This is a genomic window from Campylobacter gracilis, from assembly GCF_018374135.1.
In the GTDB taxonomy this organism is placed as follows: Bacteria; Campylobacterota; Campylobacteria; order Campylobacterales; family Campylobacteraceae; genus Campylobacter_B; species Campylobacter_B gracilis_A.
The window spans coordinates 1-57,671 of the sequence record NZ_JAHAFS010000007.1; the positions used below are offsets into that span (position 1 = coordinate 1).

A 57,671-nucleotide genomic window follows, 5' to 3' on the forward strand; every position below is an offset into this window, starting at 1 on the left:
AAAAGGCATAACCGATGTAAAGATTTTGACCGAGTAACTCGTCTGAAACCTCCGTAAACTTAGCAAACTGCTCTTTTTCTTGGACAAAGGACTTGACCACACGAACGCCACGCAAATTTTCCTTGGCAATGGCATTGATGCGTTCAAGAAGGGTTTGAAACTTGGCAAAACGAGGCCCCATCATACCCATCATGACAGCAGTCAAACCAAAAATCAAGACTACCATGAGAACAATCACCCACCACAGAGAAGGTAAAGTTTGAACAGCCAGAATAAACGAACCGATGAACAAGAGGGGGAGTCTGAAAAGAATTTGGAAGGTCATCATGACGACGTTCTGAATCTGGTTGATATCATTTGTCATTCGAACAACTAGATTTCCCGCATTAAATTGTTCAATATTGGCATAAGAAAAGGTTTGGATTTTACGGAAGGCATCCTCCCGAAGGTCAGATGAAACTCCTTGGGCAATATAGGCTGCAAGGATAACATTAAGACCACCAGCAACTAGACCGACCAAGGCCACACCAATTAACCAAGCCCCTATACTATAAATGGCTTCATATTTCCCAGCAAGGAGGGCGTCTAACACTTTCTGCAGGTAACGCGGTTGCAAAAGTGAACTAGCAACCATCAAGCCTGTCATCAGAAGCGAAGCCAAGGCCTGCCACTTGTAGGTTTTTATTTTCTGAATTAGCATACTTTCTCCTTAAAAAAGTCGGGAATTATATATTACTTTCATAAATAGATAGAATTCTGCGAATTTTTAATTATATATTTACCAAATTTTCGCTAAACTCCCCGCTCATAAATCAAAAGAAGGAGAAAAATATGAGTCTATATGACAGACGAAATTACGCGGATGGCTACGAGCTATCGGACGCATCATTGGAACAAGGACGAATCTCTCAGACCATTAAACAAACCTACGCGCTTTTAACCGCTTCGATGATAGCTGCGGCGGCAGGGGCTTTTGTGGCGATGAGTTTCGGCGTGAGCTTGGCTATTCATCCATTTTTATATCTAGTGCTTTTAATGGGGCTAATTTTTGGTATGCAAGCAGCCGTAAATCGCGGCGCCAACACGATCGCGCTGGTTTTGCTTTTTGCATTTACCTTTATTACCGGTCTTACTTTAGGTAAATTGATCGCTATTTATATCGCAGCGGGTGCCGGAGACGTAGTAACGCATGCGTTTGTGGCTACGGCGATTACTTTCGGTGCTCTTACCGTTTATGCGATGAATACAAAGACAAATTTCGATTCTTGGGGCAAGCCGCTATTGGTATCGCTTGTGGCTATTATCGTGCTAAGCCTTTTGAACTACTTCTTTTTCAAAAGCACCGTGCTTGATATAGCGATTTCAGCTTTTTCAGCTTTAATCTTTTCGATGTATATTATCTATGATACTAAAAACATCATAAACGGCACCTACACTTCACCTATAATGGCTGCCGTAGATATGTATCTAAACATCTACAACCTCTTCCTTTCGTTGCTAAGAATTTTCGGCGCAAGCAGAGACTAAATTTTACGCACCGCTTCGTGCGGTGCACTCTTAACTTAAAATTTATAAATCTTTTATTATAATCGCAAATTCAATTTTTTCAAAAGGTTTTATAGTGACTACGTTATTTTTGGTTTTACAAGTCGTCTTCGCCGTGATAATTACGATCTCCGTTCTACTGCAAAAGAGCTCTTCTATCGGGCTTGGCGCATATAGCGGAAGCAACGAAAGCTTATTCGGAGCGAAGGGTCCGGCGGGGTTTTTGGCTAAATTTACCGCCGCGATGGGAATTTTATTTGTGATAAACACACTTGTGCTTGCGTATTTCTATCAGCAAGATGCTAAATCTTCCGTAGTCGATCGCGTAAAGATTGAAGCGAATGCTACTAAATCCGTACCAAACGCTGTCCCTGGTGTGCCATCCATACCTGCTTCAGGCGCAAAGCCTAATTTCGCTCCGGCAAGTACCGAGTCAAATTCCATAATTAGCGGCGAGACCAATGCGACGGATACGAAAGTCGAAGCACCAGCAGCTCCTGCGACCGACACTACCGCAGCTAGCGCGCCTGCTCGGTCGCAAGCATCAAGCGCCGCAAGCGATACCAATGCTAGCGCTACTTCCGCAGATCAAAACACAACCAAATAAACTCTAAATTTTAAAATTTAAAAGCGCAAAATCCGCGCTTTTAAATGCTATTCTTATTTTTTTAACGCTATAATTTCGCAAATTTTATTTAAAGGATTTGAATGCTAGAAGCTATCTATAAAGAGCAAAGAGCAAACGGCGATCGAGCTATCGAGGCTTTGAAAAAGGACTTTACGACGCTACGCACCGGCAAGGTGAGCGTGGCGATCCTAGATCATATTTTCGTGGATTATTACGGCTCGCAGACCCCGCTAAATCAGGTCGCGACCGTCCTTTCGACCGATGCGGTAACGATTTCGATCACGCCGTGGGAAAAGCCGATGCTAAAGGCGATCGAAAGCGCGATTGCAGCGGCGAATATCGGCGTCAATCCGACTAACGACGGCGAGAGCGTGAAGCTATTTTTCCCGCCGATGACGATCGAGCAACGCCAAGAAAATGCTAAAAAGGCCAAAGCGATGGGCGAGAAGGCCAAAATCGGTATTCGCAACGTCCGCAAGGATGCTAACGACGAGATCAAAAAGCTCGAAAAAGACAAAGCGATCTCCGAAGACGACGCCAAAAAGGGCTATGACGAGGTACAAAAGATCACCGACTCTTACTCCGCCAAGATTGACGACGCAGTTAAGGCTAAAGAAGCCGAGCTTTTGAAGGTCTGAACTGTGAATATAGAAAAAATCTATCGCGACTGCGGCGCATATCTGCGAGGGCATTTTCTGCTTTCAAGCGGCAACCACTCGGAATTCTATCTGCAAAGCGCCAAAGTGCTAGAAAATCCGGAGCTCGCGGGACGGCTCGCAGACGAGCTCGCCGCAATAATCGAAAAAGCGGGCGTGGAGTTTGACAGCGTCTGCTCGCCCGCGCTGGGCGGAATTTTAGCGGGCTACGAGCTAGCTCGCGCGGCGAAAAAGCGCTTCATATTTACCGAGCGCGTAGATCGCGTAATGAGCCTGCGCCGCGGCTTTGAAGTGCGCAAGGGCGAGAGATTTATCGTCTGCGAAGACATCATCACAACGGGCGGCTCGGCTCTTGAGAGCGCAAGGCTCATCGAAAATCTAGACGGCGAGGTCGTGGGCTTTGCCGCGCTTGCCAATCGCGGATTTTGCAAGGTCGCAAATTTAACTGGCAGCGCCGCCAAAGCGGGAGCCAAGCTGCCCGCGGATAAGCCGTTTTTTGCGCTAGGCAATTTCGAGTTTGAAATTTACGAGCCCGCGACCTGCCCGCTTTGTGCTACCGGAAGCAAGGCGATTAAGCCAGGCAGTCGCGGAAACTAGGCGCCGATTTGCTAACAAACCGCAACGAGATTAAATTTTATCCTCTAGGCTCTAAATTTATCGCGCTGGAATTTTAAAATTTAATCTAAAACGGATCGAAATGGCAAAACAAAAAGCTAAAATTTCACCGATTTTTCTGCGTGTAAAGGCCTTCATCGTCGATCTTTTCATCATCGCGATGCCCCTATTCTACGGCGTTACCTATCTCGTCTTGGGCTCGAAAGAGGCTCTGTGGCGCAACCAAGCTGCGATCGCGCTTATCTGGCTCGCATACGGCGCTATTTGCGCAGCATTTTACGCCCGCAGCGCCCAGACGCCCGGCTATAAGCTCGCGGGGCTTTATCTCATCGACGTTCGCAGCGGACGCAAAGTAAGCTTCTTTAGAGCCTTAGCTCGCTTTGGATGCTTCGTACTTGCGGGCTTTAGCGTCATCGGGCTTTTGATCTGCTTCTTTCGCAAAGATCATCTAAACTTACACGACCTGCTAAGCGGAGCCGCGCCCGTCGTGCGAAAGGACGCACAGTGAGCGGGCAGATTTGCGGTATCGACGAGGCCGGGCGCGGATGTCTTGCGGGATCGCTTTGCGTCGCTGGCTGCGTGCTGCAGCGCGAGATCGCAGGGCTTGCCGATAGCAAAAAGCTAAGCGAGAAGCGGCGCGAGGAGCTCTACGCTCAGATCATCGAAAATTCGCGCTACAAAATCGTCGAAATTTCAAGCGCGCAGGTCGATGAGGCGGGCTTAAGCTCGTGCCTAAGATCGGCGCTTGAGCAGATTCTTGCGTATTTTGCGGGTTTTAGCGGACAGATCATTTACGACGGCAACGCAAACTTCGGCGTACGCGGGCTTCAGACGCTCGTAAAGGCCGACGCGCAAATCGCCGAAGTAAGCGCCGCAAGTATCCTCGCCAAAGTCACGCGCGACCGCACGATGTATGAGCTCGCGCGGCGCTACCCGCAATACGGCTTCGCGCAAAACAAAGGCTACGGCTCGCGCGCTCACATCGCGGCGATCGAGCGGTACGGGCTCACGCCTTTTCACCGCGCAAGCTACAAGATCAAATCGCTGCAACCCTCGCTGTTTGATTAACGCGGCAGCAAGCTTGCTTGATCAGCGAGGAAAAACCGCCGATTTCGGTTGATATTCTGGACGGTACAAAACTAATATCCAAAGACGAAGTGCGCTGATTTCGACCGATATTCCGTTGGCAAACGGCGCCGAAACTCATATTTGAAGTAAGCTTGTCGATTTCAACTGATACGACAATCGCTAGTTTCGGCGGGCGGAATCCGCTTTTTGGCTAGCTCGTCAGAATTTTAACCGCACCTCCCCCCGCCCCGCGTGGCTAAAGCCCGCTCTTACACCGCTATTTGAAATTTTAACCGCGCTTTCATATCTTGTAAGAGCCCGTACAAGGTCGGATTTTATCTAAAACTGCGAGCTCGGCTCGCTAGCTTATCCGCGTCCGAATAAATTTTAAAATTCCGCGCAGCGAAAATTCAGCCCCCGCGCCGCAATAAGGCTAAATTTAAATTTGGCCTTGACGACGAGAAGGCATCGCGCTTTAAATTTAAAACCGCGCGTAAAATTTTAAATGAGATTTTGATATAAAAAAGCGGCTAAATTTTAAAATTTCATCAAATTTAGCCGCGAGATGAGGTGCTTACTTTCTTTCGTAGAAAATTACTAAGGCGTCTTCTGCCACCCTTTTACCAGTGAACGAACTTGTTTTAATAATATCATCGGCAACATCTTCGGTTACCATAAATTTATCCGACAAACTTATGCTTTTATCGGCATTCACGATAAAATTTAGCTCAATAACAGCTTTTGATGGATACTCTACTTTTTTGCGTCCAAAAACTGCATCATATTGCTCTACTGTTAGCTGCGAGTAATAGACAGCTCTCTTAAGATATTCTATAATATAATCAACGCTATATTCTTTTTGGAATTCCCCTTTTAATTTATCGTCACAATCAACCATCTTGTCTTCATCGTCGAATTCTATTTTGCCTTTAGTTTTAAATGTTTCTTGGAATTTTACCTCATTGAGTTTGCAGTGTTCTTTTGCTAGCTTAAGCAGGCCTTGCTCATCATAGACCTTACTTTTGTAATAAATCATAGCATTATTTAAAGATGTATCCAATGCTCTTTGTTTATAAGATTTAAGGCTCTCGGTTTTATCTTGCACTATCTTTACTTTCATGCGCTCCATATCCAAGTCGCAGACCATCTTGACCGTATTTAATCCGCCGTTTCCCTCTTTGCTCCACGTGATACTTTTGCATTTTTTCGAGCCCTCGATCGCCGTGCCGATACTCATCGACTTGAAATCAGGCAAAGTGTAGTTTTTCACGAGCTCTACTTCGTCATCGCCGCATCCTGTTAAAATAAACGCCGCCAGCACGACACTTAGCACGTATTTCATCTTTAACTCCTTGAGGTGAATTTTCTAGAAAATAATGCTACCCCCCCTGCTTAAAAACGGGTAAATTTAGAGCCTAAATTTTAAAATTCCGCCGCAAAAATTTCGCTCTCTCAATACACTAAATTTCGCGCATCGCAATTTTGCCGTGATAGATTTGCGGCAGAATTCCAAGATAAACCGTCCGCATCGCATCGCCTAAATCCCCGCGCAGTTTCGCGTACGAAGGCGGTAAAATTTAGAAATTTTAACCAAACTTTCGCTATCATCACGGCTTAAATTTCACCCAAAGGAAACCGATGTTTGAATGGATCGCCTCACCTGAGGCATGGATCAGCCTGGCGACGCTCACGGGGCTTGAGATCGTGCTTGGCATCGACAATATCATCTTTATCGCGATTTTATGCGGCCGCCTGCCCGAGGCGCAGCGCGGACGCGCCCGTATAATGGGGCTCGCGCTTGCGATGTTCACGCGCATACTGCTACTTCTTAGCCTAAGCTGGATCATGGGGCTTACTAAGCCGCTATTTAGCGTGCTTGCGCGCGATTTTAGCGGACGCGACCTCGTACTGATCGGCGGTGGATTGTTTCTGCTCGTCAAATCCACGCTCGAGATCCACTCCAGCGCCACGGGCGAGGCACACGAGCGCAGCGCTAGCAGCGGCAAGGCAAGCTTCGGCGGCACGCTCGTGCAGATCGCCGTTTTGGACATCATCTTTTCACTCGACAGCGTCATCACTGCCGTGGGCATGGCGCAGCACCTGCCCGTGATGATCCTCGCAGTGATCATCGCCGTGGGCGTGATGATGCTCGCTAGCGGCGCGATCGCGCGCTTCGTGGACGCAAACCCGACGATCAAAATTTTAGCGCTTGCATTTTTGATTTTGGTGGGCGTCTCGCTGATCGCCGATGGACTGGGCTTTCACATACCTAAGGGCTACATCTACTTCTCGATGGCGTTTTCGCTGCTGGTGGAGCTCATCAATATCCAGATCCGTAAAAAATCCGCCGCGAAATAGGAGGAGCGGAATTTTGCGAGATCTGAAAGGCGCGCATGAGGTTTTCTAAATTTCTTTCACCGCGACGTATCAAGCTTGCTCGCGGCGCGGCCAGGGATTTAAAGCTAGAGCCAGCGGCTGCAGATACGGCGAAATTCAGCTTTACGCTGGAGGGCTTGCGCTTTGCAGGAATTTTGGACTTAAGGCGCGACGGACTTTATCTGCCGATACGCGAGGGCGACGAGCTGACGGTGATATATGAGGCTTCGAGTTTAAATTCCGACCACGAAGCTTTGAGAGGCTTAAATTCCCGCCGCAGCGCTTTAAGCGACACCGATTTAAGCGGCGGAAATTCCGTGCCGCGCTCTAGCTGCGAAGCTCTAAACAACGGAAATTCCACTGCCGCAAATTTAGACTGCGACGCACATAGCGATACCGCGGCAAGTGCACGTCAAAATTCTGCGGTATCTGATTTAGTGGGCAAAGATTGCAGTGGTATAAATTCCGTCGCTTTGAGCTTGATCCGCGAAGACTTTAACGAGCAGGCGAACGCTAATACGGAACTTTATACTTCGAGTTTGAATTGCAAAGATTTAAGCGGCTCCCTCTCTTTAAATTCTACCCGCGAGAGCCGTGATGGTGCTTCGGTAAACTCCGCCGCTTCCGTCCTTCCACTAGATTTCGTTAATCTAAGCCTAGGCGCGCAGCGCTGGAGGGACGCCGGCAGCACGGCGCTCGCCGCGATATTCGCAGCCTTCGGCGTAGCGCTAGCCGCGATGAGCATCTACTGCATAATCTTTATCTTTGATGCAAGGGCTCCTGCAGGACTGCTAGCCCTACTCATCCTCGCGCCTTTTGCGTATTGCAGCTTTAAGTTTATGCGAAGAGACTGGCGCGCCGCAAAGTTCGGGCGCATATTCGCAGCGCTTCCGCACTCCAAAGAGCCCAAGCGAAGCGGCGAAGCGGAGGGGTATGCTAGCGGCGTGCGCGTGCTGCTAAGCGGCGATGTTTATTATTATGGCTTCGCGCTGGACGGGCTATATTTATCGGGCGACAGCAAGCGGCGTATCGTCTCCGGCGCGCTACGCACAGATCAGAATTTAGCGGAGCTTGCGGACGGCGAAAATTGCATGAAATTTAAGAATTTAGACGCAGAAAATTCCGCAAATTCTACGAGCGTTAAGAATTTTGCAAAATCAGCAAATTCCGCAAGCTCTGTAAATTCTACTAACGCAAGAAATTCTATAAATTTCGCCCGCTCCGCCAAAGCCACGGCACCCGCCAAGGCGAAGGACGCTTCGCAGAGCTTTGAGCTGCAAAACGGCGATATTCTCCGCGCTCGCTACAAAGACTACCGCGTAAGCGGGCTTTGGAATCAAAGCCGCGGCATGAAGCTAGGCGATACGCGCAGTGGACTTCGGCGCGTAGCAGATTTTATCGCGAGCGTGGCGCTACAAATAGGTCTGCGTCTAGGCGGCGCGCTCGTGCTGACGCAGCTCGGCGATCACATCGGCGGCTCCTTCGGCAACGCCCTAAGCTTTATCGGATTTTTGCTGCTGCTTAGCCTTATGCTTTGAAAGGCGAATTTCAAGCGACAACCTCGCGGAATTTTGCAACTTCAAGGAATTTCAAATTTCGCAATTTCGCAGAATTCCGCAGCAAGCGGATTTGGATTTTAAATTTCAAGGCGCGGCAAAATTTCAAATTTCAGGCGCGTAAGATTTCGGCTGCGAAATTTTAAAATTCTAAATTTTACAGCGTAGAATTTCAAGGTGCGGATTTTAATTTCAGAATTTTAAATTTTGCGGTGCAGAATTCCGTAGCGTGAATTAAAATTTTAAATTTCAAAATGCGCGGGATTTCAAGGCGCGTGAAATTCCAAGCACGAAACCCAAAAGCAAAATTTTAAAATTTCAAATTTTAAGGCGCGCAGAGCTGTAGCATGTGGAAGCCGCAGCACGGCGTGTGAAGTTATAGTGCGCGAGGCTGTGACACGCAAAGCTACGGCGAGCCGCCTGCTAGCTAGCTCCAAATTCTTTCGTTTAGTTTTAGGTTTTTTACGATCGCTAAAAAATGCGAAAGCTCGCGCTTGATTAACGCGGCAGGGTCGTGGCGTAGCACGCTTTCGTCTATGTCGGGCTCGAAATTATCGCGCCCCGTATTTACGAAAATATAAATTTTGCTATCTGCGAAGCTAAGGCTAACGGGCGCGGCCACGGCGTCTGCGAAGCGCAAGAGCCTCCGCATAAAGGCGGGCGTCAGAATATACATCGCGCCTGCCGCATCCTCGCAATACACGGCGAAGGCGGCGTTAAACTCCGCATCGTCCATATCGATCTTTTTTAGCCCGAGGGTGTTCGGCGCGCCGGCGCAAGCGGGAAAGATCAGGGTTTTGGCGCTTATGCGTTTGTTAAATTCCGCGTAGAAAAAGGTGTCTAGGATTTCACTTTCCAAAATTCTATTAAACAATTTCACATCGCAAAACGCAAACCTCACGCCGTCATAAACGCCCGAGACCCTGTCATTGCCGTATAAGTATCTGTCTAGTCGAAAAAAGAGCCCGGAGAGCTTGAGTTTGGCGGGATCGATATCACCTGAAATTTCATATCGATAGCCGAACGCCTTAAAATAGGGCATTAGATAGTGCTCTTTAAAAGCGCGCCGAAATTTTACCGAATAATCTCGTTTAAAGATTCTAAATAATACGAATAAGCCAGAAGCAGCCAAGATTAAAATTATAATCGCGAGTAAGATATATTTGGAAATCGTGGGGCGATTTTGTAAATCAACTAAAAATAGGCATATTATAAAAAGACCCGCGGCTTGGATTATCGTAGCTTTTATGGGGGTTTGATCGAACAAAATAACCATGATAATAACAACTGCGAATAATCCGATAAAAAACGCCAAATCTTCTATGCTTCCTCCGTCGCGCAGTTTGCATACCGAAAACGCGCCGTAGCCGAGCATGCACGCCGCCGCGAAGATCGTATTTCTTTTCGCCTTATACAAAAGCCCCAGTCTGATCTGCTCCAGCTCGCTCGCGCTCAATCGCCCCTCCTAAAATTTAAATCCGATTATGGCGCTAGCGAGCTTTAAATTTGCTTAGGAACGGCGACGAAATTTTAAAATTTAGACTTGCGTAAATTTATGGTTAAATTTTAGCGGCGGATCGTCTAAATGAAGCAAAGGCGGAATTTTGGTAGAAATTTAAGCGGCACGAAATTTTAAAAATTCCGTGCCGTAAGAGAGATAAAATTTCACTACGCCGCGTCGTAAAATTTCGCGAAACAAACGCCGCAGATTATGCTGCGAAATTTAGGGTGCCCGAGCGAACGCCGATAAATTTACGGGCGCTCGCGCCGCAAAAAGCGCCGCGCGGACGCCGCTAGCAAAATTTAAATTTTTCTATAAGGTGCCTGTCCGACTTCGTAGAAGTTATTGCCCTCGCTGTCGATCGCTACGATAGCCGGAAAATCCTCTACGGTAAGTCGCGCAACCGCCTCGGGGCCGAGCTCGGGATAGGCTAATACTTCATATTTTTTGATACTTTGGCTGATTAGCGCGCCCGCTCCGCCGATAGCGACCATATAGACGCAGCCTGATTTTTTCATCGCCTCTACGACGGCGTCGCTGCGGTAGCCCTTGCCGATCATGCCGTTGATGCCGACTTCGTTTATCATCGTCGGAGTATATTTATCCATGCGTCCGCTAGTCGTAGGTCCTGCAGCGCCGATAGCCTGACCCGGTTTGGCAGGGGTCGGCCCCAGATAATATATCGTCTCGCCGGCTAAGTTTACGGGTAGCTTCTCGCCGCGAGCGAGAGTTTCGGTTAGAGCCTTGTGTGCGGCATCGCGAGCTGCGATGATGGTGCCGCTGATTAGGACGTTATCGCCCGCCTTTAGGCTTTTTACTACGCTTTTATCGAAAGGCGCGGTAATTCTTTTAACTTCTGACATGATTTCCTCCTTATAGTTCGGCATCGGCATGGCGAGCCGCGTGGCAGTTGATATTAACGGCGACCGGAAGCCCTGCTATGTGGGTCGGATACCACTCTACATTTACCTTAACGGCGGTATTTATGCCGCCCAAACCCTGCGGACCGACGCCCGTAGCGCGCGCCATCTCCAATAATTCATCCTCTAGCTTGGCGTAGCGCTCGTCGGGATTTCTGCTGTCGATCGAGCGAACCGCGGCTTGCTTGGCCAAAAGCGCCGCCTTATCCATCGTGCCGCCGATACCGATGCCTACGACCATAGGAGGGCAAGCGTTAGGACCAGCGTATTTGACCGCCTCTAAAAATACTTTTTTTACCCCCTCGATGCCGTCTGCCGGTACGAGCATTTTTAGCACCGATTTGTTTTCACTACCGAAGCCTTTTGGGGCTACTTTGATCTTAAGCTTGTCGCCGGGGACGATGCGGGTATTGATGACTGCGGGAGTATTGTTCGTGGTGTTTTTGCGCTCAAAAAGTGGCTCTGCGACCACGGATTTGCGCAGATAGCCGCCTACGTAGCCGTCCGCAACACCTGCGTTGATAGCATCCTCCAGATATCCGCCCTCGATATGTACGTCCTGACCGAGTTCGACAAAAACCACCGTCATACCGGTATCTTGGCAGATCGGCGCGACCTCTTTTGCCGCCAAATCGGCATTTTGCAAAAGCTTGCCTAAGATATCTTTGCCGATAGGCGAAGTCTCGTTCTCGCGCGCTTTCTCAAATGCCGCGCGCATATCTGGCGTGACGTGATAACAGGCTTTTTTGCAAAGTTCGCTGACTACTTTGGTAATTTCATCCGCTTGGATCGTTTTCATGATCTCTCCTTGTATTGAAATTTTAATGGATTATATTCCTTTAAACTAAAAATTTAGTTTAAAATTTTATCTTCATTTAATAAATTTTAACAAAAGGCTAGAAAATAAGCGGTTTTTAATCTTTTTATAATAAAATACCGCTTTCCGAATTATCAAATACTAAAAATTTTGCGAAGAAATTTTAAAATCAAGGAAACCTATGAAAAAGAAAACTCTTGTGCTGCTCGTGGGCGCTTGTGTGCTTATAGGAATGATACTTTCTCTTGGGATTGCGGAGATGGTTCACCTTACGGGCACCGATAAATTCTGCGTATCCTGTCATACGATGCAGCCGATGGCAAACGCCTTTCACAACGATGTTCACGGCGGCAATAACCCGCAAGGCTTCAAGGCCGATTGCGTCGCCTGTCACGTTTCTCATGAAAATACCTTTATGTATCTTTGGACTAAAGCTCTAACCTCCGCAAATGATGTCTACAAAACGGTCTTTACCGATGCCGATAAGATCGACTGGCAAGAAAAGCGCAAGGAGCGAAATCATTTCGTTTATGAAAGCGGCTGTCTAAGCTGCCATCGAAATTTAAAAGAGCAGAATAACCAAGTAAATAAAGCCTGGCTCGCGCATAGGGATTATTTCGCGGGCACTATCGGCAAAACCTGCGTGCAGTGCCACGAAAACGTCGGCCACAAAAATATGGGTATAGAGATTACCAAATATTGGGATAAATACAACCAAGAAAATAACAAAACCAAGTAAAGGAGAAGCAATGCTAAAAAAAGTCGCTATTTTAATAGCCTGTATCGCATCGTTTGCATTCGCAGAAATGCCCGCGCAGCATGCGAATATGTCCGCGTCGGACGCGAACGTAAGCAATTCTGTAAACGTTAGTCTTACGAAGAATTTAAAGGTAAATAGGCAGCTTACGCCGCTAGCTAGACGCTGCGTCGAGTGCCATGCCGAAAAAACTCCGGGCGTCGTTGCGGATTGGAAGATGAGCCGCCACGCTCACGTAGGCGTTAGCTGTACCGACTGCCACTCGCAGCCAGCAGATAGCCCTATGGCAGCTAAAGAGCCGCATCCGAAAGACACAGACAATCATATTTCGGTGCTAATTAGCCCAAAAACCTGTGCCAAATGCCACAGCAACGAGGTTAAAGAGTTTGAAAACAGCGGTCACGCAAGAGGTGCTATGCAGATGCAAGCCAACAAAGGAATGGTTGATCTAATGTATCACTACGAAGGACGTGATATCCCTGATCTTAAACACGCGCCTGATATTACCGGCTGCTCTCAATGCCACGGTAGCGTCATTAAAATGGATGAGCATAACAAGCCTACCAAAGAGACCTGGCCCGTTTACGGCATCGGTACGGTTTATCCGGACGGTAGCGTAGGCGGATGCAAATCATGCCACTCGAGTCATAAATTTTCGATTGCTGAAGCTCGTAAGCCTGCTGCTTGCGCATCTTGCCACTTAGGACCTGATCATCCGGATATCGAAATTTACAACAACTCAATGCACGGACACGTATTTAACGCTGAAGGCAATGAGTGGAAATTTGACAGCGCTCCTGGTACTTGGGCAGTTCCTGACTACCGCGCCCCTACATGCGCGACCTGCCATATTAGCGGCGGTGTGGGCGATCTAAACTCCACTCACAATGTATCTCAACGCTTGAAGTGGAATTTGTGGCAGCCTAAGAGCAATCTACGCACCGGCGGTAATGAGACCGCGGTAAGCGAGTTTTTAAATACCGGCAAGTTAAACATTGGTAATCCTTTGGCGGGTAACCTAAACGGTCCTGAGGCAGCGCGTGCGGAGATGAAGCAAGTCTGCAAAGAGTGCCACGCAAGCACCCACACGAATAATTTCTTTGAGGTGGGCGATAAGCAAGTGCTTCTATATAACGTTTACAACGACGAAGCGACTAAGATGCTAAAAGAGCTTAAGGAAAAGAAACTTCTAAAAGACGATCCTTGGGCGGATGCGTTCCAGCGAATCTATTATGTTTCATGGCATCACGAGGGTCGCAGAATGCGCCAAGGCGCGCTAATGGGCGGACCTGATTATTCGCATTGGCACGGTGTGTTCGAGGTCAAAAACGACATCAGAGAGATGCGCGAAATCTATGAGCGTCGCATCAAAACCGGCAAGATCGAGGAATAATCCTTCTTAGTCTGCTAAATTCTGTCAGACTAAACAGATCGAGCTTGTAAGCCCCTGCACTTCGCGGGGGCTTTTTTGTTTGGATAAAATTTTGGAATTTTGTTTCTTAATCCGCAAAGCCCATCAAAAAGCGCTCCTAAAAGCACTACAAAATCACTGTCTAATTTATTAAGATCATTGAGAATTTATGATGGAAGCGGCTGATAAATTAGAGTAAATTTATCTCTTTGCAATCCAAAATTAGCTACAATCGCGCATATCATTTAAAAGGAATTTTATGGATAAGCAAACGGCATTAGACTTTTTGAGACTTCATCAGCCGATGCCTGCGCAGCTTTCGGATCAGCTCGCGGCAGAGTTTCGCGCGGTACGGGAGTTTTTGCGTGATAATCCCTGCGACGAGGCGCTTGAGCCGCTTTTGCGCTCGCTAAACGAGGGCGACGGCGCAGGTGAATATCCACTCGTGGACGAGGTGCTAGGTGCAGCGGACGATGCTGCTGCGGTAGCTGCGATTAGAGCGGTCTTGGAGGATCCGAGCACTGGCAGCGGAGCGCGATTTTGGGCGACGCTTTTTAGCGTGAGCTTCGTTCGTAAGGAGCTCATCGCAAGCCTAGAGACATCGCTTAAATACGCAAACGATGATTTGATCGAGCTTACGAAGGAGCAGATCGAAATGTTTAAGCAGCTGACGTAAAGCTGGCTGCGTAACTTATAGTTGCGCCTTGCTCGCCAGATTGAGCCGCTACAAAGTAAATCCAAATTTATAAAAATCGGCTTAATCACAGGCTGCTTTTAAATTTTAAAATTTTGCGGTCGCTTAAAATTTTTTAGAGGCGGCGATTATGCAAGAGGCGCGCTTTATTTTCTATGCGCTGTGGTAGGCACCCTGTGCGCGAAATTTCTATCGGCAAAATAGCGTCGCCGTTAAGCGGCAAGTGGCACAGGCTCCGAGAGGTATCTACCTAGGGAGGGTAGAAATTTCACGGCGTCGTTTGAAGTAAAATTTTAAATCTACAGGCTTGTGATAGAATTTAAGTCGTAATAGTGAAGTAGAATTTAATATGCGGCGAGCACGACGCTGAAATTTTAAGCTTGCGTCGCGCAGTGACTGGATTTCGCTCGGTGCGATCCGTACGGAATTTTAAGCCGTAAAGATAAGGCGGAATTTCTCATACGCGATTTTTTTGAGACGAAATTTTAAGCAATGAGTTTGAGGCGGAATTCTGAGGCGTGAGTTAGATTATAAACTTGCACCGTCGGTGGAGGATACCGCGCCTTTTTTGCTCTGAGAACTCCTACCGCACGGCAAAGGATTTTGCGCCATTTCGCAAGCGATCTTGTAGCGAGGCTAGGCTATGAGTCTTGGTGCAGGGCATAGAAATTTGGGCGGGTGCGATCCGCGTAGGATTACACGGCACAGATTTTGCGTCCCCTTCTGCACTACTAAAAATTCTACTGAGCGGAGTTGCGATCTAGAAATTTTGCAGCGGCACAAAATTGCCTGGCGCGGATTTTGAGCTTGCGCGAAATTTTACACCGCTAGCATTCAAGAAGCGTAAAATTTTAAATTGCATGCCGCTTTAAAATTTTAAACTTATAAAATTTGAGCCGCGCTTACTTTTAAATCCTAATTACGCGCCATGTTTGGTGATGAAATTTTAAAATTTTATCACGCCAAGAGTAGCTCGATTGATTGGCGGGCGTAGCTAAAAACAAGATAGATAAAATGCATCAGCGCGTGAAGCGGGGCTAAATTTAAACTGCTGGCGAAATTTTAAAGCGCGGCCCAGACCGCTTGCGGGCGCTCGACCTTGGCTTTAAAATAGTTAAATTTAGCGCTAGTGCTCGCAAGACGCTTCGGCTACCTGATTTTTGCGGTGCCGAAGCAAAGTCCGTTTTCGTTGCACTGCATATTTTCGATTTGCGGATCCTCGCTTTCGCCGCAAATTTGGATCATCTGATGCGACGCCTCATCCATTTTGGGTTCGCTGCAATGCGAAACGCCTGGCTTTGGCTGCTCAGGATTGGAGCAGCCGCATACAAACAGCGCTGCGCAGGCGAATAAAAGAGCATTTTTCATTTTAAATCCTTTTAAAAAATTTCGTAATTTTATCTTTACAAAACTGAAATTTTACGGAATTTAAAGCGTTTCGGATAATTTAATGCGCCCTTACGGCGAGTATGGCGGCGAGCACAGCGATGAAATTTTAAAATTTCATCGCGCTAATTCATATTCTTGTATAAATTTTTAAAATCACCTCAGCGGGTGGCTTTTTCGCAAGATTTTTGTAGTATTTTATTTGAGCTCTCGCTTGTGTTTTTCCTGCCCAATTTGCACGCCTTGTCGTAGTATCTCATCGCCGCTCTTTGATCGTCGCTCTCTATATTAGAGGCGTATATCGCGCAAGATACCCAGTTCCCCTCAGAATCGCAAGATATTCTATAGTCTTCGGCGATTTCCATTCTGGCTATGTATTCCATAGATTTTAAAATTTTCGCTTCAAACTCGTCGTATCTGTCGTAAAATTGCTTTAGCTGATCGTTCAACGCAGGGTTATTTTTAAATGCGGGATCCGAGATATTTTTACCTAGCTCGCAAGCTTTTTTATAGTATTTCTCCGCTTCATTATTATCCTTTCCATCCATAGACAAGGCGTACATCTCGCAAGCAAATACATCGCCATTGCTATCGCAATCCTTCTTTTTCTGCGCGGACATCTTTGCCATATCGGCCTTATCACCTCTCACAAGAGTCGCCATAGTGCAGCCACTTTCATAGCCCGTATCGCATGCCTTTTCAAAGAGCTCAAGAGCTTTTTTATTATCTTTTGCTACTACTTTTCCTTTGCGATAAAATTCTCCTAATTCAAAACAACTAAAAGCTTGGCCGCCGTCGCATGCTTTTTTATAAAATTTAAAGGCTTTTGTCAAATCTTGTTTTGGCATTTTTATACCAAAATTATCGCTGCTTCCAGGGATATTTTCATATAATATGCCGAGAGTAGCGCAGACTTCCTCATACTTCGCGGTTCCGTTTTCATTCGTGAAGTCTTTACCACTCTCGCAAACTTTTTCCATTTCACTTATTGCTTCCTCATCCGTAAGCTCTTTTGACTCCTCGGCAAACACAAATGAGCTTAAAAAAGCTAAAGCTAAAATGAATTTTTTCATTTCTTTCTCCTTAAAATTTTTCGTATTATTTCACTTTTTGTTGTCAGATACTGTCATTTAATGATGTTAAAATTTTTATTACTTTCTTTAATTTTAAAAATTCCACAGAAGTATACCCCCCCTCCCCCCCTTAATAATCACTAAAATTTAAACAAAGTATTGCTTATCCGTGACTCTTTTGCGCTCGCTGTCGCCCGCCGTAAATTTCACGTAAAGCGGGATTAAATTTTACGAAATTTCTAGGCGGGGGCGGTAGAAGCGCAAGCGTAGAGGGACAAATTTAAAACGCGAGCTATATTTAACGTTAGTTTAATGCTAAATTTATATAATTTAAGCGAGTTATATTTAAGAGATGATTAAGAATGAAATGTGCTAAGCTTGGAGGCGGATAGAGTATGCAAGATTACGAATTATTGGACGTTTTGTCCAATAAAAGGGTTCTTTGCCTAGAGGACGAGCCCGGGATTTTAAAAAATATAACCGAATCGCTACAGCTGTTTTTCGGCGAAGTAGTGGGGGTTAAGGACGGGCTGGAGGCGCTTGATGAGGCGATGAGCGGTTCGTACGACGCACTGGTTTTTGATATCGGCGTGCCGCATATGGACGGGCTAGAGGTCGTTAAAAAGATCCGTGCTGCCGGCATCTCGGTGCCGATCGTGATACTTTCGAGCCACACCGAGCAGGAGTATCTGTGGCGGGCGGTGGAGCTTAAGATCACTAGGTATCTGCCTAAGCCGTACGACAAAAACGCCTTTATAAAGGCGCTGCAAGACGTCGCTGCGGAGCTGATAAATCACGCGCCGATATTTAGCATAAACGATGAGCTAAAATATGATTTTGCCAAAAAGATCATCTACGTAAAAGACAGCGCCTGTCATCTTTCCAAAAGCGAGAGCAAGCTTTTGGAGTACTTCTTAGCGCGCAAAAATCAAACCGTAACCTACGAGCAGCTATTCGACTATATGTGGGAGTTCGAGCAGCCCAGCAAGGAGGCGATCAAGGCGATCGTCAAAGAATTGCGCCGCAAGATCGGCAAGGACGTGATTAAAAATTTATATGCGGTGGGGTATCTCTTTGAAGTATAAATTTAAATTTATCGTAGCGGTTTTCGTGCTGCTATATATCGTAATTACGGCTTTGGTTTTTAACTTCTACCGCGAGCTTGCGCTAAAAGACACGAGGCGCGAGGCGTTTTATATCCTAGATACGATGAATGCGGTGCGCGACTACGTCTCGACCGTGCAGCGCCCGCTAATAAATGAGCTTAAAGAAAAAAAGCTTCTAAGCGAAGATTTTTTCGATCCGAGGCTGATGTCCTCGACCTACATAACGCGCGAAATTTATAAAATTCAGCTCGCCAAAAATCACATCAACTACGACTACAAGCTCGTCGCTACCGAACCACTCAATCCCGAGCACGAAGGAAGCGAGTTTGAGAATGAAATTTTAGAGGGCTTTAAAGAAAACAGATATAAAGAATACTCCAGAGTCATCTATGATAAAGGTGGCGCCTCGTATCTTTTGAGTTTGCCGATAACAAACTCTCAGCCTTCGTGCACCGAGTGCCACAGCATCAACGCAGCGCCTAAAAAGATGCAAGAGCTCTACGGAGATGTGGGAAATTTCAAAGGCGGCCTAGGCGATACGATTGCGATGATAAGCTTTAAAATTCCGATAAAAAGCATTCTGCTCTACCACACCAAAGAGTTCGTCGTTAGCGGCCTAAGCTTGCTTGTGGTGTTTTTGATCTGTATATTTTGTATCTATAAAATTCACAAAAAAAACGCGACTTTAAAGATGCAAACGCAGCTTTTGCTGATAAATCAAAGCCGCCTAGCGCTAATGGGCGAGATGATCGGCAATATCTCGCACCAGTGGCGCCAGCCGCTATCGCAGATCAGCTCCACGCTCATAAATTTAGAGCTTTATAACGAGCGGGGCAAGCTCTCAAAAGAGAGGCTCGAAGGCGGCATAAAAGACGCAGGCGAGCAGGTGAAATTTATGAGCGATACGATCGAGGATTTTAAAAATTTCTTCAATCCGAACATGCCAAAGAAAGAATTTAGCGCCAGCGAGGCGATCGAGCAGGCGCGTAAAATTTTAAACGCCTCGCTTAAAAAGCACGTCATCGACATAAGCGTGCGGATAGAAGAAAATTTTACGCTTTACGGCAACGTAAACGAGCTCATCCAGGTGCTCATAAATATCATAAACAACGCAAAGGAGGCGTTTTTGGACGTGCCGCTTAAACGGCGCGAGATTAAAATTTGCTCGTTTTTAAAACAGGGCGAGCGAGTAATCACGATCGAAAATAACGCAAGCCACATCGATGAAGCGCAGCTAGATAAAATTTTTGAGCCGCACTTTACGACAAAACAGCAGGGCAGCGGGCTCGGGCTATATATGAGCAAGATGATAATCGAAAAAAACGGAGGAAGCATAAGCGCTGCGAATTTCGAGGAGGGCGCGATATTTACGATATCTTTTCGTTAAATTTAGACTTCATTAAATTTCTCCCTTTTTCACCCTTTTTTGTTGATATTATTTCGAGCGTAGAACTTTGCTAATTTAAAATTTCGATTTTCAAAGGAGGAGCCATGAAAAAATGGAATAAGATGCTACTAGGCGCGCTAGCCTGTATTAGCATTTTTGCCGCAGGAGCCTATGCTGATGAAGGCATGGGGCATGAGATGGAAATGTCGCAAAAATCGCGCGACGTCATCGCAAATCCTAAGGGCACGTTGCAAAGCAGAGGCGTCATATCCTTGCAGGACTACGTCGTAGAAGAGCGAGAGATGTATGACTGGCTATTTAAAAATCACCCGATTTTTACCAAATACGGCGGTAAAACGGTCGGCAAGATGGATGTACATGACCGAGGTTTGGAGTGGCTTGCGGAAGGTCACGGATTTGACTTTTCCAAGGCCAGCAAAAGAGACGACGGCAAGGGCTATAGCTCTATGATGTATAGAATCCCTGCGGGCTCTTCGCTGCAATTTCCGAATAAATTCATAGGCCCTGAAAAATGCGGCGAGTGCCACCCTGCGCAGTATGAGACATGGAGCAGATCGCGCCACGCCACTACTATCCGCTTCCCGGGCGAGCACCCGGAGGTTAATAACAACTTAACCGATCCTGTATTTAGCCCGGATACGGCGTCGATCCTTCCAAAAGGTATTACCCCTGACGTAATTTATGCGACTGTGGGGCATCTAAGGACAAAATTCGGCTACGTAGATGCATGGCTTCTACGCGGAACCTATCACGTAGAGGGCGGTTTGCTAAGAGATGGTACCGGTCAAATCGTAGCCGGCGGTAACCAATTCCAAAGGACTTGGGCGTTAAATTTAGACGATGAGACGGTCAAAAAGATCAAAAAGATCGTTCCTGAATTCCCAGGCACGCTTGAGGAATACGGCGATAACGGCGGTTACGTAAGAGGTCTTGCGTCGTATGCTGCGAAATACAAAAAATCGATGTTTTTCCAAGCAAACAGCTCGTATTGCGAAGTCTGCCACCCATTCAAATTCGATTTTAAAACTAAAAAAGAATTCTATGCTGCTTTGGGTAACGCAAAAGAGCTTCAAAAGCACACTATCTCCAAGGGTATCACCTGTGAAGAGTGCCATGGAGCGGGCGGTCACCTTGACGGCGCTACAAATTTTAGAACCTCAAACTGCGAACGCTGCCACCAAAGATTTAACTATAGCCCTGATTTGGCTCGTGCTAATCCGCTAAACAACGGAAATCCCGACCTATCTCTTAGCTCTAAATTTAAATCTATGGGACCAGGCTGCGGCTCTGAAGGCTCTCAGTCCTACTTTACTGCTCACTACGAGAAGGGTATGCGCTGCGTAACCTGCCACGATCCGCACGATAACACCGGACCGGTAGTTGGCGATAAAACCGTCAAGGGCGTAAATTACAACTCAGAGCAGGGCTATTTGAGCGCGTTTTATACGAAGCCTAAGATCACAAAAGAGTGCAAAGACTGCCACCAAGAGCAAGCCTACATCGCCGCAAGAGCCGATACACATAAAGACAACACCTGCGCATCTTGTCACATGCCGTTTATGATGAGCTGCGAGAACTTCTACGCTATTCAGTTCCAAGATAACGCGGGATTTGATACTCAAAGAAGATCTCACATCTGGAAGATCGACATCGATCCTGCTAGAAAATCTCTAGTCGCAGGCGATGCCGCTAAAGGTCCAAGAGATGCGAAAGATTGGCACTTCCAAAGAAATAAAGATGGACGAAATTTCGTCGATCTTATGTGGTCGTGCGCACGAACATCTTGGGCGGATAAAGATATGCAAGATACCAAAGGCTGCCACAGCCCTGTCGTTTCCGAGCTAAAAGAGACGCTTCACTTCAAGAATCAAAAGCAGGTTTACGATGAGGTTATGGGCTGGCAAACTCCAATTAAGAGCGATTTCTCGCAAGTTAAGATCGGTATTCAAGGAATTTACTCTATCCTTGAGACCAAAAAGCTTAACTCCAGCGACAAAACTCGCGTTTACGAGCTAATCGAAAAAGCTCAAGACACCGTTGATCTTATCGAAAAAGACGGCTCGTGGGGTATGCACGGATTTAAATATACTAAGCAAAGGCTAGAAGCCGCTAAAGAGTATATCAAAGAGGCTCAAAGAATTTTAAATAATAATTTATAATTCTTTCGGGGTCGCGTAAGCTCGCGGCCCCGAAATTTAAAAGGCAAATGTATGCAAAAAAGACTAAAAATTTTCTTGCCTATCGTTTTGGCAAGCTGCGCGTTGGGCGCGAATTTAACTACGCAAGAACAAAAAGAATCTTATAGCATCGGAGCTTCCACCGGAAGCTATGTTTCAAACCAGCTGCATTCACAAGCCGCGTTAGGTGTCAAATACGACTTAGATGCGGTGATAGAGGGGTTTTTGGACGCTCTTAAAAAGCAGCAGAAGCTAAAAGATGAGGAAATTATTGCGCTTTTGAATCAAAGAGCCGATAAATTAAATAAGATCGTAGAAACAAATTCCAAAGCGGAGCTTGATAAAAATTTAAAAGCAGGCAAGGAATTCATGGCGAAAAATGCCAAAAATCCGGACGTTAAAACCACAAAATCCGGTCTTCAATATGAAATTCTAAAGCTAGGCATGGGCGAAAAGCCAAAGCCCGAGAGCGTAGTGGTGATGAACTATAAGGCGTATTTGACGAACGGTAGCGTATTTGACGATACTTTCGCATCTAAAATTCCGGCGCATCTTTCTATGATAGGCTTAATCGATGGATTGCGCGAGGGGCTGCTTTTGATGAATACAGGCTCGAAATATAAATTTACAATCCCTAGTAATTTAGCCTACGGCAACGTGGACGTAGATAGAATTCCTGCGGGTTCTGTGGTGATTTTTGAAGCCGAACTACTAAAGGTTTTAAAGCCCGGCGAGCTTGCCGATGCGGCCAAAAAGCTTAGCGAGAGCGAGGCTAAAAGCTTTCACGACGCGAACAAAACAAAGTAGTTTTGCTTAAATTTAGTCGGAGGAGAATATGCAAAAGCAAAGAAGAAATTTTATAAAATCCGCCGCACTCGGCTCTTTGGGGCTTGGCGCAATCGCCTCAAGCTTACTCGCGCAAAATAGCGCGGATAAAAATACGCAAGACGCAAATGCAAGTGCTAAAAAGCAAGAGCCGAAAAAGCCGCACTACGGCATGATCTTCGATCAAAACAAATGTGTGGGCTGCACCGATTGCGAGATAGCCTGTAAAAAGGTAAATTCGGTTCCGAAAGGTCAGATGAGGCTTTTTATCCAGGATAAAACCGATCCGCTAAATTTGAAAGAAAAGCGCTACGTTAGAGTATCTTGCCAGCAGTGCGAGGATGCGCCGTGCGTAAAAGTTTGCCCGACGAAAGCCTGTCACAAAGATGAAAAAACCGGCATCACGACGATGAACACCGACGACTGCATCGCCTGTAAATATTGCATCGTAGCCTGTCCTTACGACGTGCGCTTTATAAATCACGAAACCAAAGCCGCAGAGAGCTGCAACTTCTGCTTGGATACGAATTTAAAGGACGGTCACGAGCCTGCCTGCATCGAGGCATGCAGATACGAAGCGATCGTATTTGGCGATCTAAACGACGAAGGCTCGCACATCAGCAAGCTACTTCGCGTAAAAGACAGCTTGCGAATGCATCCTGAGTGCGGCACGAAGCCGAGCCTGCGCTATATTCCTGCGGTAAAACTAGGGGTGTGATATGAACGGAGCTATAAATTTCACTGCGACCTTCTCGCACGGCGTTGAGTGGGGCTGGCCGATCGCGGTTTATCTTTTGCTAGCGGGTATGAGCGGCGGCGCGTTAGTAGTCGCGATCCTCGTTAAGCTTTATAAAAAGCAGGCCGAAAGCACGCCGCTGTTTAAGGCTGCGTCGCTGCTATCTTTCGTAGCGATCTTACTCGGTATGGTCTGCCTGGTAGCCGACCTTGAGCGACCGCTACTTTTTTGGAAAATTTTGATTAATTATAACTTCACCTCGGTTATGTCCGTGGGCGTGGCGGCGCTTTGCGTCTATATCCCGCTTAGCTTCGTAGCCTGCCTTTATGCATTTGAAGCTGATCTTAGCGGATTTTTATCGCGCAGACTTACTTTTTTAAAAGGGCTTTTCACGCTCGTAATGAAAATTTTAAACGCGCTTCGCCCGCTGCTTCTTGCGCTTACGCTAGTTTTTGCGGTCGCGATCTGCGCCTATACGGGATTTTTGATCTCGGTTTTAGTTAGATTTCCTATCCTTAATACAGCCGTTTTACCTGCGCTTTTCGTGGCGTCGGGCTTATCGGCGGGTATTGCGGGCTCAAGCCTAATAGCCGCGCTTTTCTTTAAAGCAGACCCGCACGGAGGTGATCTTAAAGCTTTACACGCAGTCGAATGGCCGGTTTTAGCGATGGAAATTTTACTAATCGGCATGATTTTCGTCTCGCTAGTAACGGGCAGCGACGTGCAAAAAGCCGCCAGCGTAGCCTTTAGCGAAGGCGTTTACGCTCAGCTGTTTTGGCTAGGCGTCGTAGGCGTAGGCTTTTGCGTGCCGCTCGTTTTAAATTTCGCACTGGGCAAAAAGATCGCTCACACTGCGTTTGCGTTCTATGTTAGTGCGCTTGCCAGCGTGGTCGGAGTATTACTTCTTAGAATGTTTATACTATACGCAGGACAAACTTACGATATAATAATGTAAAACTGCGGAGGGTTAATGAGCGCGCTAAAAATATTAAAATTTTTCATCTCTTACAAGTTCGCGCTCTGCCTCCTTTTTATCCTAGCCGCAGGTGCCGGCGTCGCAACCTTTTTAGAGAGCATTTACGATACGCAAACGGCTAAAATTTTAGTCTATGAGGCGCGCTGGTACGAGTGCGTCATGGGTGCGGCGACGCTGAGCCTGCTCGCTATCATCGTAAAAACTAAAATGTGGCGCCGCTTCGGCTCCTTCGTCCTGCACGCGGCATTTATCGTTATCTTTATCGGCGCGGCGCTGACGCGCTATTTCGGCACCGAGGGCGTGCTGCACGTAAGGGCGGGCGAGAGCGAAAGCGAGATGGTGAGCGTCAAACCATACTTGCAAATCCGCACGCAAGACGCGCTGTTTGAGCACCCGCTAAATCTATCTCAGATCGGCGATAACGATTTTAGCTTCACGCAAAGTATAAATTCTAAAAGCTTCACCGTCAAATTTGGCTCCTACAAACCCGCGCCCAAAGGCGAACAGGGCACTCTTGCGGTAAAGGCGGGCTTTGAGGGCGGAAGCGAGCAAGAAGCGCAGCTGCGCGGCGGCGCGGGCTGGCTCGGGGAACCTAAAATTTTAAACTTTGACGGCGAGGAGATAATGCTAAGCTGGGGCTCGAAACTCATAGAGCTTCCGTTTGCGGTAAAGCTTTTGAAATTTAAGCTCGAGCGCTATCCAGGCTCGCAAAGCCCATCATCTTATGCCAGCGACGTTGAAATTTTAAAAGAGGGCAAGAGCGCAGGGGAACATGAAATTTATATGAACCACCCGCTAAACTTTGACGGCTTTAAGCTCTTTCAGTCCTCCTACGACACGGACGAGCTGGGCACGGTGCTGGAGCTTAATCGCGATCCTGGTAAAATCCCCACTTATTTCGGCTATTTCTTGCTTTGCGTCGGATTTATCGGCAATCTTTTTACCGCGGGCAGCAGGTTTAAAAAGCTAGCTAAATTTATCAAAAATAACGCACCCGCCGCGCTTCTTTTGATCGCGCCGCTTCTTTTAAGCGTGGAGCTTCGTGCCGCGGATGAAAACTATCTAGCAAACCTTAAAGCCAACTCGCGCGTTCACGCAAACGGCGCGTTCGCGGAGCTTTTAGTGCAAGATTACATGGGCAGGATCAAGCCGCTTAGCACCGAAGCAAGCGAGATCGTAAATAAAATTTCAGGTACGGATTCGCTTTACGGCTTAAGCGCCGAGCAGATGATCCTAGGAATGAGCCTAAATCCAGCGTTTTGGCGCGATCAAAAGATCATCAAGATCAAAAACGACGAGATCAAAAAGATGCTGGGTTTAGCGCCACAGGAGCGATATGCGAGCTTTAATTCGGTCTTTGATGAAAACGGCAACTACAAGCTCGCCCACGCCCTGGACGAGGCGAATGAAAAAAGCGCCTCGCGCCGCGCCGCGCTAGATAACGAGCTGATTAAATTCGATGAGCGGCTAAACATCGCGTATCTAACCTTTAGAGGGGTGTTTTTTAAATTTATCCCCGTGCCGAACGACCCGCAAAACGCGTGGCTCTCGCCGAACGACGCCTTTGCGGATTATAGGATCGCGCCGCAGATCAAAGGCGTGTTAAACGACTATTTAAACGGCCTGCAAGATGGAATTTCGGATAACGACTGGGCTAAAGCGGACGCAGCACTTGCAGAGCTGAAAAACTACCAAAGGGCTACCTCGGCGGCTATTCTTCCTAGCGTTAGCCGCGTCAAGGCAGAGGTGTTTTATAACAAAGCTTCGGTTTTCAAAAAGCTAGTTTATTGCTATATGATCCTAGGCGGCGTAGCTTTAATATTGGCGCTTTTGGGCGCGCTTTGCGGCAAGAGCTTCGCGCTCGCGCAAAAAATTTTATTTGCGGTCTTTGCCACAAGCTTTGCGGCGCATACTCTCGCGCTTGCGCTGCGCTGGTACGTCGCGGCTCACGCGCCGTGGAGCGATAGCTATGAGTCGATGATCTACATCGGCTGGTCGGCGGCGCTTGCGGGGATCATATTTTTTAGAAAGTCCCTACTTACGCTAAGCGCGAGCTGCTTACTAGCTAGCATCGTGATGCTAGTAGCGCATATGAGCTTCGTAAATCCGCAGATTACTAACCTCGTGCCGGTGCTAAAGTCCTATTGGCTTAGCATCCACGTATCTGTTATCACGGCTAGCTACGGATTTTTAGGGCTTAGCTGCCTACTTGGGCTTTTGGCTCTTGTTTTGATGGCTCTTAAAAACAGTGCCAATCGCGAGCGGCTCAACGCTCAGATCAGATATATAACGGCTATCAACGAGATCAGCCTCATCGTGGGGCTTTCGATGCTGACGCTTGGAAATTTCTTCGGCGGCGTGTGGGCGAATGAGAGCTGGGGGCGATACTGGGGCTGGGATAGCAAAGAGACCTGGTCGTATGTCTCGATCATCGTCTATGCGATCGTACTGCATCTAAAGCTTATCCCGAAGCTCGGCTCGATCTATGTTTATTGCGTGAGCTCGACGCTCGCGTATAGCTCGATCATAATGACCTATTTCGGCGTAAATTTCTACCTCACCGGCATGCACTCTTATGCCGCGGGAGATGCGCCGCAGATACCCGCGCCGTTTTATTGTATAATAGCGGCGATAATTTTAATAATCGCTCTTGCTTTCAGGGGCAGGGACGTAAAAACGATATAAAGGAGTAAATTTGAAAAAATTTCTAATAGCGCTGGTTTTGGCTGCCGCAGCAAATGCGGGCTTTATCAGCGAGGGCATTCAGGCACAGCAAAGCGGCGATCATAAAAAACTCGCAGAAATTTACGAGCGAGCGTGCGGTTTGGAAAATAAAGCTTCGGGATGCTATAATCTAGCCGTTTTGTATTTTGAGGGCACTGGCAACGTAGAGAAAAATTTCGAAAAAGCGATCAGCCTCTACGAGAAGGCGTGTGGCGCTAAATTTGCGCTTGCGTGCAACAATCTAGGCTATATCTACGAAAGCGGCAACGGCGCGGATCAAAATTTTACCAAAGCCGCGGCTTATTACGAAAAAGCCTGCAAAGATAACGAAGGCTGCACCTCGCTCGGGCTTTTATACGCAAACGGTGCGGGGCTTGCAAAGGACGTCGCCAAGGCGGCGAGCCTTTATGAGAAGGCCTGCACCTACGGCGATATGATGGGCTGCAACAACCTGGGTTATCTGTATCTGAAGGGCGAAGGCGTGCAGCAAAGCTTCGCAAAGGCTAAAATTTTTTACGAAAAGGCTTGCGGCGGCGACATCGGCATCGGCTGCAACAACCTTGGCTATCTATACGCCTTCGGGCAGGGGGTAAGCCAGGATTATAAGCAGGCAAAGCAGCAGTATGAAAAGGCGTGCAACCTCGGTCACTTCGACGGCTGCAATAACCTAGCCATAATGTATGCCGAAGGAAAAGGGGTGAAGTCCGATAACGCCAAAGCAAAAGAGCTTTTCAAAAAAAGCTGCGACGGCGGCATCAAGATGGGATGCGAGAATTTGGAATTTTTAAATTCGATTAGTAAGTAGATTTAAAACATCAAATTTTTAAGGAGACAGTATGATTTTACGTTCGTTTTTGGCTTCGGCTGCGCTCGTCGCGTTCGTTTGCGGTGCCTCGATGGACGGGGCCAATAAACCGGCAAAGCCTATGTTTCAAAGCGTGGATCCTAGCAAAGCTACGCTTGTAGGAAGCGGAGAGGGCAAAGAATACTGCGCCGTTTGCGGAATGAATTTGGTTAAATTTTATAAAACCAACCATGTTGTAAACGGCAAGCAAGTAGCTTCTCTGCACTGCTTGTATGAGATTACGGGCGGTAAAATTCCAAGCGATGCGCAGGTCGTCGATACGAAAAATCTAAATTTGATCGACGTAAATAAGGCCTTTTACGTCGTGGGCAGCAAGGTCAAAGGCACGATGACGCGTAATAGCAAATACGCCTTCTCAACCGAGGCCGACGCGAAGGAATTTCAAGCCGAAAACGGCGGCGAGATAATGAGCTTCGCCAAAGCCTACGAGATTGCGGGGCAGGATTTTGAGGGCGATAATAAGATGATCAAAGCCAAGCGTGAGGGCGGCGTTTACGCGCACGGTAAGGAATTTTACGAAACAAACTGCGCTAAAACCGAAGCGAAAAACTTCAAAGCCATCTCCGAGCTTAAAGCTCATCTCAAAAATGTTTGCGACGCAAAAGGCGCGAGCAAGGAGCCTGAGTACGACAAACACCTGCAAGCCGCGGCGCTGTATCTATGGGATGCGCCGGCAAATTTAGGCAGCAGCGACAAAAACGCAAAAGCGAAAAAGCCTGAAAAGATCGTCGTGCCGGAAGGCGCTAAATGCCCGGTCTGCGGTATGCTGGTAGGTAAAAACCCTAACTGGGCGGCGATGATAGAGGTTCAGGGCGGCGAGAGTCTGTATTTTGACGGCGTGAAAGATCTGATGAAGTACTACTTCCAAAAGGGCAAGAGCTTTGATAAAATTTTCGTAACCGACTACTACAAGCTACATAAGATCGACGCTAAAAGCGCTTTTTACGTGCTCGGCTCCAACGTCCTAGGACCGATGGGCGACGAGCTCATTGCGTTTGATAGTGAGAGCGCGGCTAAGACCTTCGCCAAAGATCACGGAGGCAAGAGCGTACTTAAATTTGACGAAATTCAAGAGAGCGTGATAGAGGGGCTATGAGGCTCATTTGCGCTTTAATTATCTTTTTTGCCGCCCTTTACGCGCTCATTGCGGTACATTACGTAAGCTTTGATCGCGCAAAGAGCGAGCAGTGTCTGCAAAAGCTCGCGCGCGAGATAAGGGACGTGCGGCTCTCAAGCAGCTTTAAGAGCAAGGCCTACGCGGAGTTCGTCTATGATAAGTAAAAGCTTCATCGACTACTCCGTAACTCTGCTACGAAAAGACAGAGCCGATCACTCCTTTAGCTTCGCGATATTTGCCTTTATCGTTTTTATTTTAAGCTCGGTGCTTTTTATCTCGGGCTCCATTCAAAACGATCTCGAAAAAGTCATCAAGCTCAGACCCGACATCGTCGTAGAGGCTCTGCGTGCGGGCAAACGCGATCTGATGCACGACGGCTATATCTACGACGTCTCTAAGATCGCGGGCGTCAGCGAAGTGCAGGGCGCCGTGGACGGGATGTATTACTTCGCTCAAAAGCGCGTTTGGTTTCATATCGTAGGCGACGAAAGCCTGAGCGAAAACGAAATGATCGTAGGCGAGGGAGTAAAAGCGGCGATGGGCGAGTGGTACTACGAGGACGAGTTTCACTTCTTGACCGAACAGCGCCTAATCGCGATTAAGATTAATAAAATTTCGCCGCACGAAAGCAGCATTGTCTCAAACGACGTGATCTATCTAAACCCCGCCACCGCGCGCGAGGTGCTAAGCCTGAAGGAGGGCGAATACACCAAGCTCTACGTAAGCGTGCCCAACCCCAACGAAGTAAGCGAAGTAGCGCTTAAGATCGTAAATTTATACCCCAACACGCAAGCCCTTAGCGCCGAGGATGCGGTAGCCGAAGTGAGGCATCTGTATTATTACAAGGGCGGGATCTTTATGGTGCTTTACGCCGTGGCAATGATCTCGTTTTTTATCTTACTGAAAAATCAAATTTCGCTCGCATACGGCGAGAAGAAAAAGGAGATCGCGATCTTGCGCAGCATCGGCTTTTGTATAAAGGACATCATCGCGATGAAATTTATTCAAAATTTCATCGTCTCGCTAAGCGCTTATCTGCTCGGCGTCGCGGGCGCGTATGCTTATGTTTTTATCCTGGATGCGCCGCTTCTGCGCGATATATTCTTAGGCGGCGAGCTGCGAAATTTCATCACCTTTACGCCCGCGATAAATTTCAATATGCTCTTTTTGATCTTCGTCTTTAGCGTGATCCCGTTTTTAGCCTTCGTCATCATCCCATCCTGGCGCATCGCTATAGGCGATATGAGCGAGGCGGTCAAATGAGCAAGATAGAGATCAAACAGCTTTTTAAAATTTACAACGAGGGCAGGGCGAATGAATTTCGCGCTTTGAAAAATATAAGCTTAAACGTCGAGGAAGGGCAGATCGTAATCTTAAAAGGGGTCAGCGGCAGCGGCAAAAGTACGCTTCTATCCATCATAGGCGCGCTTTCTAAGCCGAGTAGCGGCGAGGTTTTAGTAGACGGCGCAAACGTCTCTAAGCTCGCCGATATCGAAAGCTCCGCGTATCGCCATAAAAAAATCGGTTTTATCTTTCAGTCTTTCAATCTGCTTGAGGCGCTTAGCGTCTATAAAAACGTCCTTGCGCCGCTTAGCCTCGAGCGGCTGAGCAGAGATGAGCTTAGCGCGCGCATAGACGAAGCGATGCAGATTGCTAATATCGAGCATAAAAAAGATCAGATCGTCTCCAGCCTTAGCGGCGGGGAGAAGCAGCGCTGCGCTATCGCAAGGGCGCTAGTGATGAATCCGCAGATCATCTTGGCCGACGAGCCGACGGCAAATTTAGACAAACAAAACTCGCTCGGCTTTATCGAAATGCTTTCAAAGCTCAAAGAGCTTAAAAAGGCCGTTTTGATCGCGACGCACGATATACTCTTCGACGAGCTAAGCTTCGTGGATCGATACGTGTTTTTAAAAGATGGAGAAATTTCTGCATGAGCGTATTTTTATCGGGTAGCGTGATCGCGTTTTTGGCCGTGGAGCTCATCGTAATAGCGCTGATGGCGATCTCGCAGTTTCACATCGTGCGGATCATGCGCTATTGGGACTTTAACGCCACCTCAAATTTACAATACGCCCTGGAGAAAAGAAACTATCTCATCAATACTATTTTGTTCTTCACGATAGCGTGCAAGATCATTTTGTTTATATTTTTCGCGCTCTGCCTAAACGAGCTCTCTTCGGTCGTGCCGGGCGCGATGTGCTCCGCGGGCGTCGTGGGTTCGAACCGCTACGGCAACATCTTGCTGCTTTTAAAAATTTTACTGATCTTCGGCTTTGGGCTCTGGCTTATTTTAAACAGCCTCGATCTTAAAGCGGGCAAATTTCCCTATCTGCGGCGCAAATACCTGATCTTTACCATCCTTTTTATGGGCGTTTTGGCGGAGTTTATTTTAGAAATTCTATTTTTTACCAATATCCCGTTGCGCGTGCCGGTGTTTTGCTGCTCGGTCGTATTTCGCGCGCCGAAGCTCCCGTTCGGCTACACGCAGGCGCTTTTGGCAACCTTTTTCTACGCGATATTAGGCGCCATTTTGATCTTAAATTTCTTAAAGCAGTCGATGGCGAGCTTTGCTCTGAATTTGCTCTTTCTGTTCGTCGCATACTACGCGATCACCTATTTTTTCGGGCTTTACGTTTACGAGCAGCCCAATCACAAATGCCCGTATTGCATGCTTTTGAAGGATTATTACTTCGTCGGCTATGCGATTTGGGGCTCGCTATTTTTGGGTATATTTTTCGGCATCGTGCCATTTTTAACGGAGCTCATCACCAAGCGTGCCTACACCCACCTGCTTAAATACTCCTCGTTCTGGCTCATTCTAAACGCGCTTATCTGCAGCGCCTACGTCGTCAAATACTACTTCGTGCGGGGCGCGCTGCTATGATTAAGAAAATTTTTGCCGCGGTTTTGCTCGCCTGCGTGATGGGGCTGCTCATATCGTCCATGGATATAGCCGAATCCAAAATTTCCGTTCGCCACGGCAACACGGATAAGCAGCCGCTGCAGATTGAATTCGGCAAATATCTATGCCATGAGAGCGGCACGGTGATAAATGATCTGTATAACACCGCTCAGGCCGTTATGCCAAATGGCGATACATATTTTTTCAACGACATCGCAAACGTCTTTATGTGGCTGATGCGGCAAAAAAACAAGGACGAGATCGTGGTGTGGGTTTATTCGCAAGACACCGAGAAATACATCATCGCCAAGGACGCCTGGTACTCGCGCGTCGAGATCACGCCGATGGGATATGGCTTTGGGGCGTATGAGTTTCACAACTACGGCAGGAGCGACTACTACTACGACGAGATCGTGCTGTGTGCCGCTCGCGGCGAGACGTTGCTAAATCCACTCATCAACATCCTACTATCTGAAAATAAAATTTAGCCTCGCGGCGGATCGAAAAATGAAATTTGATCCCGCGATGGATCGGAAATAAAATTTAACCCTACGACGGATATGAAATAAAATTTAGCCGTGCGGCAGTAGAAAATAAAATTTAACTCCGCAGCGGGCGCGACTTGTCGCAGATACGGCCCGCCGTTTGAATTTTATCCGCGTGTGGCTTGAATTTTACCCGCACCCGCACCTTTTATTAAATTTTGCCCGCTCTCGCTACTTTCGTTAAATTTAGCTCGCGTCCGAGTTTGCGTTCGCTCGCAATTATTAAATTTGCTCGTATTTGCCAGAGCTCGCGCCCATTCGTATTCATTGAAATTTAGCCCGCATTCGCTCATCAAGCTAGCCTAAATTCAGCCTTATCGGCTTACTATTGTTAAATTTACCCGTCTATGTCCAAACTCTCACTCGTCCGCTCTTATGGAATTTAGCTCGCATTTGCCTGGGCTCACACCGACTTGCTCTCGTTAAATTTGATCCGTCCGCACCGCCTGTTCGCTACCCCATCAATATCGCTTGCTCGTTTGCCGCTTCGTCCGCGCCGCCGATCAGTTTAAAATTTTAAACCGTACTCACTCGTTAAATTTTATGCGGTTTTCGGCGTGAGGCGCGAAAATTATCGCCTTTAAAATGCGAAATTCACACCCCTACGCCGTCTTGCCATAGAATTAAAAATGTCTAATTAGATCCAAATTAAAACGCTTGGCTCAAAATTCGGTGCCACTGAAATTTATCGTTACCTTTCTACTAAAATTCCAGTCTAAATCTTAGTCCTATGCCGTTAGATTTAACATCGCTTCCATATGCTCCGACGTAGGAGAGCTTAAGCGTAGCACGGCTTGAAAGAGACGCCTCGATTCCTGCTTCGGCAGTCGTTAGGTTTTGCAACTTCTCACCTTTTAGCTGCGTACCACCTAGCCCGTTTACGTATAAATAAGCCTGCGGCTGCTTATCCGAAAAGAAGCGATTATATGCCACGTCTGCACTTGCTCTTAAACCTACTCCGCCGATTCTAAACGGAACGCTAGGTTTTATACCAATGCTTACGGCTTGTAAATTTCGCGTTTTGTTTTCAATGCGAATCAAAGAGTTGCTGACGTTATCTATTTTCGTGCGAGTATGCGAAACACCAGCGTAGGGTTCTACACTAAAGCTGTCCGCGTTGCTAAAACCCATATAAGAGACCTGTGCGAATGCACTTAAACTAGAGGCATTTGAGCCTACATATTCGTAAGCTATAGGCGAAACCGATGAGATTAGCTTTCTATCTCGATCATATCTCGAATATATCGCACCGAAGCTAAATTTAACGGGTTCAAACCCGATGTCGGAATAAATTCCGCTATGAAAATCCTTGCTTTTGACCTCCTTAGTGCCGCTTATCTTGTCGTCCGTACGCCCCGCGCCTACAAATACACCGACGCTTGAACTATCGCCGATTAAAGAGTCAATACCGATTAAATTTACGAACGAATCGGAATGCAATTTACCAATACCGGTATCTTTATCGGATTTAATTCGATTTGTGCCCGAAAATATCCAAAACCTAGTGTCTTTATCAATATTTACGGCATTCGCGCCACCTCTGTTTTTAACGACGCTTGCCATCATTATGGAATTTATCGCGGAATTATTTGCCGCAGCGAATTCAGCATCATTTGCGAACGCGCTATAATACTCTCGCGCTTGAGCATGGTTTGAGCCTAAAATTTGCGTATAAATTCCGCTGCCGCGATTGGCGACGAGTAGATCTGCGAATGCCCTTTGCGAAGAGCTTAGTGCAAAATCTTGCATACTCGTTCCACTTTGGATCGAAAGGCGTAAATTTGAGACACTCGCCTCCTCTTTGCTCGTTTTGAAAAACGCATAGCTATCCTGAGTGCTTGCTAAATTTGCACCGCTAAATGTGCCCGTGGCGGTTAAAATTTTCTTAGAGCCGGGATTGTCGACGAGGTTTTGAAGATCGCTAGTATTAACTTGCCCTGCTCTTAGTAATGAGCCTTGTTTAAAGCTTAAATTTAAATTATTCACGCCGTCATTTACTACGAATGCACCACCGCTATTGATTGTTGCTTTTACCGTGGTTGCATCGCTTGCCTTGCTCACGCTTCGCCAGCCGTTCCTTTCAGGTACCCTATATACTGCAGAGTGCAAAATTTCAAGTTCGCCGCCATTTTGTACATCGATATGTTTGCTTTTACCGATTGATTGATTGAGCGCCGAAATTTTGCCACCATAGATAGTGGTAGTTCCGGTGAAAGTGTTGTCGCCCGTAAGTGTTAAGGTGCCGCTGCCTCTTTTGATGAGCGCACCCTCATAGCCCTGTGCGGCCCGCTCGGCTCTCGCCTTCTCTCTTGCGGTCTCAAAAGTAAGCTCAGCTTTTTCCTCTGGGCTTAAATTTTGTTTTGAAGCAAGGATGGCTTTTCTTGCTGCCCAAACGGCTGCTTCGTTTTGATCCTCGATTTTTCTAAATTTGATAGCTTTATCAGATATATCGTTGCTCCATATATCGTCTTGATCCATAGTAATGTCGAAATTTCCTAAAAATTGTCCAGGACCAAACATTGCTTTGCCAAGGTCTAAGATACCCCAGCCCCAGACTTTGCTAGGTACGCCGAGCCCATCACTGCCCCAGCGCTCTAAGGGTTGTCCTTCGTGACCTGCTCTAAGCGTCGTTTGTCTTGCAGTAGTAAGCATTGTATCGCGGATCTGTGCCGCATTCATATATGGATAGCGCTGGAATATGACACCTAACGCACCGCTTACGTGTGGAGCTGCCATAGAGGTACCACCCCAGCTAGCGTATGAAGCCTTTTTAGTTTTTAGATTGACGGTGGAGGAGTAAATATCTGCAGCGGGTGCAGCGATCGTCCACCATTTGGAATTTCCTGCGAGATTAAATCTCTGTGCATCACTTACTTCGCCGTTTGCGTTACTACCGTTAGGATAACCCCAAGTACCATTTTGTCCCGTGACATTTACCCAGTATTTTTCTGCATCAGGTCTGAAATACGGCAAGGCTGCACGTGTAAAAGATTCTGCCATAAGGCTTCTATTTCCTGCCGTAAAGACTTGAATGACCTGCCTTTTGACCGCTACTTCGTATGCGGCGTCTATGAAGCTTTTCTCGCCTTTAGTAACAAACTGATAGTAAGCTTTTTTAGCTGCGTTTAAGTCTTTTAGATACATATGATCTTTAGCGTTGTTAGTTTCAGTAACACTGATAGTATCTCTGATGTTTGTATTGTATTCGTTTATATGCCTTAAGCCAGAGGATGGTTTATAGCCCGTAGCGCCCGAGTAGGCGGAATTTACCTTTCTATTTGACCCCCAACTATTGTTGATTACCCTGACGCCTGCATCGGCAAGCGCGTTGTAACCTTTTAGAAAAAAATTGTAATCCTGATTCGGTCCGTAAGTCATACCATCGTTGCCGCCTGTATTTGCGGAGTATAAATTCGATTTATACGCTACGCCGTGCATTCCGTTACCGTCCCTGCTTGCAGCCATAGTACCGCTCACATGCGTACCGTGGCTATCATTTACGCCTGCTTGCCACGAGCCATCGATGTCGAATTTTTCGCCCTTTTTAAATTCACCCTTATTGGTCTCGTCGTATTCACTGCTTGAACCTACTTTAAAGGGTGAATTGCCATATTTAGTATCGGGATACCTCATTCCGTCTTTATCGTATATGCCACTGCTTTTTACAATATTTATCCTTCCGCCTCCAAATTCTGGGTGGCTAAGCAGTACGCCCGAGTCCATAACGCCGATTTTTACGCCACTACCGTCAAAGCCTAGCGCATAAGCCGTAGAGGCATTCATTGAGGTTAAACCCCAATCTTTTTTATATTCGTCGCTCTCCCAGCTACTCGTATTACCGAGTATTCCCGTTTCAGTATAGGCGCCTAGACAAGTACCCGATAGCAACAAACATGCAGCTATGGATAGCGTAGGTAGGTTTAAGCGCTTTTTACAGCGCAAATTTATAAATTTCGATGTTAGATCGTAATTCATAGGTATCCTTTCGTAAAAAATTTATTTAATTATACATTACTTAAAATTAAATATTAATTATTATAAATAAGAAATTTCAATTACAAATTTTAGATAATACCAGAAGGAATGAGCTTGCGTAAGTTAAACTTTTTATATATTATGGCATATAAAACAAATGCTCAACAAATAAATTTATATCAATACGGGCGCCGAAATTTTAAGCTATAATGGCGCCAAATTCCACATTAAAGGAGCGGAAATGAGCGAAATTTTAGATCAGACGCTAGAGTGTGCGAAAGAAATTTTAGGCGCCCAGGCGCTGGATATTAAGATCGAGCGCGCGGTAGTGGGGCTGTTTTTTAGCGGCGTGAAGCTGCAAGGAGGCGCGTGCGGGCTTAGCTATACGCCGTTAAAGTCCCTATCAGGCGCCGTTTGCTGCCCCTCGCAAGCAAGCGCGATGCCCGATTCGGGCAATATCGCGGGCAAAAGCGTGCGCTATCTGCTGCGCGATCTGGGCTCCGCCGCACCGCTTAAAAAGACGCTCGCGCTCGCTGCGCTAAATGCGCTTGGAAGGGCGTGTTTCGATAAAATCCGCGCGGATTACGACGTGAAATTCGGCGCCGATCCCTTTGAACAGCTGCAGATCGAGCGCGGCAGCTTTAGCGTCGTCGTGGGCGCACTGGTGCCCTACATCAAGACGCTGATGAAAAATGGCGCGGATTTTAAAATTTTAGAGCTTGATAAAAGCACGCTTAAAGAGGCCGAGCTGCCGTTTTACCTGCCTGCAAGCGAGGCTGCAAGCGTCGTGCCGCGCGCCGATAACGTGATAATAACGGCTACGACGCTCATCAACGATACGCTGCAGGGGCTTTTGCGCCTGAAAAAAAGCGGCGCCAAGCTCGTACTAGTGGGGCCTACCACGCCGCTACTACCGCAGGCGCTGTTTGAGCGCGGCGTGGACTTCGCGGGCGGCACGCTCGTGCACGATGCGGACGCGGTGCTCGATATCATCGCGCAGGCAGGCTCAGGGTATCACTTTTTGGGCAAATTTGCCGAGAAAATCACGATTTGCAAGGGCTAGGGCGCGGATTGAAATTTTAAATTTTTGTGCGCAAAGGGTTTAAATTTAAAGGAGAGAAATATGCAAAAGTGCGTCTATATCGTGCACGGCTACGACGCTTCGCCTAAAAGCCATTGGTTTGCTTGGCTTAAAGGCGAGGTCGAAAAATCGGGCGCGAGAGCGGAAATTTTAGCGATGCCTACGCCTGCGCATCCGAGGCTTGATGAGTGGCTGAAAACCTTGCGAGAAAGCGTGAAATTTGAAGGCGAAGTTTATCTGGTCGGACGCAGCCTCGGCTGCCCTACGATCTTAAATTTTTTGCAAAGTAGCGCCGCAAGCGGCGCAGTAGAGGGTGTCGTGCTGGTCTCGGGGCTTGCAAAGCCGCTTAGCGATCCGCAATTTAAAATTTTAGACGAGTTTATGGATAAAGGCTTTGATTTTGAGCGCATAAAAGCCGCCGCAAAACAGCGCGCGGTGGTTGCCGCAAAGGACGATTATATCGTGCCGTTTAGTTTCAGCCGCGAGTTAGCGGAACAGATGGACGCTAAGTTTTATGAGGTGGAAAAAGGCGGGCATTTTTTAGATAGGGACGGCTTTACAAGGCTTGATCTCGTGTATGAAATTTTAGAAAAAATGATGAAGCTAAAGGGCTAGGCTTCGGACAAACGCACCCGCACCCGCGCCCGCTAGCCCGGTTTTTTTGCATTTGAGTTCGCCGCTCGCGCTTTTCTATGCTAAAGCTCGGATTTGCTTTGCGGCTAATATAAGGGTTTCGTATTTAGCTAGAAGGCTTCGCTGCCCGCATAAATAAATAGATAAGCCCGCGGTGCAATCGCCGTTTGTGAGGCGAGCTCCGCGCCGTTCTAAAATTTTGTAAACGCCGCAGCGGCAATAAGCGCGTTTTATATAAATTTCAAAACGCAGCAGTTGACGGGTTTCGGCTTGCGGCAAGATAAAATTTAGCGCCCGTGGCCGAGCTTTTTCGACTACGAAATTTTAAAGCAAGCGGGATGAGCTAAATTTTAAATAGCACCCAGCTCGTACGCGTTAAATCCGCGCCTAAGCCCGCGCCGCGCGAGAGATAAAATTTAGTGGGCGCGAAAGGCGGATAAGTTTAGTTTTTCTTTTCGTTAAACATATACGAAATCATAAAAACGATCAGACAAACGGGCGCGAACGCAAATGCAAACGCCGCGCTCCAGCCGGCCGCACGCTCGCCCCAAAAATACCCCGCCGCGGGGCACGCCAAAAACCCGCCGTAAAAAGCAGCAAACTAAGATTTGGATTTTTTACAAACAGCTTGCTTGGCTTAAAATTTTTATACCTTTTGAACAAATACCAAAACAGCGCGCAAGCCAAAATCGCGAATATTGCGACAAAGACGGCAATTCTTAGCACGCTCTCAAAAGGCAAAACCGCCAAAATCAAAGACGCCGCCCACCAAGCGAGCAAGAAAACCATCGGTAAAGCGAGCAAATATCTCGCCATCCTGTGAAATTTATACCTTTGCTCTGCACTCACTTATCTTGCGCACTCCTTGACATTTTATCAGGGCATATTTGCCAATTCTTTTATCATATTCTCAACACTTTTGTCTATATCAGTTTTCGTAGTGCCGCAGTTATCAAATTCTAAATAGCTAATATTTTGTTTAAAATCTGATTTATAGTTCTCATACCAACTTAATTCTTTATTTATTTGCTCCATAAATTTTTCGTTATCAAAAAGATAGATATAAGTAAAAGCCAATTTATTTCTATTTAGAATTATGCCATCTCCATTATATAGATAATACTCATGCTCGCCTACTAATTGAATTATCGGAGTAGTAAATCCTGCATTATTTTTATCTAAATTTACGCTTATAAACTCCGGCTTCAAAACAATAGGCTTTAAATTGAGTAATTCAAAATAGATATATCTTGATTTATTATAAGATATATTTCTATCTCGGTTTATTTCCAATACTTTATCATACGTTATTTTATCTCCATACTCATAAGCAGTGTAATAACTTAGCATTTTATTTATAGATATTTCTACATTCGTTGATGCCCTTAAATTTTTTACAATCGTTACTCCTCAAAGTATAAAGAATTATTTTGCCTTTTTCTAAAAAATCCAAAATCGCTCTTTTATATAGTTCCTCCTTCGGCAAAATTCTATCCTCTTTTAGGCAATATCCCTGCTTGTATTTGTTGTAGTCAGGGAGGGAAACTATCGCAAAGCCTCGCGAAGTGGAAAAATCTGGGATTATGCGGATAAATGCGGCGCACCAGCTAGGGCTTTAAATTTAATAGACCTATAGAATTTCATATCAGTCCTTTTCTGTCCATCCATTCGTTAGAGGCTAATTCTTTCGGGCCCGGAGGAGTTTGTTTGCCCCACAAATAATAACTCAATATATCGGCGCCGTAATTGCCCTCCAATTCTAATCTAAAACCAGTTCCTTTTTTGCTCATCTCTTATCCTTTTTCGGTTAAATTCGTTAAGACAAAGTTTCAACTAACTTTATCCGCCGTGAATCCACATATCCAGCTCCTGTTCCGCCGGGGCTTTGATATCAAAATCTATATTTCCGCAATTATCGTATGAGAATTTACGTCGCAAATGCTTCATATGAGTATAAGCCAAGACTTCGTTAAGGCTTTCTAAGTTCTCATATCCATTTTTTATTCGTATTAAATTTTCTTTGCTTTTGATTTTTGTTAAATCTTCTTTATTGTTAAGCTCAATATACCAACTTATATAACCAGGTCTGGCATAATTCACAAAAAATTTATTCTCTTTTATTAAAAATGATTTTTCTAAAAACATTTTTCCACCATGAAGCGGATTTTTCTCTTCGGATAAGATGATAGGCTTTTTAAAGCCTAAAATTTCATCCTTATATACGAAATATTTAGATAGATCGGAGATATCTATTTGCGTCTTATCTTTTATCTCATAATCAAAACTCTTTCTGTCGGTATTTTCAACCAAAAAATCAAACCAGTTTTCTTCATTAAAATCGCCGATTAGATAGAGCTTGGAAACGTTCGCCGTATAAAAACTATGGCCGAAATTTTTTATATCGTGCTCATCGATAATGGTATTTCGCAAAATTTCATAGTCGTAATATCTTTTAAAATAATTTATAGCAGCATTTTGAAGTAGCTCTTCGTTGCTTAAAGCTCTATTCTCTTTTAGACAATACCCCTTTTGATATTTGTAATAGCTAAAAATGGTAACTACGCAGAAGCCTTGCGAAGTGGAGTAGTCTGGCACGATGCGGACAAATATGGCGCAGAAAAGTAGCACTGCGGCTAGGATTTTAAATTTAAGTTTGCGAAATTTCATAATTATCCTTTAAATGCCGCCAGCGAAGCAAACGCATACTTCGCCGCCGCGTTAAATTTATACCTTCGCTCCGCATTCATCGTCCTGAGCTTTTTAAATTTGAGATAAATTTACGCGATGCTCAAAGTTTTTCTATCCGCGCCAAAACCCCTTTGCATCGCAAAATTTCATATCTCGCGCTAGCCAATTTTAAATCGTCGCAACATTTAAATTTCGATTCTCGCGGCACTCAAATTTTACTCGGCGCGGCGAGAGGGACCCGTCTCGTAAAGCGATGCTGCATAAAATTTAGCCGCACCGCAAAAAAGCTACTCCGCTGCGCAAAATTTAACCGCACCGCGCCAAAGCTCGTTATTTCTTCGGTTTGCTTAACTCATAGCCGAAGCGGATCTTTTTGCTCTCGCCCGGCTTTAGCTCAAAGTCCCAGCTAAGCAGTCCGTCTTTGCCGAGGCTGCTCTGCTCGGGCGAGTTTTTCAGCGCGACCTTTACGTCCTCATGCGTAGAAACGGGTGCTCGCTCTTGCAAAACCACGTTCCACGCGCGCTTGGAGCTATTTTTGATCTCGTAGTCCCAAGCCATGGAATTTTTGCTTTCGCCGCCGAAAAATGAGTTTTTCGTGAAGTTGTTCGCCTGCTCTTTTTTGACTTCGATCAGGCTGTTTTTACCCAGATACGCCGTAGCCTCCGCGTTTGCGGCAAAGCCTAGATGCACGAGCCCGATCTGCACGCCGTCGAGCTTTATTAGCGTTTCGCTCTCCTCTATGTTTCTTACGGGGCTAAATTTAGCTCGTACGTAGGCCGCCTCGCTGCCGTAGCCGTCGATGAGCAGATCAAATTTCGCATCTAGGCTCTGTTTATCGAAGCTAAACTCGCCCGCCTCGCCCGCTTTGAGGCTTACGCCGCTGATTTTCCACACCTTTGAGAGCGAGCTTTCGATATTCGCGCCCGTCCTTTGATACGACGATCTGGCCTCCATCGCAGGCGCGGCCCTATCCATAGCCGCTTCCTCTAGCATCACATCCTTTTTATAAGCCGCTGCGGGCGCCGGTCTTGCAGGCTCGCCTTCGTACCACGGATAAAACGGCTGCGGCGCGGTCTGTGAGGAGTATTCGTAAGGATACAGCGCGATCGTTAAATTCGCTAGCTCCGCGTTTATCGGATTTTGCACCGAGAATTTTTGCGCGACCTCGATTTTGCCGCTAGCAAGATCTGCCGAGAGCTCGTTGTGCGTGTAGGCGCTCACGTCAACGGGGTAGCTTATTTTTACAAAGCTCGGATCGCAATCGAAGCCCACATTTAAGCGGCGCTCGTTTTTGATCACGTATTTTGAAATTTTCTCTTTGAGCTTTCCGATTTGCTCGTCCGTCTTTGAAATTTCGCCCGCTACAAGCAGGACTTCGTCGTAAATTTTTTGCGAATCCGCCTTTAAGCTCGCCAAGCTTCTATCTTTTAAGCTCGCAAAATCGCTTAAAAAGCGCTGCTGCGCTTTAAGCGCGACCAGGCGGTCGTTTAGCTCGCGCAGGCTCTTTTCGTCCACCTCTTTTTTAGCGAATTCCGCGTTTTTCACGGGCTCAATCTCTCCCAAAGACAATTCGCGCACCTCGCAAGAGCCCGTAATCTCGATGCTGCGGATATCCAAGTACTCCGGCACGTTCACGCTGAAGTTTGATTTTTGCGCGCCGAAGTTTTGGTACAAGAAGGCGGAGTTCGCGTAGATCTCAAGGCTGTTTTCCTGTGCGCTTAAATTTACGGCAAGCGCCGCAGTTGCGCTTAAAAAAACCATTTTTTTCATTTTCGCTCCTTAAAAATTTTACGTAATTGTAACGATAAATTTTGATTTTTATGCTTAAAATTTAGAGCGAATTTTAAAATTCCGGCCTCGCCGCGGACGTTAAAATTTTACCGCTGCTAGCGCTATATAAGCTTTGTTGCTCGCGAAGTAAAACAGATAAATTTTAAAATTTTGCGCAGCAAAATTTCTGTAAATTTAGGTGGGTCGAGGGAGCGAAGCTCCTCGTCGCAAGGACGAGCTTTGCTCGTCCGCGAAGTAAAGACTAGAATGGATACGTCAAGCAACACACCCTGCCGACCTTTTCGTTGTAGCTGACGTCAAGCTTTAGATCGTATAGCTTGCTTAAAATTTCGCTTTTTATGATCTGCTCGGCCTTGCCGTATGCGACCTCGCCGCCGCCTTTTACGAGCGCGACGTATCCGCCCAAAAGCAGCGCGAAGTCCGGATTGTGCGTGGCTAAAACGACGGTGTAGCCGTTTTTGAGAAGCTCTTTTGTGGCACGGAGGAATTTGTATTGGTTGGCAAAGTCTAACGCCGAGGTGGGCTCGTCGAAGATCACGATCTTAGGCTCGCTGCAAAGGGCGCGCGCGATGGACGCCATCTGCCTCTGGCCGCCGCTTAGACGCGTGATGATCTTGTCTTTTAGATGCCAAATTTCAAGCATTTTCATGTAGTGCTGCGCGAACTTGTAGTCGTTTTCGCTCGGCTGCGAAAAGATCCCGATATGCGCCGTGCGCCCCATCAGGACGTATTCGAAGACGCTGTAATCGTACTCGCAGACCTCGCTTTGCGAGACGTAGCCGATGATCTCGGCGCGCCCTTTGGCGCTGAGGCTCGCCATATCCTTGCCGTCGATTGAAATTTTACCGCGCAGAGGCTCAAGCGTGCCGCTGATTAAATTTAAAAGCGTCGATTTGCCCGCGCCGTTTTGCCCCAAAATCGTCAGCATCGCGCCCGCTTCGAGGTTGAAATTCACGTCGCGCAGTGTTAGAGGGGCGGATTTTACGTAGCCGAAGTCTAAGCTCTCAACCCTAACCATTTAGCTTCCTTTTGTTTTTAAGTAGGATGAATATAAAAAATAGCGTGCCGATAAAGCCCGTAAGCACGCCTAGCGGGATCTCGCTTTGATTTATGCTGCGCGCTACGTCGTCTACGATGAGCACGAAGATCGCGCTTAAAAATATGCTCGCCGGGATCGCCTTGGTGTTGCTAACGCCCACGATCATGCGCGTTAGATGCGGCATCAAAAGCCCCACCCACGCGACTATGCCGCTGATACACACGCTACTTGCGGTTAGCAGCGTCGCGCAGACGATGATGATGCCCCGCTCCAGCACGACGTTTACGCCGAGCTTCGCTGCCGTCGCATCGCCCATGGATAGGACGTTTATGCGGTAGCTCATCAGCACCAAGATAGCGATACAAACCCCCATCACCGGCGCTATCATCGCCAGCACGGAGGGATCGACCTTCGCGAGGCTTCCTAGCTGCCAATACACGATGTCTGCAAGCTTCGTCTCGGGATCCGCCATAAATTTTAAAAACCCAATCAACGCGCCCATCAGACCGCTTACGATGATGCCCGCAAGCACGAGCATTATGGTGGCGCTCGAACGCAGCGCGCGCGTGATCAGAAGCGTAATGCAAACCGCCGCAAGCCCGAAAACGAAGGCGAAAAGCTGGATCAAAAGGATATTTAGATCAAGCAGGATCGCGATGGCCGCACCCACGCAAGCTCCGGCGCTGACGCCTAAAAGATCGGGCGAGACGAGCTGGTTTTTAAAGACGCCTTGATACGCCGTGCCGCTGATGCCCAGCGCCGCACCCACGAGCACCGCGGCGATGATGCGCGGCAGGCGCACATCCATAACGACGTTGTGGACGTTTTGCGCTACCTCGCCGCCGCCAAGCGCTTTCAGAACCTCGGTGATGCTTAGGCCGAAGCGCCCTATACAAAGCGACACGGCGACCGCTGCGATCGTCGCCAGTATCAGCAGCACGAGCATAAATTTAAAATTTTTCATACTTTCCCTTGCTTTAAATTTCATCTTTTGCCTTAAATTTAATCTTTGAAATTTCACCTCGTTAAAATCCGCTTAAAATTCCGCTTTAAATTTCGCCTTCCGGCTCGTAGCAAAAGGCTGCGGCATCGCTTAACCCGCTTTCGCGGCGCTTAACGTGCCGATAAAAGCGCAAATAGCCGCAGCGCATAAAATTATTTTTATAAATGAGCTTTAAGCCTATGCGCGATTTTAGCGCAAATAAAATTAAAATATATTGATATAACATAGGAAATTTCAAGGGGTTTCGGCGCCCAAATTTTTACCGCGAAGCGCGCGGTAGGATGGCGTTAGGCGAAGGATCGGGATGCGCATTAGGAAAAGAAGCGGACGCTCGCGCTGTCTTTGCTTTGAAGCGCCGAGGTAAAGGGTAAAGCGCGCCTGCTGCGAGCTGGTTGCGAAATTTGGGCTGGAAATTCAGTGTCGTTAAATTTAACGCCGCAAATTTAAGATCGTAAATTTTAACGACGCAGTTTTGAAAGGCTGCAGTCGCGCTATGTCGCCATTGCGAGCCTACCGTGAAATTTAGCGTTTTAAAATTTGACGCCGCTTCGCAAAGCCAAATTTGGCCCCGCAAACTCATAAATTTCAGCCCCAAACCACTCAAATTTAACGCCTCGGCTTATCGTAGATAATCGATCAGCCTAGCGGAGATTTCGCGAAACTGCAAAATTTTATGCCCCTTTTTCTCGCGCATGAAATTTTGTGCGTCCTGAAGTCTGGCAAACGTGATGAGATCGTCGCCTCTGGCGCTTTGCAGTACGCTGCCGAATACATAAAACGCGTCCTGCGCCCGCAAAATTTCGCCGCTTGCGTAATCGGTGACGTAAAGTTCCGCACCGCCGAAATTCACGCCTGCAGAATTTGCCTTGCGGAAATTCGCGCTAGCGGAATTTGCCTCGCCTAAATTGCCGCTAGCTGGATTTTTGCTCTCAGAATTCGCTCCAGCGGAAGCTCCGCTAAAATTTGCGCCCGAGCTCCCGCTTTCGAAAAAATACGCAAACATCGCCTTGGGCGAGGCAAACGCGAGCGCGCTGCCGTCTTTAAGTCTTGCATAGGCACTAAATTCAGGATGCGCGCTAGTATCGATGCCGTATTTGGCACAGGTAAGATTTACGTCTTTTAGCCACGCGGGCTCGCGCGCAGGTTTGGAATTTTGCGCCGAATCGGAGCCTGTCTTATCTGATGCGCCTAAATTCTGCGCCGAGCCAGAGCCTTGCGCCGCGGAATTTTGCATCTCAGCTGCGCCATAAAGCGCTATAAATGCCGCCAAAATGAGTGGAAATTTCACGCTAAATCCTTTGATCTAAAGATAAAATAGCCCAAAATGAGGCTCGCTGCGCCCAGCGCGATCGGATAGAGCAGCGAAAAGGCGATGAAAAGCCCGCGCCCGAAGTGATCTAGGATAAAATATGCCGTCGTGCCGATGACCGCAAGATCGGGATCAAACAGGCTGATGGCGGCGATGCGGAAGTCCTCCATCGGATTTGCTAGAGCGATCGCAAAGATCAAATTTTCGTTCACGCCCGTTTTGGCGAGCAGTCCGATCAGCACGAGATCCAAAAACGCAAGGCAGAAAAGCCAGACGAAAAATGCAAGCCCAAGCCCCATCTCTTGGCTTTTTGATACGGCACAGATTAAAAACGCTATCCCTAAAAACGCCGCGCACAAGCTAAAAAGCAGCCCCGTATAAAGCAGGCAGATCGCCCATGGAATGCCCGTGCCTTTGATCGCGCCCCAAACGATTGCGAGCAGCAGCGATAAAAATATCGGCACGAACACTCCAAATAGCCTCCCTAGCGCCTTGCCGTAGTAATACTGCGCCTGCGAGATCGGGAAGCTTAGCAGGTATTCTAAGATATTTAGGTCGCGGTCGGCCAGGATCGCCTTGCTGGTGGTTACGAGCACGAATACGGGCAGGATGATGATGCAGATCTGAATAAACAGCAGCAGCAGCCGCGAAAGCCCGCTAAAGCCGAGCACACGCGAGTCGGTCACCCCAGTGATGAAAAATGCCGCCACGAGCCCGCTAAAGATCAGCAGATAGAGCAAAAACCAGCGCGAACGGAAGGACTCTTTGATATCCAAAGCGGCGATGGTGAGTAAATTTTTCATTCATATTCCTTTATTGCGCCTAGGCGCGCTTTAAATTTAGATTTCTCGCGCGGCTTAATACGCCGCCCGTCTTTAAATTTTAGCCTCGTTTTGCAGCGCGGATTTCGCGACTTTAAATTTCGCCCGCCGAGTGTTTAAACAGGCGGCGAAATTTTATCCGCCGCCTGCGACTGCGGATCGCGCATAAATTTTAAATTTACGGCTCGCTTGCGGCTCCCGCAAACAGCGCGTCGTTTGCCGCCCGCTATCCGTCATCCGCCGTAGTTTTAAAATTTAGCCGTTTGATAGAGCACTTAAGTTTCAGCTTCGTAAAATTTCAAACCCGGGCGTATTCCGCGGCATAAAATTTAAAATTCTAAAAATCTCGTGGCGGCGAATTCTACGCCGGATAAATTTTAAATTTACGGCGAAATTTTAAATTAGCGCGCCCACGTAAATTTTAATTCGGCAAAGCGAATTTTGCGCCGTGCCTTAAATTTAGCCGCGTCGCAAGATAAACGCGGTCGTTTTCTAGACCCATCTCTGCCTCGCGCCCGCCTGCGACCGCGGACCGCGCATAAATTTTAAATTTACGGCTCCGGCTCGCAGTGTGCTTAAACATCGCGTCGTTCAGTGTCGCCTATTATCCGTAATTCACGACGCTGCAAAGTAAAATTTTATCTCATCGATGGCGGCACGGGCGGCGCGCTGAAATTTTACGCTTTAAATTTAGCGCAAAACATGGGCCGCTTAAAATTTCATCTTAACTGAAACCATCCTTAATGCGCGTGCCCAGAAGGCATACCGTGTGCCGTGCCGTTACCCTCGTGCATCTGCCCCATATCGTGCGGCGCGCCTTGAGAGTGCGCCGTGCTGCCCGCATCGCCGCTCATGCCATGATCTGAGCCGTGAGTGTGCTCCATACCGCTCATATCGTGCTCTGCGGAGTAAGGGTCTTTCATGCCGCCCATATCGCCATGCGCATCGCGACCCATATCGCCCATTCCCATGCCGTGCGAGCCACCGCCTGCTTTAAGCGCCGCGACTACTTGATCGAAGTTGAAGTCTTGCTTGCCCTCTTGCTTATTTTTAAACGCGCCCCAGCCAAACGACATAGGGGTTTTAAAACCGCGATAAAAGTGTGCCGTGCGTGCGTCGATAAATTCGCCGTTGCCGCTAGCGTCGTTGATGTAAATTTTGGCGTCCTTTAGCCAGTTTAGTTTATCGTTGGTTACCATAAAATCCACTAAGCAGCCGATGTCGTCAAAGTAGTGGTTTTTACCGTCCACGCGTACATCGACGCTGAAGCGGTTGTCGCTAATCGCCATCTGGCAGTGCTCGCATACGTCTCTGTCGTAATGGACGTTGCCGTAGTCTTTCTCATCGCCGCAGCCTAAAAACGTAAGCGCCGCAAGTGCGCATAGCATAATTTTAAACATTTTTGTCATCTACGATCCTCCCTAGATCCATACAAATCATTCTTTTTACCAGCCCTTCAACCTCGTCGAGCCTATGCGAGATAAAGATTAAGCTTTTGTCTTTTGCATACTTACGCAAAAGCGTCTTAAAACGCTCGCGCGCGCTCGGATCGAGATTGGCTGTCGGCTCGTCGAAAATCATCGCCTTGCTAGCCCTGCCGAATGCTAGCGCGATTAAAAATTTCTGCTTCATACCGCCGGATAGCTTATGAAATGGCTTGTTTAAATTTGAACTCAGATCAAGCTCCATTTCGTCGCAAAATTTTACGATGTCTGCTCTGCTTGCGTCAGCCGTGCGCTCGGCGAAGTAGATGAGCTCATTTAGGCTCAGCTTAAGCGGCGGCGGGGTTTGCGGCACGAAGCTGATACCGCGTAGCGCGCGGTTGCGCTGCTTAAACGAATCAAATCCGTCGATAGTGACGCTGCCGCTTGTGGGTATGTATTCGCCTAGAATCGTCCGCATCAGCGAGCTTTTGCCCGCTCCGTTTTGCCCGACGAAAAGCACTTGCTCGCCGCCTGCGATATTTAGATCGATATCTTTTAAAACGAATTGATCTGCGAATTTCTTGCTTACGTTTTTAATCTCTATCATAGGCTTCCTTAGATCATATCTTTTAGCTTATTACCGATACCGAGCGCGTCTTGGTGACACACGTCGATACAGCGTCCGCACAGCGTGCAGTCGATCCCTTTTAGCATAAATTTGCTCTTATCGCCTAGGTTTTCGGATGCCTTTTTTTTGGTGATGTCTAATACATGCGAGACGAAGCAGACGTCTTGGCAAACGCCGCAGTGATCGCACCTGCTCTTATCCCAAGTAATCTTGCTTAGGCTTGCTTTTGCCGCAAGCGAATAGGTGCTTCCTAGCGGGCATAGATGAGCGCACCACGCTCGCCTGCTAAAAAACACTTCGAGCAAAAACACAAAAACGATCCAAAGCCCTGCCAGCGAAAAGCCATAGATGATGAAGCGCGATAAAATTCCGACTACGTTAAAAATTTCAAAAACGAGCAGATCGGTAATCGCGCTTAGCAGCAAAAACACCGCCCAGATCGCATATCGCATACCGCGAGGCAGTGTGCGCTCCTTGATGACGCGCTTTGAAATTAGCGTATTATGCAGCTTTTCGCCGATCTCGCTAAGCGCTCCGTAAGGGCAGATCCACGAGCAAAACGCCTTGCCGCCCGCGATGAAATAAAACAGCAAGATGGTGCCCGAGCCGATGAGAAGATTTATCGGCAGATCCTTGTGCGCGGCGATCACTTCAAGGGTTGCGAAAGGATCTGCCAGGTGAAAGCCCAAAATACGCGAGCCGCTGATGTCGCCTTCTAAAATTTGAATATCCGCGCGAAAGGAAAGCACGAAAAGCAGATGCACCAAAAACACGCTAAAGTATCGCAGCGCCCGAATGCTGGGACGCCATTTGCCGCTTTTATTTCTAAGCGCGAAGGTCGAGAAAAAGCTCGTATTTTTGATCGTGCATCGCGAATTATATTTATCCAAGAGCTACTCTTTAAATTTTGAAATTTCATCCGCGAGCTTATCTAGGCTCTCGTCGCTTACGTTGGTTAAAAGCCCGCTCATTAGGCTGTTTTTGATCTTGCCCGCTTTATAATCTTTGAGGCTTGCTAAAATTTGATCCTTGCTCTTGCCGCCGATCGGCGGAGCGATCTTGCCGCGTCCGTCATCACCGTGGCAGGGCGCGCAGCTTACTAGATAGGAGCTACTAACCTTGAAATCGCGCTCCTTGACGCTCTGCTGCAAAATTTTAATATTTTTCACGTCCTTATCATCGATGAGATCGACGCTTTTGCTCTGCGGCGCAGGCTTTGTTTGCGCCTGCGGCTTGACTTCCTGCTGTGGCGCGCTAGAATCGTCCGAACTAGTCATAAAGATCATCAGCGCGATCAGCGCTACGCCTAGAATCAAAGCTAAAATTTTGCCCGGTTTCATTTCTGCTCCTTAAATTGTTTGTTGAACTCGTAAATTTCTTTCGCCATCGTCTCTATCTGCTGCTCGCTCATGCCGTTTACGAGCTGCACCATAAGAGGATTGGGCTTTTCTTTAAATTTATACTTTTTAATCATATCCACGATCTGCGCGTCGGTTTTATCTAGAAGCGACGGGCCTATGATGCCGTTTGCGTAGTCGTCATGGCACGCCGAGCAGCGCAAGATAAAATCGTGCCCAAGGCGCTTTTTCATCAGGTCGAAATTTAGCTTTTCGTATTGGTTTTTGATGCTCGAATACGCCACGATATTTTTGGTCGTTTCGTTCACGTCGCCGTTTAGGTTAAAATTTACCTTTCGCTCGCCGTAAAAATCGTAGCTTACGAACTTGTCGTCCTTCTTGGGCGCTTCGCCGCTTTTAACGCTTATGCGAGGCTTGGCAGTATGATTTTGTTCCACGCTCTGCGGCGTAGAATTTGAACTTACAGAATTTTGCGAGACTGAATTTTGCCCTGCGGAGCTTGAACTGCCGTCATCTCCGCAGCCGCATAGCAAAAGTGCCGCAGCTAGCGAGCAGAGGTAGAATTTAATGGAGTTTTTCATTGTTTTCCTTCATAGATTGATTTGTAATCCGCCCGCGGGATTATCTCGATGATACGCGCCGGGCAGAGCTCTGCGCACGCGCCGCAGCCGACGCAAGCGCTGCGGATCTGCGGAGTGAAATGCGCGCCTGCTTCTATCATTGCTATGGCATCAAGCGGCTGCGGGTAAGGGCACAGCGACGCGCATAGATCGCAGGGTTTGCCCTCTTTTGCCGCCAGCGCAGAGTTTAGCTCGCACTCCTGCTCGGTCTTGGCAGGCTTTAGGCGCAGATCACTAGATTTTAAAGTCTGCCCGCGATACGCCAAACAGGCGTCTAAATTTTCAATTACGGCGATACCCATTTTAACCTTTTTAGGCTCGTTAGTCTCGTGGCTGAGCGCGCCGCTTGGACAGGCGAGCACGCAAGGAAGCGCGCCGCAAAGATAGCAGCCCCGCTCTTTGGCATCGATAACGGGAGTGCCGATGTCAAAAAGATGCGTAATATCGAGCAGATAGATGCTGTGATAGGGGCAGACCTGCACGCATTGACCGCACTTGATACAGCTAGAGCGGAAGCCTCGTTCCGCTAGCGCTCCGGGCGGGCGCAGATATAAAGAGGCGGAATCCCCGCTAGAATTTTGTTTTATGGAATTCGGCGTGGAATTTTGCTCTGCAGAATTTACGGAATTCCCCACTTCGCCACCTGTAAAATTTGCGGAATTCTCATCCGCAAACAAGCTCGCTGCACCGAGTGTTCCGAGCGCTCCGCCAAGTAGTTTTATCGCTTCGCGTCTATTCTTTATCATTGCCTCATCCTAGGTTTTGGATCTTTTAGCAGTAGCTCAGGCTCTGAAAACGGAGCGAGCTTGGAGATGAAATTTAAAAGCGCAATCCCGCTGGAGCCGTAAAAAAACCGCACGCTCGGTTTATGCGCCCAAAGTCTGTCGGCATAAGCATATGAACTGTAGCTAACGTCGCCGTAGCCGTCGCCATCGCGATCAAATCCGTCGTAATCGTCGAAATAGTTGCCACTCCATTCGTTTTGCAAGAGCTTGGATTGGGGCGTATCGTTTAGCACGATCTCCATATTGCCTTTAAATTTATTGTTTTTAAATACGCTTTTTAGCTGCGTGGCGTGGAATTGCACGCCGATGCTGTTGTATTCGATATCATTGTTTTCAAAAACGTTAAGCGAGCCCGGCTGATATGGGGATTGATCCAGATAAAATCCGCGGGCATTGTAGATGACTTTATTATCCGTAACCCTGAAATTTGAGCTATCCTTCATACCGATGCCTACGCCGTAGGCGCCGTCTGCGTTGCGCACGACGTTGCGTCTGGCGATATTGTCGCTTGAAAACATAAAAAATAATCCCACGCTATTGCCGTCATAGTAGTTATCCTCTACGACGTTATGCCCGGAGTTCATAAAGTGCAGCGAATAGCGACAACTGTGGCCTTTATTGCCTGCGACGAGATTGCCATTAGAGAAGTAAAAAACGGTGTCGCGGACGTTGTGGACGTCGTTATTTAAAATTTTATTGGCATTGGAGTACCAAAGCTTGATGCCGTCGCCTTTGAAACTCGTGCGGTAGGTATTGCTTGAAATTTCGTTGCCCTCGATCGTTACGTCGTTTGCCTTGCTTAGCACGACGCCGTAGAGCACGTCTTTGATGAGATTATTTTTTATGATTACGCTGTTTACGTCGCTTACGTTGATCCCCGCATCTTCGCTAAGATGCTCGAAGCCTCCGTTTTGAATTGTTAAATTCTTGATTATAACATGCGGAGAGCGGATGCGAATGACCGTTCCGTTGCGATCGCCTATGATCACGGCGGAGCGGTTTAGTCCGTCGATAGTAAGGGGCTTATCGATTAAAATATTGCCGTGGTATTCGCCCGCGGCTAGTTCGATAATATCGCCCGCTTTTGCGTTATCGATCGCGTCTTGAAGCTCGCCCGCGCCTAAGCTTAGCGCGAGCGAGAATGCTAGAAGCAAAAGCCTCATCTATGCTCTCGTAGGAATTTTTTCTTAGATAGTAGAGCTAACGCCGATAGCAGCGATAGGGCCAGCATCAGCCAAAAGCCAAGAGCCGGATATGAATGGGTAGTAAAATGTGCCACGCTACCGTCGCCAAATGCTGTAGGCATAAAAGGCTTTATTTTAAACGCGCCCCAGTCTTGCAGGTTGTGCCCAAACCAATACAGCCAGCCTACGTAGCAGCCGATGAAAATAAGCGGCGCAATGATCGGCAGGATCATAAGCAGAGTCTGTCCCTTGCCGTCGTAGTACAAAAACGCAAGCATGCCGATCGTCGCGATTATGAGATAATACGGCGATAGCGAGTGCTCGAGCGTACCTCCGCGCCAGACGGGATACATGCCGATATAGTGATTTAGGGTATTCATCTCGCCGACATCGCCGCTAAAGCCGTCAACGTGGACGTAAAGTGGAATTCCATCGGGGAAGGCCTCTTTTGGATAGTTCGGCGCTTCAAGTGAAATTTTCCACACCGGTATGCTAGGAACTCCCACTTCAAATTTATGCTCCAGCATCGCGCCTAGATCATTTTTAACATCACTAGGAATTAGGTGATTTTTATACGATGCTTTTGTATAAAAATTCCATATCGGTGCGGAGTATGCGGGCAGCTGCGAGACGCTGCTAACCTGCCCCGATACGATTTTGCCTTGGACTTTGAAAAATCCGAGCGTAGGGATGGTAAAAGCGACCGTCATAATAAGCAGCGCTAAAATCGCGTAAATTTTATATTTTGGCATTTCATCTCCTTTAAATTCTCCCCCTTGCGGGGGAGAGTGGGGCTAGTTAAGACCCGCGTTCTCATCGACCCATTTTAGGTATTCGATGATATCTTTGATCTCTTCGTCTTTCATATGCTGATTTGGCATGCGAAGGTTGAAGTAATTTATCATTGCCTTAACGTAGTCGTCTTCGTAGAATTTAGCAGGATCTTTGATAAAATCAGCTACCCATTTCTCGCCGTTTTCGTGGCGGAGTAGGACGCCCGTTAGATCAGGACCGGAGCTTACTTGACCGATGACGTGGCAGCCGTTGCAGCCTCCGCGTAGGTAGGCCTTCTCGCCGTTAGATGCAGCCTCACTCATAGGAGTGGAGAGCTCGCGGATCAGGTTGTTTTTAGCGCGAAGCCCGACATCTGCGGTTTTTACTAGGTACTGCCAAACTTGACCTTCCCAAAGTATCGCGCCGTTCATATCGCCCGCTTTTACCGCGGCGTCTGCCTTGGCTTTGGTTTCAGGAATTTTGCCGTATTGATCCAGCGCGTCATCGACTAAAGCCTTGACCTTAGGATATTTCTCGTAGTTTTTCTCTTTTAAAAATTTAACAACTGATTGAATAACGTCGTCGGTGGCTTTATTAGTAGCTACTACCTTGTCGTATTCGGCTTTTAGAGCTTCTGGGCTAAGAGCTTTTAGCATAGAAGCTTTAGCTGAAGTGTATTTTTTATTCGGATCTTTTACGTATAGATATCCAAACATCTCAAGGTGCAGCGCAGAGCAGAATTCCGTGCAGTAGAAAGGAAATACGCCCTCTTTATCTGCGATGAAATTTACGCTCGCAGTCTTACCCGGCTCAAGTGACATATGCAAATCGTAATCATCAACCGTAAAGCCGTGAGTTTCGTCCTCGGCACGCTCTAAATTTGTCATATAGATCGTTACGTTATCGTCCTTATTAACCTCGATGTGCTCAGGATTAATATGGCTGCGGATCGCAGTGGCATAGACTTTTACGTTTTTGCCATCGCGCTCGATGCGCTCCTGACCCGCTAGCGTCATAGCAGGGTGTTGCTTGCCGGTACGAGAGTTCGTTCCCATAGTATAGGTAGGTTTCGTATGAAGCTTGCTAGCTGCGATAGAAACTACGTCGTGCGGCTCGCCAAGACCGATAGGAAGATCGTAAATCATCTCCATTTTTGGCCCCGTGATATCGATCAGCTGGTGATTTTGCGGATGAAGCGGTCCGATAGGGTTAAATCTATCGATCGAAAGCTTATCCAGCGCGATTACGTATTTGCCGACCGGTTTTGAGGATTTGCCCTCCATGGAATCGAGGTGACCGATGTTGTAGTGGACGTTGATTCTATCCAAAACCTTTAGCGTCTTGTAGTTCCATTTTACAATCTGGCTATCAACGTAAAGCGATGTATAGATTACGCCATCTTGCGAATCGAAGGTGTTATGCAAAGGTCCAAGACCAAGCTCTGCTTGTCCGTGAAGCGTCTTTTGCATATCTAGGATCGGAATTCCGTATGGATCCTTGCCTGCATATTCTTTCTTATCAATTAGCTCTTTGATCTTTTTGAAATCATAAACGCTAGCGTGAGTATCTAGTTTGCCGCCGATAATGATATAGCGACCATCAGGGCTAACATCGACGCCGTGAGGGGATTTAGCTTCAGGGATCAAAAATAGCGCTCCCGCTTTTACGGCGGCATCTATCGTAACGATCCTATGTCCGTTTACAACCTTGTAGTTTTTGCTATCTTGAGCCAGTTTTTCTAAAATTTGCCAGTTGTAAACGTGCAAGTAGTCGGTATCGTTGCGGCTCATGCCGGCTTCCATAGGAGGCAGACCCTTTTCGATGCCGCCTGTGTACATTTCGGAGTTGAAGCTGTTGGTAAACGCCCAGCCGAAGCTCTCGCCCTTACCCGCGTCACTTAGATCTTGCATATATGGAGGAAGCTCTAGAGAAAAGGATTTATTTACGTCGATTTTACCTTTGTCGTAGTCAAATTTCCATAGCGTTACCGCGCCGCGATAAACCGCCTGATACTCTTCGATCGGGTGCCAGTCATTATCAAAAGGGGCTGCGTATTGGCTGGTTTCGATGACGTATTCGGTATTAGGCGTTACGAAAGAGCCGCCGTGATCGCTTTTGATTACGGGATTTACGACTATTTGAGTGGTTTCGAAATCGGATAAATTTATAACCGCGATTCTTGGGTTTGCCTTATCGTTGATAAAGAGATAATCGCCCACATACTCGCCGTTTTTTTCGCTGAAATTTGGATGGTGAGTATCGCCCCAGTTGATCTCTTTGCCGTTAATGGAGCCCGATCTTAAGACCGCCTTGCTCTCCTCGTCAAAGCCGTATCCCTGCCAAGGCTCCGGGGTAAATACGCCGATATATTTGTAGATCCTCATCGACGGCACGCCGTAAACGAGCACCTGTCCGCTTTGACCGCCAGAGGAGAAGACCATATAATCGTCCTTCCTACCAGTCGGCTGATAGGTCTTAGCCGCCGCCAAAACGTCCTTTTCGCTTAAATTTCGTTCTTTCATCACGCGCTCTAGGTCGCTATCTGCGGCACACAGGGCGCTTGCGGCGAACAAAACCGAGCCCAAAAGCACGGGTTTGAAACTTTTTAACATACTAATCCTTTCTTAGAATTTTAAAATTTTACCTGATTTGCTGACTACGAGGATCGCTTCCCCGTCTGCGTACATCGCTAAAAATTCGCTTTTTAAATCCACAACCTCCTTTAATCCTGCTTTTTGATTTTCGTAAATTTTATCTTTAGTAGCGATAAACTGTGTGCTGCGGGCGCACACGATGGATTTGATCCAAGAGCCCACGCTTTTGCGCTCGCTGCTTTTTAAATTTATAAAGCTCCCCTCTATATCGCCCGCAAACAGTGTCCCGTCGCAGTCTGCAAGAGCAGTGGCGATAGAGCCGCTTAAATTTTTATCGCCAGCTTCGGCTGAAATTTCGCTTCGAGTTTTAAGCCCCTCGTCTTGAAATTTTGCGTCTTTGAATTCTGAGCTTTGAAATTCCGCGCTCTTTGCGCCGCTAGCTTTCGTTTCGTTTGGCTCAGAGGCTTGCACGATTTTCGTGCTATTAAATTCCGCATCTTTAAATTTCACGCTACCAAGCTCTCCCTGCGCAGCGCGATTAGGCGCTGTATCGCTGCCGCTAAATTTAGTCGCGACAAGATCTGCGCTAAAACAGGCTACGCCGTTCCAGCTTGCGACGCAAAGTCCGTTAGCGTCTAGGCTAACGGCATTGATCCTGCCGTAATTAAGCGAAATTCCGCGCGGCCCGTCGGGGATGGAATTTTTATTCAAAGATTGCCCGTTTGCGGTGGAATTCTCACCTGGGGCATAACCGCCATCCGCGCTGTTATCAGAGTCTTCGTCTAATCTTATTAGTTGATTCTTATCCACTACCGCGTAAATCGCGTCTTTTGCGGCATAAATCGCGTCTATTTGGGCTGTGCCGCTACGCCTTGTCTTAAGCGCGCCTAAAAACTTTAATCTGTCATTTAGCACCGCGATTTCGGCTCCGCCCCAAGCTAGATAAATTTTGCCGTTTTTAAAATTTAGAGCCGTGATTTCGTTATCGCTGTATTTTTGCGCGAACTCCACATCCCATTTAGCAGTATCAAACATCCTAAGCTCGCCGCCACTGCCGCATAAAAGCAGTCGGTGCGAGCTTGCGTCGAATGCGCCCAGACGCAGCGTGGCATTTAAATCAAAGCTGCCAGCTGCCGCCATCTGCGATAAACAAATCAAAAAGGCAATACAAAATTTTTTAAAATTCATCTTAATCCACTCTTTGCGAAATGATACTCCTCCAAGGCTTAAAAATCGGTTTAAAGCTTGAGCTATAATGAAATTCTAAGTTTTCTTAAAAGTTGCGAAATTCTATGATATAAAAACAGCTCTAAGTGAAATTTTATTTTCGCATTTTGCTATATAAATTCCGCTTTAAAATTATAATTTCAGTAAATTTTTATTTCGACAGATTTTTACAATTCGTAATGCTCCTTTAATTTTGTTTAAATAAAAAGTTAGTATAATCGCCAAAGTTTGTTTTAAATTTTATTGAAGGAGAAACTATGGAGTTTCTGACAAGTTTGTCTGAAAGTACTCAATTCTTTTTGCAGCTCATTATAGTCTTGGGCTGTTTATTTTACGGTGCTAAAAAAGGC

Annotated in this window: 56 protein-coding genes and 1 pseudogene (1 of these 57 running past the window's edge); 28 read left to right on the forward strand and 29 right to left on the reverse strand. The window is 47.2% G+C overall.

All coding sequences use genetic code 11. The features are described 5' to 3' along the window. Positions 1–700 (reverse strand): annotated as a pseudogene (gene patA, locus KH703_RS04370) (multidrug efflux ABC transporter subunit PatA); the annotation flags it as partial. Positions 701–831: 131 nt separating this feature from the next. On the opposite strand from patA, the gene KH703_RS04375 reads away from it, so the two are divergent. The 6 genes from KH703_RS04375 to KH703_RS04400 all read left to right on the forward strand — a co-directional run bounded on the left by KH703_RS04375 (position 832) and on the right by KH703_RS04400 (position 4,512). Next, positions 832–1,527: a Bax inhibitor-1/YccA family protein gene (locus KH703_RS04375; RefSeq protein WP_005870935.1), complete on the forward strand. Its 696-nt coding sequence runs from the start codon at positions 832–834 to the stop codon at positions 1,525–1,527. A 94-nt stretch (positions 1,528–1,621) separates the two neighbouring features. Then, entirely contained in the window at positions 1,622–2,152 is a 531-nt protein-coding gene (secG, locus tag KH703_RS04380; RefSeq protein WP_304294480.1) for a preprotein translocase subunit SecG, read from the forward strand. A gap of 101 nt (positions 2,153–2,253) precedes the next feature. Further along, complete coding sequence (gene frr / locus KH703_RS04385; RefSeq protein WP_295150138.1) at positions 2,254–2,811, forward strand: ribosome recycling factor; 558 nt, start codon at positions 2,254–2,256, stop codon at positions 2,809–2,811. A 3-nt stretch (positions 2,812–2,814) separates the two neighbouring features. After that, positions 2,815–3,426 (forward strand): orotate phosphoribosyltransferase, encoded by a 612-nt coding sequence (pyrE, locus tag KH703_RS04390; RefSeq protein ID WP_304294483.1) that lies wholly within the window; start codon positions 2,815–2,817, stop codon positions 3,424–3,426. A 100-nt stretch (positions 3,427–3,526) separates the two neighbouring features. After that, positions 3,527–3,952, forward strand: a complete 426-nt coding sequence (locus KH703_RS04395; protein ID WP_304294485.1) for an RDD family protein — start codon at positions 3,527–3,529, stop codon at positions 3,950–3,952. Continuing rightward, positions 3,949–4,512 (forward strand): ribonuclease HII, encoded by a 564-nt coding sequence (locus KH703_RS04400; RefSeq protein WP_304294487.1) that lies wholly within the window; start codon positions 3,949–3,951, stop codon positions 4,510–4,512. Before KH703_RS04395 ends, KH703_RS04400 begins: the two co-directional genes overlap by 4 nt. A gap of 574 nt (positions 4,513–5,086) precedes the next feature. Here KH703_RS04400 and KH703_RS04405 read toward each other — a convergent pair. After that, the gene (locus tag KH703_RS04405) at positions 5,087–5,854 is read right to left on the reverse strand and encodes a hypothetical protein (protein WP_304294489.1); all 768 of its coding nucleotides are present in this window, start codon (positions 5,852–5,854) and stop codon (positions 5,087–5,089) included. 296 nt (positions 5,855–6,150) lie between these two features. Between KH703_RS04405 and KH703_RS04410 the strand changes: the two genes are divergently transcribed. Both KH703_RS04410 and KH703_RS04415 read left to right on the forward strand, forming a co-directional pair. After that, positions 6,151–6,870, forward strand: coding sequence for a TerC family protein (locus tag KH703_RS04410; RefSeq protein ID WP_295150124.1), 720 nt, complete (start codon positions 6,151–6,153; stop codon positions 6,868–6,870). 35 nt (positions 6,871–6,905) lie between these two features. Further along, positions 6,906–8,426: a hypothetical protein gene (locus KH703_RS04415; protein WP_304294492.1), complete on the forward strand. Its 1,521-nt coding sequence runs from the start codon at positions 6,906–6,908 to the stop codon at positions 8,424–8,426. A 445-nt stretch (positions 8,427–8,871) separates the two neighbouring features. On the opposite strand, the gene KH703_RS04420 is transcribed toward KH703_RS04415, so the two are convergent. The 3 genes from KH703_RS04420 to KH703_RS04430 all read right to left on the reverse strand — a co-directional run bounded on the left by KH703_RS04420 (position 8,872) and on the right by KH703_RS04430 (position 11,664). Further along, on the reverse strand, positions 8,872–9,900 hold the full coding sequence (locus tag KH703_RS04420) for a DUF3137 domain-containing protein (protein WP_304294494.1): 1,029 nt from the start codon (positions 9,898–9,900) through the stop codon (positions 8,872–8,874). Positions 9,901–10,247: 347 nt separating this feature from the next. After that, positions 10,248–10,808, reverse strand: coding sequence for a Fe-S-containing hydro-lyase (locus tag KH703_RS04425; RefSeq protein ID WP_040303892.1), 561 nt, complete (start codon positions 10,806–10,808; stop codon positions 10,248–10,250). A 10-nt stretch (positions 10,809–10,818) separates the two neighbouring features. Next, the gene (locus KH703_RS04430; protein WP_304294497.1) at positions 10,819–11,664 is read right to left on the reverse strand and encodes a fumarate hydratase; all 846 of its coding nucleotides are present in this window, start codon (positions 11,662–11,664) and stop codon (positions 10,819–10,821) included. Between the two features lie 199 nt (positions 11,665–11,863). Here KH703_RS04430 and KH703_RS04435 point away from each other — a divergent pair, with 199 nt between their 5' ends. The 3 genes from KH703_RS04435 (at position 11,864) to KH703_RS04445 (ending at position 14,526) form a co-directional block, all read left to right on the forward strand. Continuing rightward, positions 11,864–12,421, forward strand: coding sequence for a NapC/NirT family cytochrome c (locus KH703_RS04435; RefSeq protein WP_304294499.1), 558 nt, complete (start codon positions 11,864–11,866; stop codon positions 12,419–12,421). Between the two features lie 10 nt (positions 12,422–12,431). Further along, complete coding sequence (locus tag KH703_RS04440) at positions 12,432–13,832, forward strand: multiheme c-type cytochrome (protein ID WP_304294501.1); 1,401 nt, start codon at positions 12,432–12,434, stop codon at positions 13,830–13,832. Between the two features lie 277 nt (positions 13,833–14,109). Next, complete coding sequence (locus tag KH703_RS04445) at positions 14,110–14,526, forward strand: hypothetical protein (protein ID WP_005870906.1); 417 nt, start codon at positions 14,110–14,112, stop codon at positions 14,524–14,526. 1,167 nt (positions 14,527–15,693) lie between these two features. Here KH703_RS04445 and KH703_RS04450 read toward each other — a convergent pair. Together KH703_RS04450 and KH703_RS04455 are read right to left on the reverse strand one after the other, a co-directional pair. Continuing rightward, complete coding sequence (locus KH703_RS04450; RefSeq protein ID WP_304294504.1) at positions 15,694–15,912, reverse strand: hypothetical protein; 219 nt, start codon at positions 15,910–15,912, stop codon at positions 15,694–15,696. 179 nt (positions 15,913–16,091) lie between these two features. Beyond that, on the reverse strand, positions 16,092–17,003 hold the full coding sequence (locus KH703_RS04455) for a tetratricopeptide repeat protein (RefSeq protein ID WP_304294505.1): 912 nt from the start codon (positions 17,001–17,003) through the stop codon (positions 16,092–16,094). A 395-nt stretch (positions 17,004–17,398) separates the two neighbouring features. On the opposite strand from KH703_RS04455, the gene KH703_RS04460 reads away from it, so the two are divergent. From KH703_RS04460 to KH703_RS04525, 14 genes are all read left to right on the forward strand, one after another. Next, positions 17,399–18,088 (forward strand): response regulator transcription factor, encoded by a 690-nt coding sequence (locus KH703_RS04460; protein WP_297962337.1) that lies wholly within the window; start codon positions 17,399–17,401, stop codon positions 18,086–18,088. After that, positions 18,078–19,496 (forward strand): DUF3365 domain-containing protein, encoded by a 1,419-nt coding sequence (locus tag KH703_RS04465; RefSeq protein WP_304294611.1) that lies wholly within the window; start codon positions 18,078–18,080, stop codon positions 19,494–19,496. Before KH703_RS04460 ends, KH703_RS04465 begins: the two co-directional genes overlap by 11 nt. 104 nt (positions 19,497–19,600) lie before the next feature. Then, positions 19,601–21,676: a cytochrome C gene (locus KH703_RS04470; RefSeq protein ID WP_304294509.1), complete on the forward strand. Its 2,076-nt coding sequence runs from the start codon at positions 19,601–19,603 to the stop codon at positions 21,674–21,676. Between the two features lie 51 nt (positions 21,677–21,727). After that, positions 21,728–22,501 carry an FKBP-type peptidyl-prolyl cis-trans isomerase N-terminal domain-containing protein gene (locus KH703_RS04475; protein ID WP_005870892.1) on the forward strand — a complete coding sequence of 258 codons (774 nt, stop codon included), beginning with the start codon at positions 21,728–21,730 and terminating at the stop codon, positions 22,499–22,501. 28 nt (positions 22,502–22,529) lie between these two features. Beyond that, positions 22,530–23,237: a 4Fe-4S dicluster domain-containing protein gene (locus KH703_RS04480; RefSeq protein WP_304294512.1), complete on the forward strand. Its 708-nt coding sequence runs from the start codon at positions 22,530–22,532 to the stop codon at positions 23,235–23,237. Between the two features lies 1 nt (position 23,238). After that, on the forward strand, positions 23,239–24,210 hold the full coding sequence (nrfD, locus tag KH703_RS04485; protein ID WP_304294514.1) for an NrfD/PsrC family molybdoenzyme membrane anchor subunit: 972 nt from the start codon (positions 23,239–23,241) through the stop codon (positions 24,208–24,210). Between the two features lie 15 nt (positions 24,211–24,225). Continuing rightward, entirely contained in the window at positions 24,226–26,916 is a 2,691-nt protein-coding gene (gene ccsA, locus KH703_RS04490; protein ID WP_304294516.1) for a cytochrome c biogenesis protein CcsA, read from the forward strand. A 10-nt stretch (positions 26,917–26,926) separates the two neighbouring features. Continuing rightward, positions 26,927–27,760, forward strand: coding sequence for a tetratricopeptide repeat protein (locus tag KH703_RS04495; protein WP_304294518.1), 834 nt, complete (start codon positions 26,927–26,929; stop codon positions 27,758–27,760). 31 nt (positions 27,761–27,791) lie between these two features. Further along, positions 27,792–28,916 (forward strand): nitrous oxide reductase accessory protein NosL, encoded by a 1,125-nt coding sequence (locus KH703_RS04500; RefSeq protein WP_304294520.1) that lies wholly within the window; start codon positions 27,792–27,794, stop codon positions 28,914–28,916. Continuing rightward, complete coding sequence (locus KH703_RS04505) at positions 28,913–29,101, forward strand: hypothetical protein (RefSeq protein ID WP_299086165.1); 189 nt, start codon at positions 28,913–28,915, stop codon at positions 29,099–29,101. The genes KH703_RS04500 and KH703_RS04505 overlap by 4 nt, the downstream gene beginning before the upstream one ends. After that, entirely contained in the window at positions 29,091–30,200 is a 1,110-nt protein-coding gene (locus KH703_RS04510; protein WP_005870881.1) for an ABC transporter permease, read from the forward strand. Before KH703_RS04505 ends, KH703_RS04510 begins: the two co-directional genes overlap by 11 nt. Beyond that, positions 30,197–30,874, forward strand: a complete 678-nt coding sequence (locus KH703_RS04515) for an ABC transporter ATP-binding protein (protein ID WP_304294525.1) — start codon at positions 30,197–30,199, stop codon at positions 30,872–30,874. The genes KH703_RS04510 and KH703_RS04515 overlap by 4 nt, the downstream gene beginning before the upstream one ends. Further along, a complete protein-coding gene (locus tag KH703_RS04520) occupies positions 30,871–31,824 on the forward strand; it encodes a hypothetical protein (RefSeq protein ID WP_304294527.1) in 954 nt (317 codons plus the stop codon). The genes KH703_RS04515 and KH703_RS04520 overlap by 4 nt, the downstream gene beginning before the upstream one ends. Then, positions 31,821–32,330, forward strand: a complete 510-nt coding sequence (locus KH703_RS04525) for a hypothetical protein (protein ID WP_005870878.1) — start codon at positions 31,821–31,823, stop codon at positions 32,328–32,330. The genes KH703_RS04520 and KH703_RS04525 overlap by 4 nt, the downstream gene beginning before the upstream one ends. Before the next feature lie 164 nt (positions 32,331–32,494). Here KH703_RS04525 and KH703_RS04530 read toward each other — a convergent pair whose 3' ends face one another. Next, the gene (locus tag KH703_RS04530) at positions 32,495–32,680 is read right to left on the reverse strand and encodes a hypothetical protein (protein ID WP_304294529.1); all 186 of its coding nucleotides are present in this window, start codon (positions 32,678–32,680) and stop codon (positions 32,495–32,497) included. Between the two features lie 409 nt (positions 32,681–33,089). Next, complete coding sequence (locus tag KH703_RS04535) at positions 33,090–36,362, reverse strand: S8 family serine peptidase (RefSeq protein WP_304294531.1); 3,273 nt, start codon at positions 36,360–36,362, stop codon at positions 33,090–33,092. Positions 36,363–36,603: 241 nt separating this feature from the next. Here KH703_RS04535 and KH703_RS04540 point away from each other — a divergent pair, with 241 nt between their 5' ends. Beyond that, positions 36,604–37,425: a DUF364 domain-containing protein gene (locus tag KH703_RS04540; RefSeq protein WP_304294533.1), complete on the forward strand. Its 822-nt coding sequence runs from the start codon at positions 36,604–36,606 to the stop codon at positions 37,423–37,425. Positions 37,426–37,485: 60 nt separating this feature from the next. Then, positions 37,486–38,058, forward strand: a complete 573-nt coding sequence (locus KH703_RS04545) for an alpha/beta hydrolase (protein WP_304294534.1) — start codon at positions 37,486–37,488, stop codon at positions 38,056–38,058. A gap of 460 nt (positions 38,059–38,518) precedes the next feature. Here KH703_RS04545 and KH703_RS04550 read toward each other — a convergent pair whose 3' ends face one another. From KH703_RS04550 to KH703_RS04645, 20 genes are all read right to left on the reverse strand, one after another. Further along, complete coding sequence (locus KH703_RS04550) at positions 38,519–38,653, reverse strand: hypothetical protein (RefSeq protein WP_304294536.1); 135 nt, start codon at positions 38,651–38,653, stop codon at positions 38,519–38,521. A 299-nt stretch (positions 38,654–38,952) separates the two neighbouring features. Further along, a complete protein-coding gene (locus KH703_RS04555; RefSeq protein WP_304294537.1) occupies positions 38,953–39,426 on the reverse strand; it encodes a hypothetical protein in 474 nt (157 codons plus the stop codon). Positions 39,427–39,716: 290 nt separating this feature from the next. Continuing rightward, entirely contained in the window at positions 39,717–39,866 is a 150-nt protein-coding gene (locus KH703_RS04560; protein WP_304294539.1) for a hypothetical protein, read from the reverse strand. A 49-nt stretch (positions 39,867–39,915) separates the two neighbouring features. After that, positions 39,916–40,743, reverse strand: coding sequence for a hypothetical protein (locus KH703_RS04565; RefSeq protein WP_304294541.1), 828 nt, complete (start codon positions 40,741–40,743; stop codon positions 39,916–39,918). Between the two features lie 351 nt (positions 40,744–41,094). Beyond that, positions 41,095–42,534 (reverse strand): DUF4139 domain-containing protein, encoded by a 1,440-nt coding sequence (locus tag KH703_RS04570; RefSeq protein ID WP_304294543.1) that lies wholly within the window; start codon positions 42,532–42,534, stop codon positions 41,095–41,097. A 262-nt stretch (positions 42,535–42,796) separates the two neighbouring features. After that, the gene (locus KH703_RS04575; RefSeq protein WP_005870858.1) at positions 42,797–43,573 is read right to left on the reverse strand and encodes an ABC transporter ATP-binding protein; all 777 of its coding nucleotides are present in this window, start codon (positions 43,571–43,573) and stop codon (positions 42,797–42,799) included. Continuing rightward, on the reverse strand, positions 43,566–44,558 hold the full coding sequence (locus KH703_RS04580; protein ID WP_369692725.1) for a FecCD family ABC transporter permease: 993 nt from the start codon (positions 44,556–44,558) through the stop codon (positions 43,566–43,568). The genes KH703_RS04575 and KH703_RS04580 overlap by 8 nt, the downstream gene beginning before the upstream one ends. A 298-nt stretch (positions 44,559–44,856) precedes the next feature. After that, the gene (locus KH703_RS04585; protein ID WP_304294548.1) at positions 44,857–45,201 is read right to left on the reverse strand and encodes a hypothetical protein; all 345 of its coding nucleotides are present in this window, start codon (positions 45,199–45,201) and stop codon (positions 44,857–44,859) included. A gap of 15 nt (positions 45,202–45,216) precedes the next feature. Further along, the gene (locus tag KH703_RS04590) at positions 45,217–45,885 is read right to left on the reverse strand and encodes a nitrous oxide reductase accessory protein NosL (RefSeq protein ID WP_304294550.1); all 669 of its coding nucleotides are present in this window, start codon (positions 45,883–45,885) and stop codon (positions 45,217–45,219) included. Next, positions 45,882–46,709, reverse strand: a complete 828-nt coding sequence (locus KH703_RS04595; protein WP_005870848.1) for an ABC transporter permease — start codon at positions 46,707–46,709, stop codon at positions 45,882–45,884. The genes KH703_RS04590 and KH703_RS04595 overlap by 4 nt, the downstream gene beginning before the upstream one ends. Positions 46,710–47,467: 758 nt before the next feature. Then, a complete protein-coding gene (locus KH703_RS04600) occupies positions 47,468–48,136 on the reverse strand; it encodes a hypothetical protein (protein ID WP_304294552.1) in 669 nt (222 codons plus the stop codon). Further along, on the reverse strand, positions 48,120–48,758 hold the full coding sequence (locus KH703_RS04605; protein ID WP_304294553.1) for an ABC transporter ATP-binding protein: 639 nt from the start codon (positions 48,756–48,758) through the stop codon (positions 48,120–48,122). Before KH703_RS04605 ends, KH703_RS04600 begins: the two co-directional genes overlap by 17 nt. An 8-nt stretch (positions 48,759–48,766) precedes the next feature. After that, positions 48,767–49,669 carry a NapH/MauN family ferredoxin-type protein gene (locus KH703_RS04610; protein ID WP_304294554.1) on the reverse strand — a complete coding sequence of 301 codons (903 nt, stop codon included), beginning with the start codon at positions 49,667–49,669 and terminating at the stop codon, positions 48,767–48,769. A gap of 3 nt (positions 49,670–49,672) precedes the next feature. Then, positions 49,673–50,119, reverse strand: a complete 447-nt coding sequence (locus KH703_RS04615) for a cytochrome C (protein ID WP_304294556.1) — start codon at positions 50,117–50,119, stop codon at positions 49,673–49,675. Further along, the gene (locus tag KH703_RS04620) at positions 50,116–50,718 is read right to left on the reverse strand and encodes a hypothetical protein (protein ID WP_304294557.1); all 603 of its coding nucleotides are present in this window, start codon (positions 50,716–50,718) and stop codon (positions 50,116–50,118) included. Before KH703_RS04620 ends, KH703_RS04615 begins: the two co-directional genes overlap by 4 nt. Next, positions 50,715–51,503: a 4Fe-4S dicluster domain-containing protein gene (locus tag KH703_RS04625; RefSeq protein ID WP_304294558.1), complete on the reverse strand. Its 789-nt coding sequence runs from the start codon at positions 51,501–51,503 to the stop codon at positions 50,715–50,717. Before KH703_RS04625 ends, KH703_RS04620 begins: the two co-directional genes overlap by 4 nt. Beyond that, entirely contained in the window at positions 51,500–52,705 is a 1,206-nt protein-coding gene (locus KH703_RS04630; RefSeq protein WP_304294560.1) for a nitrous oxide reductase family maturation protein NosD, read from the reverse strand. Before KH703_RS04630 ends, KH703_RS04625 begins: the two co-directional genes overlap by 4 nt. Next, positions 52,702–53,478, reverse strand: coding sequence for a hypothetical protein (locus KH703_RS04635; protein ID WP_005870834.1), 777 nt, complete (start codon positions 53,476–53,478; stop codon positions 52,702–52,704). The genes KH703_RS04630 and KH703_RS04635 overlap by 4 nt, the downstream gene beginning before the upstream one ends. A gap of 42 nt (positions 53,479–53,520) precedes the next feature. After that, positions 53,521–56,112: a Sec-dependent nitrous-oxide reductase gene (gene nosZ / locus KH703_RS04640; RefSeq protein ID WP_304294562.1), complete on the reverse strand. Its 2,592-nt coding sequence runs from the start codon at positions 56,110–56,112 to the stop codon at positions 53,521–53,523. A 12-nt stretch (positions 56,113–56,124) separates the two neighbouring features. Further along, positions 56,125–57,282, reverse strand: a complete 1,158-nt coding sequence (locus KH703_RS04645; RefSeq protein WP_304294563.1) for a hypothetical protein — start codon at positions 57,280–57,282, stop codon at positions 56,125–56,127. A 296-nt stretch (positions 57,283–57,578) separates the two neighbouring features. Between KH703_RS04645 and KH703_RS04650 the strand changes: the two genes are divergently transcribed. Next, a protein-coding gene (locus KH703_RS04650) for an anaerobic C4-dicarboxylate transporter (protein WP_304294565.1) crosses the window boundary here: on the forward strand, positions 57,579–57,671 show its 5' end (the start). It continues 1,575 nt past the right edge of the window; 93 of the gene's 1,668 nt are visible here — the first part of the coding sequence; the start codon lies at positions 57,579–57,581; its stop codon lies off the right edge, out of view.

Coding starts and splice junctions, on each gene's coding strand:
- KH703_RS04375 (WP_005870935.1), top strand. CDS start 832: ATGAGTCTATATGACAGACGAAATTACGCGGATGGCTACGAGCTATCG.
- frr (WP_295150138.1), top strand. CDS start 2,254: ATGCTAGAAGCTATCTATAAAGAGCAAAGAGCAAACGGCGATCGAGCT.
- KH703_RS04395 (WP_304294485.1), top strand. CDS start 3,527: ATGGCAAAACAAAAAGCTAAAATTTCACCGATTTTTCTGCGTGTAAAG.
- KH703_RS04405 (WP_304294489.1), bottom strand. CDS start 5,854: ATGAAATACGTGCTAAGTGTCGTGCTGGCGGCGTTTATTTTAACAGGA.
- KH703_RS04410 (WP_295150124.1), top strand. CDS start 6,151: ATGTTTGAATGGATCGCCTCACCTGAGGCATGGATCAGCCTGGCGACG.
- KH703_RS04415 (WP_304294492.1), top strand. CDS start 6,906: ATGAGGTTTTCTAAATTTCTTTCACCGCGACGTATCAAGCTTGCTCGC.
- KH703_RS04425 (WP_040303892.1), bottom strand. CDS start 10,808: ATGTCAGAAGTTAAAAGAATTACCGCGCCTTTCGATAAAAGCGTAGTA.
- KH703_RS04430 (WP_304294497.1), bottom strand. CDS start 11,664: ATGAAAACGATCCAAGCGGATGAAATTACCAAAGTAGTCAGCGAACTT.
- KH703_RS04435 (WP_304294499.1), top strand. CDS start 11,864: ATGAAAAAGAAAACTCTTGTGCTGCTCGTGGGCGCTTGTGTGCTTATA.
- KH703_RS04440 (WP_304294501.1), top strand. CDS start 12,432: ATGCTAAAAAAAGTCGCTATTTTAATAGCCTGTATCGCATCGTTTGCA.
- KH703_RS04445 (WP_005870906.1), top strand. CDS start 14,110: ATGGATAAGCAAACGGCATTAGACTTTTTGAGACTTCATCAGCCGATG.
- KH703_RS04450 (WP_304294504.1), bottom strand. CDS start 15,912: ATGAAAAATGCTCTTTTATTCGCCTGCGCAGCGCTGTTTGTATGCGGC.
- KH703_RS04455 (WP_304294505.1), bottom strand. CDS start 17,003: ATGAAAAAATTCATTTTAGCTTTAGCTTTTTTAAGCTCATTTGTGTTT.
- KH703_RS04460 (WP_297962337.1), top strand. CDS start 17,399: ATGCAAGATTACGAATTATTGGACGTTTTGTCCAATAAAAGGGTTCTT.
- KH703_RS04470 (WP_304294509.1), top strand. CDS start 19,601: ATGAAAAAATGGAATAAGATGCTACTAGGCGCGCTAGCCTGTATTAGC.
- KH703_RS04475 (WP_005870892.1), top strand. CDS start 21,728: ATGCAAAAAAGACTAAAAATTTTCTTGCCTATCGTTTTGGCAAGCTGC.
- KH703_RS04480 (WP_304294512.1), top strand. CDS start 22,530: ATGCAAAAGCAAAGAAGAAATTTTATAAAATCCGCCGCACTCGGCTCT.
- nrfD (WP_304294514.1), top strand. CDS start 23,239: ATGAACGGAGCTATAAATTTCACTGCGACCTTCTCGCACGGCGTTGAG.
- ccsA (WP_304294516.1), top strand. CDS start 24,226: ATGAGCGCGCTAAAAATATTAAAATTTTTCATCTCTTACAAGTTCGCG.
- KH703_RS04500 (WP_304294520.1), top strand. CDS start 27,792: ATGATTTTACGTTCGTTTTTGGCTTCGGCTGCGCTCGTCGCGTTCGTT.
- KH703_RS04505 (WP_299086165.1), top strand. CDS start 28,913: ATGAGGCTCATTTGCGCTTTAATTATCTTTTTTGCCGCCCTTTACGCG.
- KH703_RS04510 (WP_005870881.1), top strand. CDS start 29,091: ATGATAAGTAAAAGCTTCATCGACTACTCCGTAACTCTGCTACGAAAA.
- KH703_RS04515 (WP_304294525.1), top strand. CDS start 30,197: ATGAGCAAGATAGAGATCAAACAGCTTTTTAAAATTTACAACGAGGGC.
- KH703_RS04520 (WP_304294527.1), top strand. CDS start 30,871: ATGAGCGTATTTTTATCGGGTAGCGTGATCGCGTTTTTGGCCGTGGAG.
- KH703_RS04525 (WP_005870878.1), top strand. CDS start 31,821: ATGATTAAGAAAATTTTTGCCGCGGTTTTGCTCGCCTGCGTGATGGGG.
- KH703_RS04530 (WP_304294529.1), bottom strand. CDS start 32,680: ATGAGCGAATGCGGGCTAAATTTCAATGAATACGAATGGGCGCGAGCT.
- KH703_RS04535 (WP_304294531.1), bottom strand. CDS start 36,362: ATGAATTACGATCTAACATCGAAATTTATAAATTTGCGCTGTAAAAAG.
- KH703_RS04540 (WP_304294533.1), top strand. CDS start 36,604: ATGAGCGAAATTTTAGATCAGACGCTAGAGTGTGCGAAAGAAATTTTA.
- KH703_RS04545 (WP_304294534.1), top strand. CDS start 37,486: ATGCAAAAGTGCGTCTATATCGTGCACGGCTACGACGCTTCGCCTAAA.
- KH703_RS04555 (WP_304294537.1), bottom strand. CDS start 39,426: ATGCTAAGTTATTACACTGCTTATGAGTATGGAGATAAAATAACGTAT.
- KH703_RS04560 (WP_304294539.1), bottom strand. CDS start 39,866: ATGAGCAAAAAAGGAACTGGTTTTAGATTAGAATTGGAGGGCAATTAC.
- KH703_RS04565 (WP_304294541.1), bottom strand. CDS start 40,743: ATGAAATTTCGCAAACTTAAATTTAAAATCCTAGCCGCAGTGCTACTT.
- KH703_RS04570 (WP_304294543.1), bottom strand. CDS start 42,534: ATGAAAAAAATGGTTTTTTTAAGCGCAACTGCGGCGCTTGCCGTAAAT.
- KH703_RS04575 (WP_005870858.1), bottom strand. CDS start 43,573: ATGGTTAGGGTTGAGAGCTTAGACTTCGGCTACGTAAAATCCGCCCCT.
- KH703_RS04580 (WP_369692725.1), bottom strand. CDS start 44,558: ATGAAAAATTTTAAATTTATGCTCGTGCTGCTGATACTGGCGACGATC.
- KH703_RS04595 (WP_005870848.1), bottom strand. CDS start 46,709: ATGAAAAATTTACTCACCATCGCCGCTTTGGATATCAAAGAGTCCTTC.
- KH703_RS04600 (WP_304294552.1), bottom strand. CDS start 48,136: ATGACAAAAATGTTTAAAATTATGCTATGCGCACTTGCGGCGCTTACG.
- KH703_RS04605 (WP_304294553.1), bottom strand. CDS start 48,758: ATGATAGAGATTAAAAACGTAAGCAAGAAATTCGCAGATCAATTCGTT.
- KH703_RS04615 (WP_304294556.1), bottom strand. CDS start 50,119: ATGAAACCGGGCAAAATTTTAGCTTTGATTCTAGGCGTAGCGCTGATC.
- KH703_RS04620 (WP_304294557.1), bottom strand. CDS start 50,718: ATGAAAAACTCCATTAAATTCTACCTCTGCTCGCTAGCTGCGGCACTT.
- KH703_RS04625 (WP_304294558.1), bottom strand. CDS start 51,503: ATGATAAAGAATAGACGCGAAGCGATAAAACTACTTGGCGGAGCGCTC.
- KH703_RS04630 (WP_304294560.1), bottom strand. CDS start 52,705: ATGAGGCTTTTGCTTCTAGCATTCTCGCTCGCGCTAAGCTTAGGCGCG.
- KH703_RS04635 (WP_005870834.1), bottom strand. CDS start 53,478: ATGCCAAAATATAAAATTTACGCGATTTTAGCGCTGCTTATTATGACG.
- nosZ (WP_304294562.1), bottom strand. CDS start 56,112: ATGTTAAAAAGTTTCAAACCCGTGCTTTTGGGCTCGGTTTTGTTCGCC.
- KH703_RS04645 (WP_304294563.1), bottom strand. CDS start 57,282: ATGAATTTTAAAAAATTTTGTATTGCCTTTTTGATTTGTTTATCGCAG.